Genomic DNA, 44693 nt, shown 5'->3' with positions numbered 1-44693 from the left:
GCGCTCGTCCCGGGCACGTTCATGCTGTACGCGGTCTGGTTCTACATCCTGACGGCGCCGATCGGCTTCAAGATGGACGGACCGATCCCGTACGTCATCGCCACGATCGGGACCATCACGCTGCTCGTCCTGTTCCACGTGCGCGCCCGTTCGATGCGGGCCCAGAACATGGAATGTGACGTTCCAGTGAAAGAAGTCGCGTAACAAATCGACATGGGTCCTCGCGACCCATGTTTTTGTTTGCAACGAAATCGGGAAATGACCATACTAGAGGAATACAGAAAGGTGGGACCCGAATGGAACAAGAGAAGTTAAAAGAGATGCTCCATACCGATACGCTCGGGGAAGAGATCGCGAGCGCCGTCACGCACGGTCTCGGGGTCATCTTCAGTATCGTCGCGCTCGTCTTGCTCGTCATGAGTGCGACCGAGACGGGGAGCACATGGAACGTCATCGCGGTGAGCGTCTTCGGGGTGTCGATGATTTTGCTGTACCTCTTCTCGACCCTCATGCATGCGATTCCGCACCCGCGGGCGAAGCGTGTACTCCAAGTGTTCGACCATGCAGGCATTTACTTACTCATCGCCGGGAGCTACACGCCGTTCGCGCTCGTCTCGCTCCAAGGCAGACTCGGTTGGACGCTCTTCGGCATCGTCTGGGGTGTCGCCATTCTTGGCATCATCTGGAAGCTGTTCTCGACGGGGAAGTACATGTGGGTGTCGAACGTGACGTATCTTGGGCTCGGCTGGATTTGCATCATCGCAATCCGTCCGCTCTATGAGTCGCTCGGGCATACCGGGTTCATGTTGCTCCTCGCCGGCGGGATCGCCTATTCGGTCGGGATCGTGTTCTACGTGTGGCAGAAGTTACCGTTCAACCATGCGATTTGGCATTTGTTCGTCCTTGCCGGAAGTGTGTTCATTTTCCTCAGTATTTTGCTCTATGTCGCACCGACGACACACCTATGAACCGGACGTCCGAGAGGGCGTCCGTTTTTTTGAAAAGTTGGGTAATAAACTGCTGCAAACGGTTACAAAAATACAGACGAATTGATGTTTGTATGTCATAATAATTTCAGACATCGTCATAGAGATAGATGGGTGTAAACGTAAGGGGGAAAAGCAGATGGAAAAAGTGTTGCGCGATGGATTTATTTACATGTCTCAAAACAAAACACTCAACAGTTTGGCTAAAAAATACGGGCTTCGGTTCGGGGCTTCGCGCTTTGTGGCGGGGGAAGATTTCAAGACGTCGGTACCGACGATTCGCGAATTGAACGCGAAAGGGTTATCGGTCACGGTCGACCATTTAGGGGAGTTCATTACGACTGTAGAGGAAGCGACAGAGAATCGTGACGAGATCATTCGGGCGATCGAGATCATGGCAGAAGAGAATCTCGACGCGTACATGTCACTCAAGTTGACGTCACTCGGATTTGATATTTCAGACGAATTGATTGAAGACAACATGCGTCAAATTTTGACGACCGCACAACGTGTCGGTGTCTTCGTCGCCATCGACATGGAAGACGAGTCACGTTGCGAGAAGACGCTCGATTTGTTCAAGAAGTTGAAAACGGACTTCGAGGGCCTCGGGACGGTCATCCAATCGTACTTGTACCGCTCAGAAGACGACATCAATCATCTCGCATCGCTCAAGCCGAACCTTCGCATCGTCAAAGGGGCGTATAAAGAGCCGGCGACGGTCGCCTTCCCAGAGAAAGAAGACGTCGACCACAACTATTTGAAGCTCGTCAAACTCCATCTTGCGAACGGGAACTACGCCTCGATCGCGACTCATGACGACCACATGATCGATGCCATCATCGAGCACGTGAAACTGAACGACATCCCGCTCGACCAGTTCGAGTTCCAAATGCTGTACGGCATCCGTGTCGAGCGTCAACTCGAGCTCGTCCGCCAAGGTTATAAAGTCCGTGTCTACGTGCCATACGGCCGCGACTGGTACGGCTACTTCATGCGCCGCCTCGCGGAACGTCCGGCGAACGTGGCGTTCGTGTTAAAAGGAATGGTCAAGAAATGAAACAAGCACACAAGTTCATCTGGAACTTGTGTGCTTTTCTGTATTTATATGTTTTTCGAGTATCCGATCGATTTCACTTTGTTCGACTTCCGTAATTCCGTCTCTTGCCTTAGGAATGATTAATGCCTCATCTTCTTCGAAATAGAGGAAACGATGTGTCTCATCCTCGTTCACTTTGAAAATAGATGTCCAAGGGATTTGCGTCGTTCGACTGACTTTACCACGAACGACATGCATCTCGACATGGGTATCATCAAGGTGGAGCGTGATGTCTTTTGGCCAAACGTTATGTTTTTTTAGTTGCTGCCGAGCTATCCAAATGGCGAATGGGCCGTGCAAATCCTTTAGGAGTGGCCTGAGTAACAGCGTGAACAAAATCCCGACACCTACTGGGAGTAAATAAAATAAAACAGGAGACTCGGGGCGAGGTAACACAAAGGCCGTAAGCACATAGCCAAGAGCGAACGTAGGGATCATCATAATGAACAGCCATAGTTTGCGATTTCGTTCATATAGGTTTGAATGGTGACTCAAATCATTATGAAATGATAGAAAATCTTCAAGTGTCATTTTATATGTGGTGACCATTTGCTACTCCTTTCTGAGTTAAGTCATAGTCGTGCTCATCCATTGCCTTCCATACAGACGTAGAATCACGTCGAACTCTTGATGCAATAGGTGATTAGAATGAGATGCTCAAATGTTTTTCCAACAAGTCGTTGATTTTAGTTTGTTCAGTCTCACTTAGCGTGTTGTTTTGCTTCGGGACAATAACCGCTTCCCTTACTTCAAAGTATAAATAATAGTTTGTCTCGTCTTCGCTCACACGTTCGATTGCTTCCCATGCGACTTGAATCCGTTTATTTACGTGGTTATGAAGGGAGTTGACCTCGAGTCCGAACTCATTAAAATACAATGTGACGTCACGTGGCCATTTCGTATTTTGTTTCAGCATATAGCGAAATTGCCAAAGCGTCATGTTTTGGTACATTTTTTTAGAGAAGCGAAGTTGGAGAAGCACCGACAATACACTAGCACCGACGGCGAGTGCGAGAATGAGCGGGGCAGAAGAAATCGTTCGAGGCAACAAAATGATGACGAGTGCAAACCCGAGATAAGCTGCAAGGAGCGAAAGTATGGCCGTGTAAAATCTAGAAAATCTTTTATGGTAAGGCGAAGTTCCGATGAAATTCTTTTGAAAAGCGAAAAAATCATCTTGTGTCAATTGGTAATGAATCATCCACCACTGGCTCCTTCCTTCCGTCTGAATGACGGGGTTAATGTCTGCAGACAACGCTAACATAGTATGGGTTAATTTCCCAACAAAAAGGCCCAGTGACTGAACACTGGGCCTTTTGACAAGATTATCCGTTCACGACCGTCCCGCCGTTGACGTGCATGACCTGCCCACTGACGTATGTCGAGTCGTCGCTTGCGAGATAGACATACGCCGGGGCGAGTTCTGCCGGTTGACCTGGACGTTTCATCTCGGCCGAGTCACCGAACGAGGCGACTTTCTCCGCCGGGAACGTCGCCGGGATGAGCGGCGTCCAAATCGGACCTGGTGCGACACCGTTGACGCGAATCTTCTTCTCTGCCAAGTTTTTGGCGAGCGAGCGCGTGAACGATGTGATCGCGCCTTTCGTCGACGAGTAGTCGATCAATTGGTCGTTACCCTCATACGCCGTGATCGACGTCGTGTTGATGATGCTTGCCCCTTCGTTCAAGTACGGGAGGGCGGCCTTCGTCAAATAGAACATGCTGAAGATATTCGTCCGGAACGTCTGCTCGAGTTGCTCGTCCGAGATGTCGAGGAGCGACTCTTGCGGATGTTGCTCGGCAGCGTTATTGACGAGGATGTCCAAATGACCGAACGTCTCGAGCGTTTGTTTGACGACGTCTTGGCAGAAATTTGAATCGCCGATGTCCCCTTGGAGCAAGAGACACGCCTGACCAAGTTCTTCGATGCGTTCTTTCGTCGCCTCGGCGTCCTCGAGCTCGTTTTGATCCTTATAGACGATGACCGACTTCGCGCCTTCATGGGCGAAGAAGATGGCGACTGATTTTCCGATGCCTGAGTCGCCACCCGTGATGATAGCGACTTTGTCTTTCAATTTATCGCTTCCTTTATATCCTTCACGCTCATAGATGGGGAACGGCTCCATCTTCGAGTCGATGCCCGGTTGATGGGCTTGCTCTTGGCCGTCCTTCTTGAACGCTTCAAAGTCTTTTCGACTTCCGACTGTGTTTAAACGATTGTCACTCATGTGTACATTCCCCTTTCTAAAATTGACTCTTTGTGTCTATACCACTCGTCTCAATAATTAATCATTAATTCGTGAAATGGAATGAATTTGAAAAATGCGGGCTTGCGAATGAATGTTCATTCATTTATGATAGAAGAGTAAACACGATGGTGATTGCGATTTTTTTTACGCGTGAAATGAATCACTATTCATTCTCATTGAGGGGGGAACAATATGACGAGTCACATCGAACAATCAGCCGACCTCCGTTTGACGAGCAATATCCGTTTTGCGGTCGTCATCGGTTCAGGAGTAATGGGGGCGGGGATTGCGGCTCACTTGGCGAACGCGGGGATTCGTTCGCTCATGCTCGACATCGTACCGCGGGAATTGACGGCAAAAGAAGAAGCGAAAGGGCTCACACTCGAGTCACCGGAAGTACGCAATCGCATCGCTTCAGAAAACCGTCAAAAGTTGTTAAAGCAAAACCCGGCACCGCTCGCGACACCGGAGCACTTGAACTTTATCGACGTCGGTAATTTAGAAGACGATCTCGAGCGCTTGAAAGAAGCCGACTGGGTCATCGAAGTCGTCGTCGAACGGCTCGACGTGAAACAACAGCTGTTCGAAAAGATCGCACCTTACATCCGTGAAGACGCGATTCTCAGCTCGAACACGTCCGGTATCTCAATCGAGGCGATGGCGAGCGTCCTCCCGGAAGGATTGCAACACCGTTTCCTCGGGACGCACTTCTTCAACCCGCCGCGCTATTTGAAGCTGCTCGAACTGATTCCGACGGAGAAGACGGCCCGTCCGGTCATCGATTTCATGGCTCGTTTCGCGGAGGACCGTCTCGGCAAAGGCGTCGTTGAAGCGAAAGACACGCCGAACTTCATCGGCAACCGCATCGGCACGTATGGCCTTCTCGTCACGTTCGAAGAGATGCTCAAGCAGAACGCCTCAATCGGTGAGATGGACTCGATCACCGGTCCGCTCATCGGACGACCGAAATCAGCGACGTTCCGCACGCTCGACGTCGTCGGGATCGACACGTTCGTCCACGTCGCCGGAAACGTCTTCGAGACGCTCGAGGCGGGCGAGGAGAAAGACACGTTCGACGTACCGGCCGAGATGAAGACGCTCGTCGAAAAAGGCTGGGTCGGACAAAAGGCCGGCCAAGGCTTCTATAAGAAAGACGGGAAAATCATCCAGGAACTCAATCTCCAAACGTTCGAATACGAACAATTGAAAGCGATTACAGGTCCGGAACTCGACCAAATCAAGTCGCTCCCGGGCTCGAAAGCGAAGTTGAAAGGCGCCGTCTTGAACAAGGGACGCATCGGGCAGCTGCTCTGGCCAATCACAGCGAAGACGCTCGCCTACTCGGCACGTCTCACGGGCGAGATCAGTGACTCGATCGTCGCCATCGATGACGCCATGAAATGGGGCTTCGGCTGGAAATTCGGGCCGTTCGAGACGTGGGACGCGCTTGGGCTTGAAAAATCAGCGGCGCGAATGAAGCAAGAAGGGTACGACGTCCCGGCGTGGATCGATGAGATGCTCGCTGCCGGACATACTTCCTTCTATAAAGGTGACCAGTATTACGACAAAGCGTCGCAGACGTACGTCGAGAAGACCGTCAACCCGAAAGAGCTGAAACTCGCACCGCTCGCCAAGTCGAACGGAATCGTGCTTGAGAACGGCGGGGCCCGCCTCATCGATATCGGCGACGATGTCGTCGCCCTCGAGTTCACATCACCGAACAATGCGATCGGCGTCGATATCATGCAGATGATCGAGCAATCGATCGACCGCGTCGAGACAGACTTCAAAGGACTCGTCCTCGCCAACGACGGCAAAAACTTCTGCGTCGGCGCTAACCTCGCGATGATGCTCATGGAAGCGGAAGACGAGAACTGGTACGAACTCGACTGGATCATCAACAAGTTCCAACAAGTCGTGCAGAAGATTCGCTACGCAGGTCGCCCGGTCGTCGTCGCACCGTACGGTATGACGCTCGGCGGCGGCACAGAGATCAGCTTGCCGGCAGCCCGCATGCAGACGGCGCTCGAGACGTACATGGGTCTCGTTGAAGTCGGGGTCGGACTTATCCCGGGCGGAGGCGGAAACGTCAACACGTATCGTCGTTTCTTGGAGCAGACGCCGCAATCGATGCAAAACATCGAGAAGGCAGCGCAACAGACGTTCCAGAACATCGCGATGGCGAAAGTGTCGAAGTCGGCGTACGATGCGAAGACACTCGGTTATCACCGTGCGGTCGACGGCATCTCGATGAACCGCGACCACTTGACGTTCGATGCGAAACAGACGGTGCTCGGACTAGCCGACGGCTACACGGCACCGGTACGTGAGAAGTTACCGGTCGTCGGTCAGACGGGGAAAGCGACGCTCGAACTTGCGGCGTACGAGATGTTCTACGGTGGCTACATTTCAGAGCATGACTTGAAGATCGCGAAGAAACTCGCCCACGTCATCAGCGGCGGCGATTTGGCGTACGGCACGATGGTCGACGAGCAATACTTCCTCGACATCGAGCGCGAGGCGTTCTTAAGCCTCATCGGAGAACCAAAATCGCAGCAACGGATGCAACATATGCTCGTCAAAGGCAAGCCACTTCGGAACTGATAAAAGGGGGATTTCACAGATGAGGGAAGCAGTCATCGTGGCCGGCGCACGGACGCCGGTCGGAAAAGCAAAACGGGGATCGTTCCGAAACGTTCGCTCGGACGAACTTGCCGGACATGCGATTAAAGCGACGCTCGAACGGGCCGGCTACAACGGCCCAATCGATGACGTCATTATGGGATGTGCGATGCCGGAAGCAGAGCAAGGGATGAACATCGCCCGTTATGCGGCCGTTCGCGGCGGATTGTCCCACGAAGTACCAGCCATCACGATCAACCGCTACTGTTCGTCGGGCTTACAAGCAATCGCCGACGCGGCTGCGAAAATCATGATCGGCCAAGCGACGGCGGTCATCGCCGGCGGCATGGAATCGATGAGCCTCGTGCCGATGGGCGGGCACGTCATCCGTCCGAACCCGACAATTATGGAGACGGCACCTGAGTACTACATGAGCATGGGCCATACGGCAGAACGAGTCGCGGCCGAGTACAACATCTCGCGGGAAGACCAAGACCGGTTCGCCATCGACAGCCATCAAAAAGCGGCGGCCGCGATCGCCGGCGGCAAATTCGAAGAAGAGATCGTCCCGGTGACGGTCATCGAGCACGTGCTCGGAGAAGACGGCAAAGTCGCGGAACGTGAAGTCGTCGTCAAACACGACGAAGGCGTCCGCGCCGACTCGACCGTCGAAGCGCTCGGCAAGCTGCGCCCGGCGTTCAAAATCAAAGGCTCGGTGACAGCGGGGAACGCGTCGCAAGTATCAGACGGAGCTGCGGCCGTGCTCGTCATGGAGCGGGAAGAAGCCGAACGCCAAGGCTTGAAGCCGATGGCGAAGTTCCTCTCGTTCGCCGTCGGTGGGGTTCGTCCGGAAGTGATGGGGATCGGTCCCGTCGTCGCCATCCCGAAAGCGCTCGAGATGGCCGGCGTGAAGCTCGAAGAAGTCGGATTGTTCGAATTGAACGAGGCGTTCGCGAGCCAATCGCTCGGTGTCATCCGTGAACTCGGGATCGACCCGTCGAAAGTGAACGTGAACGGCGGCGCCATCGCCCTCGGGCACCCGCTCGGTTGTACGGGCGCGAAACTCGCGGTCTCGATCTTGCATGAGATGAAACGACGCAATGAAAAGTATGGGGTTGTGACGATGTGCATCGGTGGCGGAATGGGCGCTGCTGGCGTCTTCGAATTACTATAAGGGGGAATTGACTATGGAACGGACAGAACACGAATTGATTAAAGGCGGTAGCTTCGTCATCGACGCACTCGACGCGGATCGTCTCTTCACACCGGAAGACTTCTCGGATGAGCATAAGATGATCGGTGACACGACGGCGAGCTTCGTCGACGACCGTGTCATGCCGGTGCTCGGACGCATCGAGAAACACGAGTTCGATCTTTCGGTCGAATTGTTGAAAGAAGCGGGCGAGCTCGGTCTCCTCGGTGCGGACGTGCCGGAAGAGTACGGCGGCTACCAGCTCGACAAGATCTCATCATCGATTATCACCGAACGGTTCGCCAAAGCCCGTTCGTTCGCACTCAGCTATGGCGCGCACGTCGGGATCGGGACGCTTCCAATCGTCTTCTTCGGAACAGAAGAGCAAAAGCATAAGTACTTGCCGAAGCTCGCGACCGGTGAATGGATCGCGGCGTACGCGCTCACAGAGCCAGGCTCAGGGTCGGACGCGCTCGGTGCGAAATCGACGGCCGTCTTGAACGAGGCCGGCACGCATTACGTGTTGAACGGTGAAAAGCAATGGATCACGAACGCTGGTTTCGCGAACGTCTTCGTCGTCTACGCGAAAATCGACGGCGATAAGTTCAGCGCCTTCATCGTCGAGCGTGACTTCAAAGGTGTCTCGACAGGTGCCGAAGAACAGAAGATGGGTATCAAAGGGTCATCGACACGGACGCTCATTTTAGAAGACGTTGAAGTCCCAGTCGACAACCTCCTCGGAGAAATCGGTAAAGGACACGTCATCGCCTTCAACATCTTGAACGTCGGTCGTTACAAACTCGCCGTCGGCGCGGTCGGTTCATCGAAACGCGCGTTCGATCTCTCGGTCCAGTATGCGAACGAACGCAAACAGTTCAAGACGCCGATCAGTCAGTTCCCGCTCATCCAAGAAAAATTAGCGACGATGGCGGCGAACATTTACGCGATGGAGAGCTCGGTGTACCGCACGGGCGGTCTGTTCCAAGACAGCCTCGACGCCCTCGGCGACGACAACATGCGTGACGGCTCGAAAGTCGCCCAAGCGATCGCCGAGTACGCGATCGAGTGCTCGCTCAACAAAGTGTTCGCCTCGGAGACGTTCGACTACGTCGTCGACGAAGCGGTCCAAATCCACGGCGGTTACGGCTTCATGACCGAGTACGAGGTCGAAAACTTGTACCGTGACTCGCGCATCAACCGCATCTTCGAAGGAACGAACGAGATCAACCGGTTGATCGTGCCGGGCACGCTTCTGAAGAAAGCGATGAAAGGCGACTTGCCGCTCCTCGCGGAAGCGCAAAAACTTCAAAAAGAGCTCATGAGCTACATGCCGCAAGAACTTGACGGTTCTCCGCTCGCTCGTGAGAAGATGCTTCTATCGAACATGAAGAAAATCAACTTGATGGTCGCCGGCACGGCGGTCCAGAAATATCAGCAAAACCTGCAGAACGAGCAAGAGATTCTCGCGAAGCTCGCCGACATCATCAGCGCCATCTATGCGCTCGAGGCGGCGATCGCCCGGACGGACAAAGCGATCGGCCGTACCGGTGAAGAGAAGAACGCCCAAAAAGTCCGCTACACGGAAATCTTCGCCGAGCAAGTGTTCAAGCAAGTCGAACTCATGGCGAAAGAAGTGTTGTACGCGGCGGCATCAGGCGACGAGCAACGTATGCTTCTCTCAGCGATGAAGAAGTTCAGCCGCTATCAGCCGATCAATGTCATCGGCACGAAGCGCGAAGTCGCAGCGAGCTTGATCAAAGCGAACAAGTTCATCGTATAAGAAGAGAGAAAGGGTCGGCCGGACGCGGTCGGCTCTTTCTTTTTTGTGACAGGACCTCGTACAATGGATGAAGGAGGGGATATGGATGAAACGAGATGACTTGCTAGAACGGATGGATGCGATTGGCCGTTCCGTGGCAGAGTATGAGGGCACGCTCATGCTCCTTGCACTCGGCTCGGTCGGCCTCGAGACGGACCGGCTCGACGACTATTCGGACCTCGACTTCTTTTTAATTGTTGAGGACGGTCAGAAGGCCCGGTTTATCGACCAGTTAGATTGGCTCGAGGTCGAGCCGCTTGCCTACCAGTTCCAGAACACGAAAGACGGACATAAGGTCATGTATGCGGACGGGATTTATGCCGAGTTCGCTGTGTTCGACTTGCCTGAGATGCCTTCTATCGCTTACACACCGGGGCGAATCGTCTGGAAACGTGACGACGCGCTCGAAGCGTTTGCTACGCCAAAAATCATCGCACAGGCTGCTGGCGCCGCTTATTGCTATGAAGAGGCGCTGACGAACCTATATGTCGGCCTGCTCCGCGAGCGGCGGGGTGAGCGGCTCGCAGGATTCGAGCTCATCCAAGTATCGGCCGTCAACAACGTGTTGAAAGCACACGGGGAGACGAGTGACCCGTTCAATCCGACCCGGCGCGTCGAAGTTCAACATCCGGAGATGATTGCGTTTCTCGAGCAAGGGGTACTTGGATATGGACGTTCCGTCGAGGCGGCTGCCGCCATCCTCGCCTACATCGAAGAACGCCACCCCGTCAACGCGACGCTGAAACGGGAAATCGAACGTTTGCTTCGGACGTGATACCGAGAAACGAGATATGCTACATTAACAGAAGAGGTGATGAACATGGTGACAATATACGGCTATCCGCCGTGCAGCACGTGCAAGAAGGCAGAGAAATGGTTAAAGGAGAACGGCATCGACTATACATACGTCCATATCGTCGAGGCGACGCCGGCGAAAGAAGAGTTGGCCGAACTGTGGAAGCAGTCAGGCCTGCCGCTCAAAAAGTTCTTCAACACGAGCGGGCAAGTGTATCGGAATGAAGGCATAAAAGACAAACTGCCAAACTTGTCAGAAGACGAACAACTCGACCTCCTCGCTAGCAATGGTATGCTTTTAAAGCGTCCGATCGTGACGGACGGGGAAAAATCGACGGTCGGTTTTTCAGAAAAGTCGTTTACAGACGTTTGGGGCTAAGTGCTATAATACACGTGTGAGTCTAATTTATTTGAGGGGGAAGTTAGGATGAGCAAAGTACCTGCCAATTTACGTTATTCAAAAGAACACGAATGGGTTGAAGTGAACGGAAGCGTGGCCCGCATCGGGATCACAGATTTCGCACAAAGCGAACTCGGGGACATCGTGTTCGTCGAACTTCCTGAAATCGGGGGCACGATCCTAATCGATGAGCCGTTCGGATCGGTCGAGTCGGTCAAGACGGTCTCAGAGCTTTACGCACCAATCTCTGGGAAAATCACAGCGGTGAACGAATCACTCGCCGATTCACCAGAACTCGTCAACGAAGCACCGTTCGAAGGCGCTTGGATGATTGAAGTCGAATTGAATGACGCATCAGACGTCGACAAGCTCATGTCGGCCGAAGAATATGAAGCGATGATTCAAGGCTAAACAAAACCCGGTTTCTCTTCACGAGAAGCCGGGTTTTATCGTTCATTCGAAATCGAGGCGGTAATGTTCCGGGCGGATGAGCGGCGTCCGGTTGAACAATTTGAAGAAGAAGACACCGAGCGCGATCGGGATGAGACCGAACAAGACGATGACGAGCAAGACGTTGAAGAGCGCGAAGCCGCCTGGCATCAAATGAAGCGCATTGATCGGTCCGATGAGCCCCGAGACACCGAACCCGGCACTGATCGGGGTGCCTTCAATGCGGAGGATACCGGCGAGCGCTCCGAGGATGGCCGCGTTCGCGAGCACCGGCAGCATCATGATGGGACGACGGATGAAGTTCGCCATCTGGATTTTCGGTGACCCGAGGAAGTGGGCGATCGACGTGCCGGTCGCATTCATCTGCCATCCGGCGATGGCGAGCCCGAAACCGGCTGCGACGACACCGAGGTTGGCTGCGCCGGCCGCGACGCCGGATAGACTGATCGCCGTCGCGATCCCGACCGTCGAGATCGGGGAGACGATGATGAGTGAGAACGCCATCGCGATCAAGATACCCATGACGACCGGCTGGAGTTCGGTCATCGTCATGATAATCGTCCCGACGTACGTCGTGATCTGTGAGATGTACGTGAGCAGGAACGAGCCGATGCCTCCGGCGACGACGATGACCGTCATCGGCAAGACGAGTACCGTGTATGTCTTCAAGCGCGGTGCCAGCTGCATGACGAGATACGTCGCAAGCGCTGCCGTGACACCGGCTGTGATGACGTCACCGATACCAGCCATGAGGAAGGCTCCCTCTTCGATGCGGATGGCGCCGCTGCCGACGTGTGTCGCGATCCCGATCGTTCCGGCCTCGAGCGCCGTGCGTCCGAACTGCATGGCGACGGCGACACCGATGATGACGGGGAGGAGGCGCATCGCGATCGTCGTCGCGTCTAAGATGAACTGGAGCGACGGAAAATACGGCAAGATGGCTTTCGTCAATTCACCGAGCAATGCGCTCGGAATGAGGGCGATCAAAATGGCAAGGCTGAGTCCGTTCAATACGTTCATCAAGAACTGTTTTCCGGTAAGTCGTTCTTCCGTCATGTCTTCTTCACCTATCCTTCTCTTTTACTGTTATGTACAAAAGCATTAAAGTTATTGACCATACTATGCCTCTTTCGGGTGCACGTCAACCAGAAAAATGGAAGTATTCAGAATTTTTTCAAAACGAGCACAACTTTTGAATGTCTGGCCGAAGCTTTTTATAATCAGTAGAGAGGTGAGAAAAATGATTACAGACGGATTGTTATATATATACGCCCCGATGTGTGGAACATGCGCCGTGGCCGAGCGGATGCTCGCGGTCGTCGAGGCGGTCGACCCGACACTCGAGATTGAAAAGCACGATGCCAACTTTATCCCGAACGAGTTAGAAGCGTACCAAGTGAAGAGTATACCGGCGCTGTTGAAGCTTGAAGACGGCCAAGTCCGAGACCGATTGTACGCGTTTCAAAACGTGCAGCACGTCCTATCTTTCGTCAAGTAAGATGGGAACATTAGAATAATCTGAAAATTTTAAATAATCAGTTGACACAGAAAGTTCACGAATGGTATATTCATTACAACATCTTACTTGAACACAAAAATAGGACGCGATTTACTCGCGATCAAGACGTTCTCACATCGCCGAACCACTCGCTTACGCGATTTTAAGTGGACCTTCCCTTCGATTGTCCCCCAAAAAAATCAAGCGAAGGAATACCGACCGCGTAACCGTTCGGTACATGTGAGGATCGGGTGATCGACGAGCGAAATCCCCCATATTAAGGATGAATGCTCTGATCGGGCAAAAGGGGTTCATCTATGGGTTGTCCTTCCTGTGACTCAAGGTGCTACGTTCTGTGTCGTCTTCGGACGGCACCTTTTTTTATTTTTTCGCATAAAATAGTTTGACATGAAAATAATGTGTCGCTATGATAAAGCTAATCGAATAAACAACACTCTTATCAAGAGAGGCTGAGGGACTGGCCCTATGACGCCCAGCAACCGCGGAGCAATCCGAAATGGTGCTAATTCCAGCAAGGTGAGAACCTTGGAAGATGAGAGCAATCGTTGTCCGTACCGATAAAGTACGCACGTTTGCTCAAACGTGCGTACTTTTTTTGTTGTCAGGAGGGAAAGGGATTGATTCAACTACGCAATGTGGCCAAATGGTTCGACACGAAGAACGGTCGAGTCCAGGCGGTCGATGATGTGTCGCTTACAATCGAAAGCGGCGAAATTTTTGGAATAATCGGATATTCAGGGGCAGGGAAGTCGACGCTCATTCGACTCCTCAACCGTCTCGAGTCGCCATCGAGCGGCTCGATCGAGGTGGCAGGGAGCGAACTGACGAAGCTGAGCCCGAAAGAGTTACGCGGGGTACGTAAAAACGTCTCGATGGTGTTTCAGCACTTCAATCTTCTCTGGTCGCGCACGGTCGCTGAGAACATCAGCTTCCCGCTCGAGCTGATTGGTGTACCGGCGAGCGAGCGCAAGCGCCGCGTCGAAGAACTCGTCGATCTCGTCGGATTGACGGGACGAGAAGACAGCTATCCGTCCCAACTGTCGGGCGGTCAAAAGCAGCGAGTCGGGATTGCCCGTGCGCTCGCTACGAATCCAGAAGTGCTCCTCTGCGATGAAGCGACGAGCGCGCTCGACCCGAAGACGACTGACTCGATTCTCGAGTTGCTCGTCAGCATCAACAAGAAACTCGGACTGACGATCGTGCTCATCACGCACGAGATGCACGTCATCCAAAAGATTTGTCACCGTGTCGCCGTCATGGAAGCGGGGAAAGTCGTCGAGATCGGTCAAGTCGCCGACGTGTTCCAACACCCGGAACAACCGATCACGAAAGAGTTCGTCAAACAGATCGGCGCCGTCGACGACATGTCGCTCACGTTCGAACATTTGAAGGCGCGCTATCCGAGCGGTCAAATCGTCAAGCTGAAGTTCTTGAACGAGACGGCCGAACAACCGATTCTCTCAGACGTCTTGAAGACGCACGATATCGGGTTCAACATCATCGGCGGGAACGTGACGCAGTCGCAAGTCGGCGCGCTCGGGACGCTATTTATTCAACTGATCGGAGAGCCGGCTGAAGTCGAGCGGGCCATCGCCTCAATCCGATCGCAGGCAGTGGAAGTGGAGGTGGAGAACGATGTTTCCTAACGTAGACTGGGAGATCATGCTCGAAGAGACGTGGCAGACGATTTATATGACGCTCGTCGCCGGTGGCGCGACGTTCGCCTTCGGTCTCGCACTCGGGATGATCCTTTATGTGACGAACGAGCCGCTCATGATGAAGAATCGGACGATTTACACGGTCGTCAGTGCGTTCGTCAACGTCTTCCGCTCGATCCCGTTCATTATTTTGATCATCTTGCTCATCCCGTTCACGAAGATCGTCGTCGGGACGATCCTCGGTTCGACGGCGGCGCTCCCGGCGCTCATTATCGGGGCAGCCCCGTTCTATGCCCGGATGGTCGAACTCGCACTTCGTGAGATCGACCGCGGTGTCATCGAGGCGGCCGAATCGATGGGTGCGACGAAATGGCAAATCATCTATAAAGTGTTGTTCCCTGAGGCACTCCCGGCCATCGTGTCGGGGATCACGGTCACACTCGTCGCGATCGTCGGTTATACGGCGATGGCAGGTGTCGTCGGCGGGGGAGGCCTCGGTAACTTGGCGTTCCTTGACGGGTTCCAGCGTTCGCGGAACGACGTGACGTTCGTCGCGACCGTCCTCATCTTAGTCATCGTCTTCGTCATCCAGTTCATCGGAGACCGACTCGTCACAAGAATTGATAAGCGTTCAGCTTAATCACATAAAAAAACATTTGGAGGGTTCACACATGAAATCATGGAAAACAGTACTCGGTTTAACGGCAGCATCAGCACTCACCATTCTCGCGGCTTGCGGCGGGGATTCAGAATCAGGCGCAGGCGACGACAAGACGCTCGTCATCGGTGCATCGAACGTCCCGCACGCGGAGATTTTGGAGCACGTCAAAGATGAATACGAAGCAAAAGGCTACAAGCTTGAAATCACGAAGTTCCAAGACTACGTCCTCCCGAACAAGACGCTCGCGGACGGCGAGTTGGACGCGAACTACTTCCAACACGAGCCATACCTCGAGTCACAAATGGCTGAAAACAAAGACTACAAATTCGCTTCAGCCGGAGGCGTCCACATCGAGCCGATCGGTGTCTACTCACAAGACTACGCCTCACTCGATGAGCTTCCGGACGGTGCGGAGATCATCATGAGCTCATCGGTCGCTGACCACGGCCGGATCCTCACGATGCTCCAATCAGAAGGCTTGATCACGCTCGCTGAAGGCAAGACGGTCGAAGCGACGGTTGCCGATATCGTCGACAACCCGAAAAACTTGACGTTCAAGACGAACGTCGAGGCGGCCCTCCTCCCGCAGGCGTACAACAACGGAGAAGGCGACGCCGTTCTCATCAACACGAACTACGCGATTGATGCCGGACTCAACCCGCTTGAAGACGCGATCGCACTCGAAGGCGAAGATTCACCGTACGTCAACTTGATCGTCACACGTGAAGGTGACGAAGATGACGAGCGCGTCAAAGCACTCCTTGAGGTTCTCACGTCAGAAGAGACACAGCAGTGGATCTTAGAGGAATACAAAGGTGCCGTCGTACCGGTCAACCAATAATCACGCTAGGCCCGGGCCATCCCGGGCCTTTTTTGTTTGTCGTAGTGTTCTTTCATAAAGAGAAGTACACTATTTATATGTAAGAAAAGGGGGGATTCGGATGAACATGAGACAGATTCATCCGCTGACGCTAGGCGTCTTGTTCGGTACGTTCTTTGCTCGGCTGTCGACGTTTTTCGTCATGCCGTTTTTTGCGATTTATCTCGCGACGCTCGGTTTCTCGGCGAGCGTCATCGGGACGGTGTTCGCCGTCTCAGCCATGTCCGGTCTATTTATGAGTTTTTTCGGCGGGACGCTGTCGGACCGGCACGGGCGCAAACAGCTCATGCTCATCGGCATCGGGTTGAACGCGCTCACGTTCACGGGCTTCGCGCTCGCGACCGAACTCGTCTGGTTTTACGTGTTCTCCGTCTTGATGGGGGTATCGCGCTCGTTCCTTGAACCGGCATCCCGGGCACTCATCAGCGATACGACGAAACCGGAGCAACGCGTCATCGTCTACAACGTACGCTATTTTCTCATCAATATCGCCGCCGCGATCGGACCGTTGCTCGCGGTCGTCTTATCGCTCACCGGGGCGAAGAGCGCGTTCTTCGTCGTGACCGGTGTGTACGTGTTTTATGGACTCGTCATCTCAGGATTGTTTAAAAAGTATCCGTTTGAAGAAAGCGACGGCATCAAAGTACGGCCGCGCTTGACCGAGACGTTCCGTGTCTTGAAAGAAGACAAGACGTTCCGCTTCGTCATCATCGGCATGATTTTCGCCATCATCGGCTACAGTCAGTTCAATTCGACGTTGCCGCAGTTCATCGCGTTCCATGACGGCTTCAGTGACGGGTCGCGCCTGTTTGCGTATTTGTTGACAGTCAACGCGATCACCGTACTCGTCGTTCAGTATCCGATTATGAAGTTCGGCATTCGCGTCTCGCCGATCAAGTCGCTCTTTTTCGGGGTCGCGACGTTGTCGATCGGGCTGTTGTTGATCGGGTTTGCGACTGAGACGTGGGTGCTCTTCGTCGCGATGGTCATCTTCACGATCGGGGAAGTACTCATGTTCACGATGACGGACGTATTGACCGACGAGCTCGCGCCGGAACATTTGCGGGGGACGTATTTCGGGGCGATGGGATTGACCGCGCTCGGCCAGTCGGTCGGACCGATCATCGGCGGGTTGCTGCTTGATGGGTTTAATAATGCCGGGTTGCCTGTTTTTTCAATTTTATCCATCGTGACGGCGTTCGGAGCCTTCTTCTTTATGGGGGCGTTCACGGAACGAAAGGCGAGTTTGGCGTTGATTGAGGAAAAAGCTGGGTAATATCTTGATTTCTCAATATTCTCATTCTCAACATTTATGTTTTTATTGAGAATGAAGAATAAGGTGAGTCGCTTGAAATAAAAAATTGCCTAGATTAAGATTAGAATATATCTAATCTACGCCAATAAGGCGAGAAAACGGAAGGGGTATCCGAATGTCTAACGTACCACACATGAAAATTGATGACCTCCGCGTCTCAATCGAAGGAAAAGAGATCGTCAAAGGTCTGAATCTTGAAATTAAAGGTGGCGAAATTCACGCCATCATGGGTCCAAACGGAACGGGTAAATCAACACTCGCATCTGCACTTATGGGTCACCCATTGTATGAAGTAACAGGCGGAAGCGTCGATTTGAACGGCGAAGACGTCCTTGAGATGGAAGTCGACGAGCGCGCGCAGGCGGGAATGTTCCTCGCGATGCAATATCCTGCTGAAATCAGCGGTGTCACGAACGCCGACTTCTTGCGTTCAGCGATCAACTCGCGCCGTGAAGAAGGTCAAGAAATCTCGCTCATGAAGTTCATCCGTGAACTCGATGCGAAGATGGACGTTCTCGAAATCCCTTCAGAGATGGCACACCGCTATTTGAACGAAGGTTTCTCAGGTGGAGAAAAGAAACGTAACGAGATTCTTCAAATGATGATGATCAAACCGAACATCGCCATCCTTGATGAGATCGACTCAGGTCTTGACATCGATGCACTCAAAGTCGTCGCAACAGGCGTCAACGAGATGCGCTCAGAAGAGTTCGGCTGCTTGATTATCACGCACTATCAGCGTCTCCTCAACTATATCGAGCCGGACTTCGTCCACATCATGATGGACGGAAAAATCGTCATGTCTGGCGGCAAAGAGCTCGCACAGCGACTCGAGGCAGAAGGTTACGACTGGGTGAAACAAGATCTCGGAATGACAGTAGACACAGAAGCGTAAGGAGGCTGTACGATGACCGTACAATTTGAATTGGATGCACAAGCATTGTCGGCACGTGCAGAGGCGCTCGGAGGACCAGCATGGTTGGTCAACCGTCGTAAAGAAGCAGCAGAACTTGCGCCGACTCTCGCCTTGCCTAAAGTTGAAAAGATCAAGATCGATAAATGGGATTTCACGAGCGGAGACGTTGAACTGTCGAAGCTTGACGGACTCACGCCTGAAATCGAGGCACTCCTTGGAGATCACCGTACGAACGTGCTCGTTGAACGCAACGGTCATGTCGTTTATAACGAACTCCAATTGCCAGAAGGTGTCCTCTTCATGGGCATCCAACAAGCGATGGATCAACATCCGGAACTCGTTGAGAAGTATTTCATGACAGAAGGCGTACGTGTCGATGAAGAACGTCTATCGGCGCTTAACGCGGCCTTGATGAACGGCGGCGCTTTCTTGTACGTCCCAAAAAACGTCCAAGTGAAAGACCCGCTCCAGGCAATCTTCACGATGGAACAAGCGAACAGCACACTTTATCACCACACGATCATCGTCGCAGACGAAGGCAGTGAAGTGACATATATCGAGAGTTTCCTCTCGAACACGAACGAGCCGCACACGGTGAACGCCGTGACAGAAGTGTTCGTTGGTGCGAACGCGAAAGTCGTCTTCGGTGGCGTGGATCAGCTCGCTGAATCTGCCCTCACGTTCATGAACCGTCGCGGTGTCGTGTACGAGAACGCGCGCCTTGACTGGGCGCTCGGTCACATGAACGACGGCAACTCGGTCGTCGAGACGAAGACTCATCTCGTCGGCGACAACACGTTCTCGGACACGAAAGCCGTCACGATCGGTCGTGGCGCACAGAAACAAAACTTCAACATCCGGACGGACCATTTCGGTAAGTCGTCAGAAGGATTCATCTTGATTCACGGTGTCCAAAAAGATTCGGCGACAGCCATCTTCAGCGGGACGTCGATGATTCACCACGGGGCTTCGAAGTCGAACGGTGTTCAGACAGAGCGCGTCTTGATGCTCTCTGAAAAAGCACGCGGTGACGCGAACCCGATCCTCCTCATCGACGAAGACGATGTCATGGCCGGTCACGCCGCTTCAGTCGGTCGTGTCGACGACATTCAGCTCTATTACTTGATGAGCCGTGGTCTTTCGCGCCAAGAAGCGGAACGTTTGATCATTCACGGATTCTTGAACCCGGTCGTCGAGCAACTCGCGATCGAGTCGGTCAAAGACCGTCTCCGTGAAGTCATCGAAGGGAAAGTGCGTTAAGATGATTGATGCCTCGATTCGTAAACAATTTCCGATTTTAGATCAGGAAATCAACGGTCATCCGCTCGTCTATCTCGACAGTGCGGCGAGCTCGCAAAAACCGCTGGCTGTCATCGAGGCGATCGAGGAGTATTATCGCCGCAACCACTCGAACGTGCACCGTGGCGTCCATACGCTCGGAACGCAGGCGACAGATGCGTATGAAGGGGCGCGTGAGCGCGTCCGTTCGTTCATTAATGCCGCTGCCGTCGAAGAGATCATCTTCACGCGCGGGACGACGACGGCGATCAACCTCGTGGCGTCAAGCTACGGGGACGCTAACGTCAGCGCAGGAGACGAAATCGTCCTCACGCCGATGGAACACCACGCGAACCTCATTCCGTGGCAACAGCTCGCCAAACGTAAAGGGGCCACGCTCCGTTACGTTGAGTTGACGCCGGACGGTCGCGTCACGCTCGACGCGGTCCGCGCCGTCTTGTCGGACCGGACAAAAATCGTCGCCATGAGCCACGTCTCGAACGTGCTCGGTACGATCAACCCGATTCAAGAAATCGCGACGCTCGCCCACGAAAAGGGTGCCGTCATGGTCGTCGATGCGGCGCAAAGCGCACCGCACCGTAAACTTGACGTGCAAGCGCTCGATTGTGACTTCCTCGCCTTCTCAGGCCATAAGATGCTCGGTCCGACCGGGATCGGCGTCTTATATGGGAAGAAAGCGCTCTTGAAAAAAATGGAGCCGGTCGAGTTCGGGGGCGAGATGATCGACTATGTCGACTTATATGAGTCGACGTGGAAAGACATCCCGTACCGTTTCGAAGCTGGGACACCGATCATTGCCGGAGCCGTCGGTCTCGCTGCTGCCATCGACTTTTTAGAAGACCTCGGTCTTGAGAACGTCGAGGCGCACGAACGGGCACTCGCGTCGTACGCCATCGAACAGATGAAGACGATTGAAGGCATTGAGATTTTCGGACCGGAAGAGCGCGTCGGGCTCGTCACGTTCAACTTGAACGACGTCCACGCCCACGACCTTGCGACCGTTTTGGACATGCAAGGCATCGCCGTTCGGGCCGGCCATCATTGCGCTCAGCCGCTCATGCGTCTCCTGAAGCAATCATCGACAGCCCGGGCGAGCTTCTACTTGTACAATACGCGAGAAGAAGTCGACCGCTTCATCGAAGGGCTGCGTCAAACGAAGGAGTATTTCAACTATGAGTTTTAACAACCTAGACATGTTGTACCGACAGGTCATCATGGATCACTATAAAAACCCAAGAAACCGTGGCGTCATCGAAGATGGCGTGACGGTGGACTTGAACAACCCGACATGTGGGGATTCGCTCCGGCTCCAACTTCAAGTCGAAGACGGAATCGTGAAAGACGTCAAGTTCGAAGGTGAAGGCTGCTCGATCAGTCTCGCCTCGGCGTCGATGATGACTCAAATCGTGAAGGGGAAATCTGTAGACGAGGCACTTCAATTGGCGACGATCTTCTCGGAGATGGTCCAAGGAAAAGACTACGATACAGACACGTTCGACCTAGGCGACATTGAAGCGTTGTCTGGCGTCTCAAAGTTTCCGGCTCGCATCAAGTGCGCCACGCTCGCGTGGAAAGCGCTTGAAAAGGGAGTCGACGAGGAAGCGTAAGTAGAAGGAGGAGACCGATATGGCGAAAAACATGCCTGACATTGGCGATTATAAATATGGCTTCCATGACCGAGACATCTCGATTTTCCGTTCAGGCCGCGGCTTGACGAATGAAATCGTAGAAACGATCTCGAACATGAAAGAAGAACCGGCTTGGATGCTCGAGTTCCGCTTGAAATCACTCGAACAGTTCCGCAAAATGCCGATGCCGACGTGGGGTGGCGATTTGTCTGCCCTTGATTTCGATGAGATTACGTACTACGTCAAACCGTCTGAAAAGACGGAGCACTCGTGGGACGAAGTACCAGAAGAAATCAAACGTACGTTTGACAAGCTCGGGATTCCAGAAGCAGAACAAAAATACTTGGCAGGTGTCTCGGCTCAGTACGAGTCAGAGGTCGTCTACCACAGCATGCAAGAAGACTTTGAAGCGAAAGGTGTCATCTTCAAAGATACGGACACGGCGCTCAAAGAAGACGAAGCGCTTTTCCGTGAGTACTTCGGCAAGTTGATCCCGCCGACGGACAACAAGTTCGCCGCGCTCAACTCGGCCGTATGGTCAGGTGGCTCGTTCATCTACGTACCAAAAGGCGTCAAACTCGAGCAACCGCTCCAAGCGTATTTCCGCATCAACTCGGAAAACATGGGGCAGTTCGAGCGGACGCTCATCATCGTCGACGAAGGCGCATCGGTTCATTACGTCGAAGGATGTACGGCACCGGTCTACACGACGAACTCGCTCCACTCGGCGGTCGTCGAGATCTTCGTCAACAAAGATGCGTATTGCCGTTACACGACGATCCAAAACTGGGCGAACAACGTCTATAACTTGGTCACAAAACGTGCCATCTGTGAAGCGGGCGCGTCGATGGAATGGATCGATGGCAACATCGGTTCGAAATTGACGATGAAATACCCGGCCGTCATCTTAAAAGGTGAAGGTTCACGCGGAATGACGCTCTCGATAGCCCTCGGCGGTAAAGGGCAGCACCAAGATGCCGGCGCGAAGATGATTCACCTCGCACCGAACACGTCGTCGTCGATCGTCTCGAAGTCGATCTCGAAACAAGGCGGAAAAGTATCGTATCGCGGAATCGTCCACTTCGGACGTAAAGCGAAAGGTGCCCGCTCGAACATCGAGTGTGACACGCTCATCATGGACAACGAGTCGACATCGGACACGATTCCGTACAACGAGATCTTGAACGACCAGGTGTCACTTGAGCACGAAGCGAAAGTCTCAAAAGTGTCAGAAGAGCAACTCTTCTACCTCATGAGCCGTGGAATCTCGGAAGAAGAAGCGACGGAAATGATCGTCATGGGCTTCATCGAGCCGTTCACGAAAGAATTACCGATGGAATATGCCGTCGAAATGAACCGTCTCATCAAGTTCGAGATGGAAGGTTCGATCGGATAATTGATCAACGTAACCAGCGAAGCTTAGCTTCGCTGGTTTTTTTGTATAATCAAATAAGGAGGGGTTTCATATGAAGCGATTTCAGTTAGAGACCAAAACGTTAGCGGCATTCATGCATGACATTCATGTGCGGTGTCCGCAATGTGAGCAACGTGCAGACATTGTAATGAATGAGACGTTACGTCTCAGTTGTCTAGCTTGCGGGCTTGTGCGCACATACACGGGTATAGGATTCAGGATGGGTGGGGGCGCGTTCGATCCTTTCTTTAGGTTACCGCTTTATTTGCAGACAAATTGCTGTGGTCACGTCCTTTGGGCTTACAACCGAGACCATCTTGCTTATATGAGAGCGTACGTGGAAGCGGATATTCGGACGAGTGACGGGGAGAACAGCAGTATCGAGAGTCGTTTGCCCAAGTGGATGAAGCAAAAACACAATCGAGAAGACGTGTTGCGGGCAATCAAGCGCTTAGAGATTATATATGAGAAGGGATGAACCGGGATGGATCGACAAAAGGAATTACAAATAATCGAGGAGCGGCAATTGGCATCGGTGATGAATGAGACGAGATGGAAGCGCCTCGGTCATACAGTGAGCACGACGTTACCGTATTTACCGCCGTATCAAATCAAATACTTAGGTGAAGATACGTTGTTTCCAAGCGACGAATTGTCTCAATTCCAAAATTTAGATTGGGATGACATTTGGATGGAGTCATCTTTACGGTCGATTGAATGGATTCGATTGCGTACAAAGGTGTTGCTCTATAAAGGAGTCATCATTGACCCAGACGTATATGATATGACCGATGAACTTATAGACCTCTTGAAGAAAGAGCGAATCCCATTCATCCAAAACGGAGATATCATTCAAGTGTATGGATATGTTCGGGATACAGGAATTTTTGAGAGATAGTTGAAGAGTTAGCGAAGCGAGGAATCAGCTGACATCGTCATCTTTTGGATTTTTGTCGTGAAACACGGGTGAGTCGGGTATGCTAAAAGAGAGCAAGCAATTAGGGAGGTTATGTATATGGAAACGATTGATCCAAAAGACATCACAAGAATTGCCGTTGTCGGCGCCGGCTGGGTCGGTATCAGTTTTGCCTATCAATTATCGATGGCCGCGCTCTGTGAAGAGCTCGTCTTGATCGACTCGAACCACGCCAAGGCCGAAGGGGAGGCGATGGACCTCAACCACGGCATCTCGTTCGCGCCGAGCCCGGTGCGGATTTGGGCGGGGGATTATGCGGATTGCCGTGACGCCGATATCGTCGTCATCACGGCCGGGGCCGCACAAAAGCTCGGGCAGACGCAGATGGACCTCGCTGAACAAAACGCTGTCGTCGTCCGGGACGTGACGAAGCAAGTGATGGCGAGCGGATTTGACGGCATCATCATCGTCGCCACGAACCCGGTCAACGTCATGGCCCACGTCGCCTGGAAGGCGTCCGGTTTGCCGAAGCACCGCGTCATCGGCTCAGGGACCGTCCTCGACACGGCCCGGCTGCGCTACAAGGTCGGGGAGTACTTCGATTTGTCGTCACGTAACTGCCACGTCTACTATATGGGCGAACATGGGGCGGGGGGCTTCGTCGCCTGGGATAACGCCCGAATCTATGGGAAATCGATCGGACAGTTGCTTGCGGAGAACGATCAGTACAGCCAGGCGGACTTGGACGACATTTACCAACGGGTCCGGGACGCCGCCAATCAAATCATTGAGTATAAGAGCGCGGCCTATTATGCGATCGGTCTCGGGTTGCTCAGGATCGTCCGAGCGATCGTTCGAAACGAGAATTCGGTCGTCACGATCGGGGCGCATCTTGACGGGGAATATGGGGCGTCAGGGCTTCATATCGGGGTGCCGGCATTAATTGATCGGACCGGCATTCGCCAAATCATCGAGATTGATTTGACCGATGAAGAGCAAAAACAGTTCGATGAATCAGCGGAGCGGATTCATCGTGCCATCAAGAACGTCGAATAAGAAAGACCCGGTTGCCGAGGCGACCGGGTCTTCGTATTAGGACGCCTTCTCTTCCGCGACGTCTTTCTTATAATATTTCTCTGACGTGAAGAATTCGGTCGTCAGTCGCTTCACTTCACCGCTCAAGAGCAAGACGGCGATCATGTTCGGGATGAGGATCATCGCAAGCATCAAGTCGAGGAAGTTCCAAATCATTTGCGCACCGCCAATCGATCCGATGACGATCGAAGCGATGTAGACGATTTTCATGAAGAAACCGGCCTTCAAACCGAACAAGTACTCGGCTTGGCGCGAGCCGTAAAAGATGATGACGATAATCGTCGACAAGACGAAGAAGATGAGCGAGATCGTGACGAGCAGACTGCCCGTGTATCCGAAGTATTCACGGAACGCGATCGTCGTGAGCGCGGCCGGGTCACTCATCGCACCTTCCCGTGTCCAGACGCCAGAAGACAAGACGACGAACGCGGTCGTGCTACAGATGATGAGCGTATCGATGACGATGCCGATGACGGCCCAGAAACCTTGACGCACCGGGTGGTCGGTCTGGGCAGCCGCGTGAGCGATCGGCGCCGTCCCGAGTCCGGCCTCGTTCGAGTAGAGACCGCGGGCGAAGCCCCAACGAATCGTCTCGGCGACGGCTGCCCCGGCAAATCCACCGAGTGCGGCCATCGGTTGGAAGGCGTATGAGAAGATGAGTGCGAGCACTTCCGGTATTTGAGACATGTTCATCAACACGATGATGAACCCTGCCCCGACGTAAACGAGTGCCATGACCGGGACGATGACTTCCGTCACTTTCGCGATTCGTTTCACCCCGCCGAAGACGATGAGGCTGACGAGCGCGGCGACGACGATGCCGGTGATGAGTGTGTCACCATTGAACGTCTCGCGGACGGCCGAGCTGACGGCGTTTCCTTGGACCATGATGCTCGGGATGAGTTCGATCATGAGGGCAAAGGCGAACCATGAGGCGAGCCACTTCATCTTCAGCCCTTTCGCCATATAGTAGACGGGCCCTCCGACGAACTCACCGGCCTCGTTTTTCTCACGATAACGGACGGCGAGCACGCTCTCGGAAAACTTGATCGCCATCCCGACGACGGCGATGACCCACATCCAGAAAATCGCACCCGGTCCCCCGAACATGATCGCTGCCGGGACACCGATAATGTTCGCGGCACCGACTGTAGAGGACAAAGCGGATGTGAGCGCTTGTCTCGGGCTGATGTCGCCTTCACCTTTTGGTTTCTTTAAAACACTGCCGAACGTTTGCTTCAGTATGTATAACGGGTATCGAAATTGAAAAAAGCCAAGTTTGATCGTTAAGAAAATACCAGACAAGACGAGCAATGAGATGATCGGGACCCCCCATAGCCAATCCGAAAATGTTGTGACGCTGTTAATGATCGTATTCACCGAACCACTCCTGTTCCATTATTTTACTTATATATTGTTTCCTATCTGGGGACCGATTAAACCTGAATCGTCAAATTGAAGGAGGAGAATATAAGTGGCTATCGCTAAACGATTGATTATATCTGGTCGTGTACAAGGTGTCGGTTTCCGATATTTCGCCCAGTCGACGGCGCTCGCCTATAAGTTGAAAGGGTGGGTCCGAAATTTAAGTGACGGAACGGTCGAACTCCATGTGGAAGGGGAGGAGTCGAACTACGAATCGTTCAAGCAGGCGCTTCGGGATGGGAACCGTTTTGTCGGTGTCGAGCATATCCACGAGACCGAGAGTTCGGAAGAAGGACATCGAAAATTCGATATCCGATATTGACCAGTTTAGAAAGTAATTCCAAGAAATCAGCTTGACAATTAGGCCTCTTCTGTCATTGGAGGGGGCTTTTGATGTGTCAAAAATCCACACTTCCGAAAAATAAACATCTTTTTTGCAGATAGGGTGGTCAAAATGAGTAAAGTGTGTATAATGAAATAGACCAAGCGCTTATTTGTCAGAAAATTTAGTCATTTAATCAAGTTGTCAACACGGAAGGTATTACAATGTATGTGGAGGTAGTTGTATGAAAAAATCGACATTATTCCCGTTAGCGTTTACGATTTTCGCGTTATTCTTCGGGGCAGGGAACTTGCTGTTCCCACCGATGCTAGGTGCGATGGCGGGCGAGAACCTCGTCCCAGCCATGGTTGGCTTCGTCATTACTGGCGTCGGCCTGCCGTTACTCGCCTTGTTCGCGGTCGCGCGAGTCGGCGGAGGTTCTGACCAAATCGCTCGGTACATTCCGAAGCGTCTGGCGCTCCTCTTGACGGGACTAATGTACGTGGCAATCGGACCGTTCTTCGGGATTCCACGGACGGCAGCCGTCACGTATGAGATGGGACTCGTGCCGTTCCTCAGTGCACCATCAACGCTCACGCTCGCCCTCAGCTCAACTGTCTTCTTCGGATTGACATTCTTCTTGACGCTCCGCGCTCAGAAGTTGATTGAAATCATCGGACGCATCATCACGCCGATCCTCTTGCTCTTGCTAGCGGCCATCGGAATCACGAACCTCGTGGCTCCACTCGGGACGCCGTCAGCTCCGGCAGCAGGATATGAGACGTGGATCGGTGCCCTCGGTGAAGGCTTTAAACAAGGTTACTTGACGATGGACGTCTTCGGGGCGCTCGTCTTCGGGGCAATCGTTCTCGTCACGCTTAAAGCGAACGGGATGACGGATCAAAAAGAAGCTTCATCGCTTCTTCGGACGTCAGGTATGCTCGCTGTCACGTGTTTGATGCTCGTCTACATCTCACTCGGCTCAATCGGTGCGAACATGACGGGTGTGACAGGAGCGACCGATGGGGCGACGTTGCTTCAGACGTTCGCAGGTTCGTCGTACGGCCAAATCGGCATGCTCGCCCTCGGCGCAGCTGTCTTCCTCGCATGTTTGACGACAGCGGTCGGACTCATCTCTGAGTTCTCACGTTTCATCAGCAACACGTTCGAGTCACTCAAGTACCACCAAGTCGTCATCGCAACGACACTTTTCGGCTACTTGATCTCACTCGTCGGACTCGGTACGTTGATTCAAATCGCGGTACCGCTTCTCACGCTCTTGTATCCGGTCATGATCGCCCTCGTGCTCGTATCGATCACGGAACGGATTCAACGCAATCCACACGTCGCGATGAAAGCGACCGTTTATACGGCGCTCGTCTTCTCGCTCTTTGAAACGACGCACGGCCTGCAGCCATCTGCTGCGACGGCTTGGATCACGAACTTGCCAATGGCTGAGATCGGGCTCGCCTGGGCAGTACCAACGTTGATCGTCTACGTGATCACGTTGTTTCTTCCGAAACGTCAGTCGCGAGAACAACTCGTACAATCACGCATCTCTTAAATGAGTCAGCACCCATCCTCTGGTCAAGGATGGGTTTTTTGTTGTCTTATCGTTTGCCCATACCCTTCATCTACAAGTAAAATGAATAGATGAAAAGGAAGTGACATACGTTGACCAGAAAACAAAATAAACAATTGGCGATCCTCATGTTGAACATGTTCATCGCTGTGGCCGGATTCGGGATTATCATTCCGATCATTCCCGATTATTTGAAGATGATCGGGGAAGGCGGAACGGCCGCTGGATTGATGATTTCCGTGTTCGCCGGTGCCCAGTTGCTCATGTCACCGGTGGCGGGGAAATGGGCGGATGTGTATGGACGCCGGCCGATGATCATTGCGGGGCTCATCGGTTTTACCGTCTCGATGGGCGTGTTTTACTTATCGGATAACTTGACCGTCTTACTTATTTCTCGTGCAATCGGCGGCGTCGGGGCCGCGTTGCTCATTCCGGCGATTTTTGCCTACGTAGCGGACATCACGACGCTCAAGCAACGGGCGAAAGGGAACAGTTATATTTCCGCGGCAATGTCGCTCGGTATCGTCATCGGGCCGGGGATTGGCGGCTTCTTCGCCGAGTTCGGCTTAAAAGCGCCGCTGTTGTTGTCAGCGATCGTCTCGTTCGTCGCTGTCATCTCGTCGGTCATTCTATTGAAAGAACCGGATCGTGAAGTCATGCCGATCAAATCTGATAACGAATCGCTGCCACGCCAGCTGATCTCTTCGACGAAGAAACCATATTTCTTCGTCCTCGTCATCAACTTGGTCATGGCGTTCGGGCTCATGGCGTACGAGTCGGTGCTCGGTCTGTTCGTCAGTGAGACGTTCAGTGCGACACCGCAACAAATCGCCGTCATGATCACAGGGACCGGCATCGTCAGTGTCATCGTGCAACTGTTCGCGGTTGATCGGCTCGTCACGTTGTTCGGGGAAATCAAAGTCGTGCTCATCTTTATCATGCTCGCGGCGTTCGGTTTCTTTTTCTCGCTTTTCGCGGGATCATACGCCATCTTCTTCGTGGTCACACTCATCATCTTCTTGTCGACGTCCATTCTTCGGCCGGTGCTTAACACGCTCGTCTCAAAAATGGCTGACAAAGAGCAAGGGTTCGCGATGGGGATGAACAACGCCTATATGAGCATCGGGAACATCATCGGGCCGACACTCGCCGGGATCGCGTTCGACATCGATATGCGGTACCCGTTCATCATGGGGCTTGTCTTATTGCTCATCACGTTCGGCGGGACGCTGAACTGGACGAAACGGAAACGCGTGGCCACATACGAACAGTGAATGAAGGAGGGACCGGGATGATTTATGTCGGTGTGACGGGTTGGGGAGACCACGATCTCCTCTATACGACCCCGGAAGAACGAAAACATAAACTGGCGACGTACGCGGGTCATTTCCCGACCGTGGAGATCGATTCCTCGTTTTACGCCATACAGCCTGTGAAAAATTATGAGAAATGGAACGATGAGACGCCGTCCACGTTCCAGTTCGTCGTTAAAGTTTCCAGGGAAATGAGCGGCCACGACCGCGAACCGAAACTGCCGCTCGCAGAACTGTTTGAACGATACAAGACGTCTGTCGAGCCGTTGAAGCAGGCGGGGAAACTACGGGCCGTGCTCGTTCAACTTCCGCCATGGTTTGACGTGTCGAAACCGCATCTTGATTATTTACGGACGATTCGGTCGGAGCTAAAAGATTACGACATCGCCATCGAGTTCCGGAACCCGACGTGGTTCTCGGAAGCGTTTCGCGACCGGACACTCGCTTTTTTGACGGAACAACGATTCATCAATACGATTTGTGACGAACCGCAGACGAAAGAAAGCAGTATCCCGTTCGTTCCGGTCGTGACCCATCCATCTGTCGCGGTCGTCCGCCTTCATGGGCGCAACACGGCCGGTTGGCTCCGGAAGCCGGGGATGACGAGTCAAGAATGGCGACACGTCCGCTGTCTGTATCGCTATAGCGAACAAGAACTACAGGAGCTAGCGACGGCTCTCCGTCAAGTCGACGCAGATGCAGACGACGTGTACGTCTATTTCAACAACAACTCGGCCGCCGACGCTGTGCCGAATGCGAAACGCTTGATTGAGATTCTCGGTGCCGAGTATGAGCTCGCCCCGAGTCAAATCAGCTTATTTTAGGAAGAGGGGATGGCCGTGCGTACGATTTCAATTTTTCATTACAATGACTTGCATTCTAAATTTCATACGTGGCCTCAACTCGTCTCTTTTTTAAATGAACGACGGGATGAAGCGTCGCTCGTGTTCGACCTCGGCGATCACGCCGACCGGACCCATCCGGCGACGGAAGTGACGCGCGGGCAAGTGAACGTCCGTCTGCTCAATCGTTTGCAGCCGACGGCAGTGACGATCGGCAACAACGAAGGGATCACATTCCCGCACGAATGGCTCGATACGCTCTACGAGGACGCGACGTTCCCGGTATTGCTCGCGAACGTTTATGACGAAGATGGGAGTCGCCCGGATTGGGTGACAGAGACGCTCGTCGTCGAACGGGCGGGATTAAAGGTCGGGCTGTTCGGGGTGACGGCGCCTTATGAGGAGCTTTATCCCGAACTCGGTTGGCAAATAGAATCGCCCCTAGAGGCGACGGCTCGTGCCCTCGATCAACTTTCGGACTGTGACGTCCTCATCGCGTTGAGCCACCTCGGGTTCTACGCTGACGAACGGCTGGCCGAGGCGTTCCCACAGCTAGACGTCATTCTCGGGGCGCATACGCATCACGTGCTCGATGACGGCGTCTTAAAAAACGGTGTGTTGATCGCCCAGGCCGGGAAATACGGCCAGTACGTCGGAGAAGTGACACTCACGGTCGAAGAGGGGCGAGTGTTCGACAAGCGGGCGACGCTCCATGAGTTATCGGAGCGTCAGCCAGATGAGACGACGGCAGAAGTGCTGCAAACGGAGTATGAAGCGGCGGAGCGGTTGCTCGACGTGACGATCGCACATACGCCAGGTTATGCATCGGATTGGTTCGGTCCTTCTCCGATCGCGGATTTGTTGGCGGACGGCCTTGCCGACTGGTGTGCGGCCGATGCGAGCATCGTCCCGTCGGGCGTCTTGCTCGATCGGTTGGCACCCGGTGCGGTGACGCTCAATATGTTGCACCGCATTTGCCCCCATCCCATCAACCCTTGCCTGTTGACGCTTGACGGTGACACGCTCATACGCTTTTTAGACGACGTGCACGAAACTTCGTTCACGACGATGCATGTGCGCGGCCTCGGCTTTCGCGGCACCGTCCTCGGTCAGCCGACGCTTCATAACGTCGCGTCTAATCAGGGGGACTGGTTACTCGGCGGAGAATATATCGACCCGCAACAGACGTATCGTATCGCCACGGTCGATATGTTCACGTTTGGGCCGTTGCTCCCTTATTTGGCGGACCAGCCGAAACGCTATTTCATGCCCGAGCTGTTACGTGACGTCCTGCGCGAGACGATCAAGCGCCGTGACACGATTCGAAAAGGGTGAGGCGATGAGTCGGACCTCATGATATGATAGGAGAGTGGAGGTGTGAGACATGATTAGAGTGAATCGCCACGGCTATACCGTCATCGAAGAGAAACGAGACGGATTTGACGAGGAGGCGTTCATCGCGCGCTATAGCGATGTGCTCGATAAGTATGATTATATCGTCGGCGATTGGGGACACGGACAGCTTCGCTTGAAAGGCTTCTATGAGGCGAAATCGAAGTTCGCCACGTACGATAATCGAATCGATCATGTGATGGACTACGTGTACGAATACTGCAATTTTGGTTGCCCGTTCTTCGTCTTGAAGAAAGAGACCGAGATTGATGAATCGGAAGATGGACCGGTGTTCGGTGGGACGAAACAACCGCTCAAACTGAAACGGAAATTTAAGAAGACCGGGGAAGCAGAAACTACCCCTGAAACATGACGCGCTGATGACATCGGCGCTTTTTTTGTTACAATCTTTTCCAAAGTGTTTCGTTTACGTGAAAAGATGGTGTGACAGGTTTAGGCGTCTATAAATTGTGATAGCTTATCTATAAGATGATTTTTGCGTTTGGGTGGTAAGAGAGAGGTGATCGGATGCAACACGCACAAGTGACGACTGTCGGTGATCGTGACGACGTCCATAACCGGATTCACAACTTAGGGTTAGGGCTATTGACGATGCTGTTTTTCGGACTAGGAAGCATCATGACCTTTTACTTTACAGCCGCAGTCCTTTTATTTGAATTAACGCACGTCTTGTTCATCCGTCGCTTCGAATACCGACATGCATTTTTAAGAACTCGTTTATTCAAGGCCACGTCGCTCGCGGCGGTTGCCGTCGGGGTGCTCTTATTGATCTTATCGATGTCGCAATTTTTCTTAGGCAACGTGATGTACTGAAGGGAAAGGGAAAAACCTTTTCCCTTTTTTCGCATTTTCCTGAAACTTTTTCATTGTTTTCACGTACACTAAGAAAAGACTGATAAAAAAGGGTGGAACATATGACAGCACAATGGAAACAACACGCACGACACATGTTAAAAGGGAAATGGTGGCTTCTTGCCGGGATTTTGATCGTCTTCACCGTCTTGAACGCGATCCCGCAGACGTTCGCCCCGACGGTGGACCCAGAAGTGGCACCTACGGCGACGGAAACATCACTGACACTCTTGTCACTTTTGCTCACAATTTTGATCGCACCGCTCACGCTCGGATGGTCTTGGATCGTCCTGTCGGTATCACGCGGCGACAAGCCGGCCATCTCGCAACTGTTTGAACCGTTCCGGAACGGTTACGTGAAGCACGTTCTGGCACCGCTCCTCATGGGGATTTTCATCTTCCTCTGGTCGTTGCTTTTAATAATTCCAGGGATCATTAAAGCGTTCTCGTACTCGCTCACGTATTACATCATGCGTGACGAGCCGGAACTTTCGGCACTCGAAGCGATCACGGAGTCTCGTCGGTTGATGGACGGCCACAAGATGCAAGCGTTCAAGCTCGTCTTGTCGTTCATCGGTTGGTTCTTCGTCGGGATTTTGACGCTCGGGATCGGATTCTTGTTCATCTATCCGTACTTCTCGACGGCGTATGCGACGTTCTACGATTCGATTCAGCAAGATCAGCGACCAGAACCGCAATATATGACCGACCATTCAACGGATGCCCCGACAGGATTCTAAATCTGTAAACGCATAATATGATGAAAGCGACTGTCCCTTATAATTAAGGGGCGGTCGCTTTTTGTAGTGGATGGGTCATTTCCAAGCGCTTGGAAATGAGCGGAGGAACGTATGACGGGAGTGGGTCAGGCGTATACAGATCTCATGTTACAATTTGATTTAAAAATGGAATTGCTAAACGAATATTCGCACTTCATTTGTTATAATAGGTTCTCATTGTCTGTCAGCTTGAACTCGTACAAAGGAGAAATTAACACCATGTTTCGATTAATCACGCTCATTATATTCACGTTTCTAATCGTTCCTTCGACTGCCCTTGCAAGCTATACGCCACCGCCGATGAACCCTGGCGAAGAGGAAATGATGTATGAGATGCCAAATACCGTCAACACAACCGCCCGTGTTCTGGAAGTCATTGAGGAAAGAACAGAAATTGAGGAAATCACACAAGAAGAAAGAGAATTTCAACTATTGAATGTCGAGATTTTATCTGGAGAATATAAAGGCCAGGAAATCGAGGTCGAAGGTTTCAATTACGTCGATACGTATTTTGCGAACAGCAACTTCTGGTTTGAAGAAGGTGACCGCATTACCGTCGGGCTTCAAATTGAAAATGGGGAGATCACCCGGGCTTATCCGATCGGATATACGAGAGACGTTCCAACCTATATTCTAGGTGGGTTGTTCATCGCGCTGTTGCTCTTCTTTGGCAAGGTGAAAGGCCTTAAGTCTGTGATTACGTTAGGGTTGACTGTCTTTATTCTCTTCAAGTTTATGATTCCTTATTTGTTGGAAGGCTATAATCCGGTCTTGCTCGTACTCATTACAGGCGCGATTGTCACGACGCTGACTTTCGTGATTGTGAGCGGAATTTCTCGGAAAACGCTTGCTGCGATTGCCGGAACCGTGGGCGGATTGGGCGCGGCGGCTTTGACTTCCTTTATTTTCATGAGTCTGATGAAAATGTCCGGTTTTCATGGGGAAGAAGAAATCATGCTCGGGATGCTCGATTCGGAAAATTCGATCGACCTTTCTGGCCTGTTGCTTGCTGGGATCATCATTGGAGCGCTTGGCGCTGTCATGGATGTCGCGATTTCGATTGCTTCATCACTTGAGGAAGTAAAACGTAATAACCAGAAGGCGTCTTATAAAGACTTGTTCAAGTCAGGAATGAACGTAGGCGGGGACATCATGGGTACGATGGCGAATACGTTGATCTTAGCTTACGTAGGCGCCTCCCTCCCAATTCTTTTATTGATGAATGCCTACGAGTATCCTTTCGGAGAATTGATTCATATGGAGGTTTATAGTGTAGAAATCCTGCGGACGCTTGCCGGGAGCATTGGTCTCGTGCTTGCCATTCCGATTACCGCTTTCGTATCAGCTTTGCTTTTAAGTAAGCAGGAGATAAAGACAGACCAAGATGCAACGATTGTGATTGGTGACCGAAATACAGGGTCGTAAGTAATATCGAGCGATTCAAAGCTCCTCTTAACCAAATCGATTGTCGTATCGATGATGTAGTCATCAGGTGGCCCCGGCGTTTGCTCCGGGGTCATTTTTTTAGATTCCATCGCTTACATCGATTCGAACACAAAAAAACCTGAATGCGCACCTTTTATCAAGTGTCGAACATTCAGGCTTCAGTTCAGCGAACATCAATTAGACGTTCACCGGCTGTTTCTGTAAATATGGTTTAAGCGAGAGCGTATGCTCGGCGACGACTTTGCGAATCGTCTTCGTCTTCGAGCGCATGACGAGCGATGTCGTCTCGACAATATCGTCCGTCAAGAACTTGACACCATCGAGCAGCTCACCCGTCGTGACACCTGTCGCCGCGAAGATGCAGTCGTCGCTCTTGACGAGGTCGTCGAGTGTGAGCAGTTGAAGCGGGTCTTCGATGCCCATTGAGATGACGCGTGCCGTCTCTTCTTCGTTCATCGGGTGAAGACGAGCTTGCATGTCACCGCCGAGCGCTTTGACGGCGGCTGCCGTGATGACGCCTTCCGGTGCGCCGCCCGTCGAGATGAAGATGTCGATCGGGTTCGATTTGACGGCAGCGGCGATTCCGGCTGATACGTCACCGTCTTCGAACAATTTGACGCGAGCGCCCATTTTAATAGCGGCTTGGCGTAAATGCTCATGACGGTCCCGATCCTGCATGATGACCGTCACTTCCTCGATGCGTTTCCCGTTATAGAGGGCGGCTTTCTCGATGATCGACTCGAGCGGCTCGTCGAGAGAGACTTTCCCTTTCAAGTTCGGTCCGACGACAAGTTTATCCATATACATATCAGGCGCGTGGAGGAGGGCGCCTTTATCAGCGACAGCGATGACGACCATCGCGTCCCCGAGCCCTTTGGCGACAATCGATGTGCCTTCGAGCGGGTCGACGGCGATATCGACTTCAGGACCGAACGTCGTACCGAGACGTTCACCGATATAAAGCATCGGCGCCTCGTCGAGCTCACCTTCACCAATGACGACCGTCGCATCCATGTTGACCGTGCCGAGCACTTCTCGCATCGCGGACGTTGCCGCATCATCGGCCTCGTTCTTTTGACCGCGACCGATCCATTTTGATGAGGCAAGTGCTGCGGCCTCGGTTGCCCGTACGATCTCTAACGCTAATTCTCGTTCCATAGTGTTGTACCCTCCACGTGATCTATTTTTAATGTGTTATACTTTTTGCAACGTTAATCCGTTGATTAGTGTATCACAATGAAATAAATGATGTAAATAGGAGAGTTTCTTTTCTCACGTCAAAAAAAGGCTTATGATAGGGGGCAGGGGGGATCACGATGTATTTTGTTAACAGAGAAAAAATTAATGCGACACTCGTCCATATGGAATCGATGCTCGAGCGAATCGACAAGCTCGAAGGGGACGCGTTCACGGTCGAACTTGCGAAACAGCGTCTCGCCGTCCATCTGATGGAAGGCGTGATTGACGTCGGAAACTCGATGATTGATGGCTTCATTATGCGAGACCCGGGAAGTTACGAAGATATCGTCGACATCTTGCTCGATGAGCGGGTGCTCGACGAGGAGACGGCGCGGGCCGCGAAAGAGCTCGTCTTGCTCCGTGCCTATTACGTCCGGGAGTTTGTGACGTCCGATTCGTCACGCTTTGACGCGTGGGCAACTGATAACAAAGAAACGTTCGCTAAATTTCCGGAACAAGTTCGTCGCTATGTAGAGGTCGAGCTTGGGCCTGTGTCGGCATTTTTACCAGAAAGTGAGTGATTGGATGGAAACGGTTAAAGGATACTTATTTGACTTAGATGGAACGATGTACGCAGGGACCGAACCGATCAAAGCGGCGGTCGACTTCGTGAATCGGCTTGAGGCGACGGGGTTCCCGTACTTGTTTGTGACGAACAACGCTTCGATGACACCTGGACAAGTGGCCGATAAGCTCGTGAAGATGGGCGTGCACGTGACGCCTGAACACGTGTTGACGAGTGCGATGGCGACAGCGCGTTATATTGAGAAGATGACACCGAAAGCGACGATTTATATGATCGGAGAAGACGGGCTTCGTCTCGCGCTTGAAGAGCGTGGCTTTACGGTGACGGATGAGCCGAAAGCGGATTACGTCGTCATCGGGCTCGACCGCCATATCACGTACGAGAAACTGGCAAAAGGGGCGTTGGCCATCCGCAACGGGGCGCGCTTTATTTCGACGAACGGGGACATCGCCATTCCGACAGAACGCGGCTTCTTGCCAGGAAACGGGGCGCTCACTTCGGTGCTAGCCGTCACGACCGAAAAAGATCCGTTCTTTATCGGCAAACCGGAGCCGGTCATGGTCGATATCGCTTTAGAGATGATCGGCCTCACGAAAGACGAGGTCGTCATGGTCGGGGATAACTACCATACCGACATCTTGTTCGGCATCAACGGAGGAATCCGGACGCTCCACGTCAATTCAGGCGTGCACGGGCCGGCGTTCATCCAAGAACAAGAAAAGCTCCCGACCTATATGGTCGAGAGCTTGGATGAATGGATGCACGAAAAAAAGGGATGACACGTGTCTCCCTTTTCTAATTAGAATACTTGTTCAACTTCGACGATGCCAGGTACTTCTTCGATGAGCGCGCGCTCAATCCCGGCTTTCAACGTGATTGTTGAAGACGGACAACTGCCGCAAGCGCCCATCAATCGAAGCTTGACGATGCCTTCTTCTACATCTACGAGTTCAACGTCACCGCCGTCGCGAAGCAAGAACGGGCGTAATTTATCGAGTACTTCTTGGACTTGATCGAACATTTCCATGGTATCTACCCCTTTCTGGTTCTCTTTCATTCTAGCAAGTTTGAGATTGTTTCTCAATCATTAACGCTGAGCGTTTTATGACGATGGCGCTCTTGATTTTGTATAATAGGAAAGAAGAGGGGGGGATGGAGATGAAAATCACCGTGTATGGCGCCGAAGTCCAGTGCGCGAGTTGTGTCGGGGCACCGAGTTCTACGGAGACGTACGAATGGTTGCAGAGCGCGCTCGGGCGTAAATATCCGGAGCACCGTTTCGAGTTCGAATATATCGATTTTGAGACGGTCGATGATGAGATCGCGGAGGCGATCAGACAAGATGAGTGGTTTTATCCGCTCGTTCTGTTGGATGGCGAAGTCGTGGACGAAGGGGTCGTCCAACTTCGAAAAGTGTATGCGGCCATCGAACAAAAATAAGAAGAGTCGGACGAGTCCACTGGACTCATCCGACTCTTTTTAGTTAGCGAAGCTGGAATGACGTCGTTGCCGACCCGGCTGTGTAGCCAGAGAGCGTCGCGTCCGATTTCACTTGATACGTCCCTTTCTGTGAAGAAGACGTCGTCGAGAGCGTGAACGTGATCGAACCGTTCGAAGCCGTCTTACCTGTACCCGTCAATGTCGAGCCGTTCGGTTGTGTGACCGTCACGCGGACGTCCGCGTTGGCGACAGCTTGACCGTTCGCATTACGAACCGTTGATGAGATGGAAACTTGTTCGCCGGCATTGTACGTTGCTTTTGACGTCGTGACCGTCGTCGAGAGCGCCTGGACTGGTTGCGACGTGCCGCCAGAGCCTGGAGCTTGAACGAGCCCGTTACCGAACCATGTGTCGCGCCCGGTTGGACCGAGGTCGATGACGTCTTGCGACAAGCGTGTGCGGAGCTGAGATGCTGAAAGTGATGGATACGCTTGTTTCATGAGCGCCAAGTTACCGGCGACGTAAGGTGTCGCCATCGATGTACCACTCAATGGACCGTAGCCGCCATTGTAGAGCGTCGAGTTGATGTTCACCCCTGGTGCCGCGACTTCGACAGTGCTACCTGTCGCTGAGAACGAGGCACGGTTGTCGTTAATGTCTGTCGCTGCGACCGCGATCGCTGAGCTGTAACGAGCCGGGTAGTTGACGAGGTCGCCTGAACCGTCGGCGCGTCCGTTGTTCCCGGCAGCGGCGACGACGAGAATACCGGCGTTGTTGGCTCGGTCGACGACTTGTTGAAGCGTTGACGAGTGGCTCGTCGTCCCGAGACTCAAGTTGATGATATCCATTTGGTTCGAGATCGACCAGTCGATTCCGGCGATGATGCTCGACAAGCTACCGCTACCGTTCGCTTCGAGCGCTTTGACGGCATAGATGCTCGCTTCGTGGGCGATTCCGACCGTGCCGATACTGTTGTTGCGAGCGGCGATAATCCCGGCAACGTGGGTCCCGTGACCGTTGTCGTCGGCATATGAGCTCGTCACACTACTGAACGAGGCACCCCCGGAAATCGTCAAGTCAGGGTGAGCTGAAATGCCGGTATCGACGACGGAGATTTTGACGCCCTTCCCGGTGAATCCACTTTGCCACGCGGACGGTGCTTTTAACTTTGGAATGCCCCAGTCTTGTGTTTGGTTCTCGATTTGAACCGTTTGGTCGACTTCGACATGAGCGATGTTCGGGTTGTTTTTCAAGCCGTTCAGAGCAGATTTTGGTACTTCAAGCGCAGCGGCCGGGATGTTGGCGTACTGCTGACGGACTTCCATGCCTTGAATCGAGAGCGGGTTTTTCTTGGCGGAATCTTTGAATACGACGATGACACGTTCTTTCCCGTTGTCGCTAGACGCATCCGCGATTTGTGGAGCAGATGACAAGACGAGTAGTGAGGCGAGGACGGTGCTGCAAAGTTTTTTCTTCTTCAATGTGGTTCCCCCTTTAGGTTATGTAGGCGTTAAGAACACGTCCGACCAGTCCGAGGAAGCGAGGAGTGGCGCGTGTTGTTTGCCGTGTCCATAATGTAACAAGTATTTCCATCGGGATGTAGATGTCAATCGTATCAATATTCAGAATATTTAAAATGTGGAATCGGGGATATCGGTCCAGGACTTTTGTCACACGCGTCTTCAAGCGCCAAAGGTTGTGTCCATACAAAAACGTGTCGTGCCGAGATCGGCACAACACGTTGGAACATACGTTTATTTAATGACTTTATGCTTCCATAAGATGCCCGACTTGAGCAGTCGAGCGACTTTCCCCGTGAGCGATTGTTTGCCCATGAAGACGCCGAACCCTGCTTTTTTGCCGAGCGAACCGAGCGTGCCTCGCAATTTGATGGCAGGAAGGTCGGGATAAGCCACACCTTTCCATTTGCAGAGCAACACTTGGACGATCTGCTCGGCTTGGGCCTCGGCGAGTTGGCCGGAAGGTGCGTACGGAAGGCTTGCGTTATCCCCGACGACGAAGACGTCCGGTGCTTCCGGGACATGATGGTGAGGCGTCAATTTGACACGGCCACCGCCGTCAAGCTCCCAACCTTGGTTACGGACGACCGCGACCGGTTGAATGCCCGCCGTCCAGACGATCATGTCCGAGGCGAAGAGTTCTTCGTGGTTCCATAAACCATCCGCATCGACGCGCGTGATGTTGGCGTTGTTGATGACGTCGACACCGTGCTCTTCAAACCAGGACTGGACGTACATCGAGACGCGGTTTGACAAGAACGACAAGACGGATGGTCCACGGTCGAAGAGACGAACGGTCAAGTCAGGACGACTTTCCCGGAGCTCGCTCGCGAGCTCGACGCCGGACAGGCCGGCACCGACGATCGAGACGACAGAGCCGGGTGAGAGGCCGTTGATGGCTTGTTGTGTCTTCCGCGATTCTTCAAGCGTTTGAATGCTATACGTGAATTCGGCGGCTCCGGGTACGTTGTGGTATTTGTCCTCGCAACCTAGTCCGATGACGAGGTCGTCATACGGTACTTTTTCCCCGCTTGCGAGCAAGACCATTTTGTCTGTCGTGTCGATGTCGGTCACTTGGCCGTATATGTAGTCGATTCCTTCCGGGAAGTCGACCCGAATGTCACGGTCTGACACCGTTCCGGCGGCCAATGCATAATACTCTGTTTTTAACCCATGATAAGGCAGACGATCGACGAGTGTGATCGACACGTCGTTCAGCTGATGGCTGAGCACACGTTCGATGACACGCATTCCCCCGTAACCGCCTCCTAAGACGACTAATTTGCGCATAAAAATCCCCCTTTGTTACTCTTTAACTGTATCATGTTATAATCTGCCGTAGAAGAACCATTTTCCTTAGAATAAAGGAAAGAAAGACGGTGAAAGAAATGATGAATCCAATCATCGAGTTCTGTGCCTCGAACTTAGCGATGGGCTCACAAATCGCCCGTGCCAAGCTCGAGTCTGACCCTGACCTTGACGTCGTGGAATATGGCTGCACCGGCTACTGCGGTGTGTGTGCCCTTGACTTGTTTTGCCTCGTTGACGGTGAAGTCGTGATCGGGCAGACGCCGGAGGAACTCGTGGCAAACGTATATGAAAAAATCGAAGAGATGGCATGGTAAAAAGTTTGGAGTTTCTTCAAACTTTTTTTCTTTTTGACCCGTTGCTTTTTTTAAAACGGTCTGGTATATTCAAAGAGGTTCGAATGTAGGTTGTCTGACGTTTAACATCAAAAAAAGAAAGCGTTTCAAACGGTAGGACACATCTCTTTTCGGGTATGTCACAAATAATAGCTTTTCTTAACATGAAAGGAGCACAACACTAATGAAAATCATGAGTGTGGTTGGTATTTTGGCACTAATTGGAATCGCTTACATCTTCTCTACCAACCGTAAAGCCATCAAGTGGCGCACAGTCTTGGCGGCATTCGCCATCCAGTTCTTGTTCGCCTTCCTCGTCCTTTATACTTCAGCAGGGCGGGCCGTCTTACTTTGGATCTCGGAAGGGGTTCAAAACGTCTTGAACACGGCGAACGCAGGGATCAGCTTCGTCTTCGGCACAGCTGTAGGCGGGGACAACTTCGTCTTCGCGTTCCAAGTGTTGACGATCATCGTCTTCATGTCGTCGCTCATCGCTCTTCTCTACTATGTCGGCGTCATGCAGTGGGTCATCCGTATTCTCGGTACGGCGCTCGCGAAAGCGCTCGGCACGTCACGTAAAGAGTCACTCTCGGCGACGGCGAACATCTTCGTTGGTCAAACAGAGGCACCGCTCGTCATCAAACCGTACCTTCCTTCGATGACGCAGTCAGAGCTTTTCGCAGTCATGGTCGGTGGTCTCGCATCGGTTGCCGGTTCGGTACTTGCTGGATATGCCGCACTCGGTGTACCGCTCTCGTACTTGCTCGCAGCGAGCTTCATGGCTGCTCCGGCAGGTCTCATGTTCGCGAAAATCATCGTCCCTGAGACAGATGAGCCAGATGACAACATCGAAATCGCGGAAGATGAAGAGAACAAGGCAGCGAACTTCGTCGATGCGGCCGCTCGCGGTGCGTCAGACGGTCTCTTCCTCGCCTTGAACGTCGGTGCGATGCTTCTCGCCTTCGTTTCATTGATCGCACTCGTCAACTTGATTCTCGGTGGAATCGGTGGCTTGTTCGGCTTCGGTGACCTTACAGTTCAATTGATTCTCGGTTATGTGTTTGCTCCGCTCGCGTTCGTCATCGGTGTACCGTGGGCAGATGCAGTTCAGTTCGGTAGCTTCCTCGGACAAAAACTTGTCTTGAACGAGTTCGTTGCCTTCTCTGAATTCGCACCAATCATTGGCACGGGTGAGCTTTCAGCTCGTACGGAAGCGATGACAGCGTTCGCGCTCTGTGGATTCGCCAACATCTCGTCACTCGCGATCCTTCTCGGTGGTCTCGGTGGTATGGCGCCGAACCGTCGTGGTGACATCGCACGCATGGGTGTCCTCGCGATTCTCGCAGGTACGCTCGCTAACTTGATGTCAGCGACACTCGCTGGACTTCTTCTCTAATCGAATACGAGATAATCAGAGTGATCACTTCGGTGGTCACTCTTTTTGTGTGGGCAGGTTAAGGTCGTGTGTCATGTGCGTCGCTGTGAGCCGTCACGTGAGACACGAGATCCGGAAACTGTCCATCGTCCTAGGATGGTGTCATGTCCCTTCGGTTGATACGTATGGGTAAGCCGGAATGGGATGGCGCTGTTATTGAACAAGACATGAAAAAAGCGCCTAGGAATGTTCCTAGACGCGTACGAGTTACGCTTGAAGTTGCATGCGCTGACGTTCGATCCACGGCTTCAATTTGATGAAGAGCGGGACGAACAAGGCAGTGATCAACAAGGCTTTAATAAAGTTGAATGGTAAGATCCCGTAAAGGACGAGGTTCGTTTTCACGGCCGGGTCCGCCATTTCGGCCATCCCGAAGAAGAACGCGTATGCCGGTAAGATGAGTACATAGTTCAAGATGGCCAAGCTGAGCGCCATCGTGATCGTTCCGGCCACGAGGCCTGAAGCGAGCGCTTTATTCGTTTTACGTTTATGGTAGAACCAAGCGACCGGATACATGAAGGCGACACCCGCGAAGAAGTTCGCAAGTTCACCGACCGGCACGCCGCCACCGTTAAAGACATAATAGAGGACGTTTTTTAGAGCGACGACCACGACGCCTGCGAGTGGCGAGAAGACGATACCGGCGACGAGCGCTGGGATGTCACTGAAGTCCACTTTCAAGAACGGTGGTAGGAAAGGCAGTGGGAAGTTAAAGAGCATGAGCACGAATGAGATCGCCCCGAGCATCGATAGCGTCACCAGTGTAGTCAATCGTTTGTTACGCGTTGTTTTCATCAAAATCTCTCCTTTTGTCGCTCCTTGATGAATGGCACCCGTCGCATAGAAAAACCCGATTGCATGAAAACAATCGGGAGAGTTTACGCGCATACGAAATAGATGTTTTCCATCGCGGAAAAGCCCACGCCAAAGAAAACATCCGAATATCGGTCGGATGCCGCCATCTTCTCCCATCCAGACTATACTGTCGGCTTTCGAATCTCACGAAATCAGCAAGCAACGCCTTGCTCGCTCACGGGCTGAGAAGAACTTGTCTTCAATACCGCCGGTCGGGAATTTCACCCTGCCCCGAAGATGGAACGATTTAATTTTTTTTGTTACAGTTTAGTTATACAAGATATTTCACAAAATCTCAAGTGAGTTGACTTGATATGAAGATAATGAAGGAGGAGTTCAGATGATTCATTTGACAGAGTCAGCGGCGCTTCAGGTCATCGATATGATGAAACAGACCGAACGCCCCGATGGACAATATTTACGGATCAAAGTACAAGGGGGCGGATGTACCGGCTTGTCTTATGGAATGGGGTTCGATGAGGAAAAGACGGACAAGGACGTTCAGTTCGACCATCACGGGGTCCGCGTCATCGTCGCCGAGGCCGACCACGGTGTCGTCGATGGGCTCGAAATCGACTACAAACAGTCGATGCTCGGGGGCGGCTTTACGATTAAAAACCCGAACGCCATCGCGACGTGCGGTTGCGGCTCGAGTTTCCGGACCGCGTCGAACGCCGGGACACCGGGAGATTGCTGAACGGGGAGGTTGCAGACATACGTCTGTGACCTTTTTTTGTTCGTAGGTTATTCCAAGGAAATGAACGGGAATATTGGAGAGAGAAGGATGAAAAGGGGGCAGAGAGGATGAGAAAAGTACTGATTTTCGGTGGGTCGCGCTATTTCGGGAAACGATTGGCACTCCGATTGGCGGAGGCGGGAGACGACGTGACGATTGTGACGAGAGGGCAACTGCAAGTGCCTGAGGCAGAAGGGATTCGTTCAATCAAAGGAGACCGGCAGTCGGTGGCGACGATGAAAGACTTATCACGCGACCGTTACGATGTCATCTATGACAACATTTGTTTTTCGCCGTATCAGGCGAAAATCGCGGCCGATGCGTTTTTGGACCGAGTCGGAAAATATGTGCTGACGTCGACGTTGTCCGTCTACGCCCCGGGTTCCAATTTAAAAGAAAGTGACTTCAATCCGCTC

General features: G+C 52.7%; 46 protein-coding genes, 1 pseudogene and 2 riboswitches (1 of these 49 only partly in view). Of the genes and pseudogenes, 37 read left to right on the top strand and 10 right to left on the bottom strand.

The annotated features are described in order from the left end of the window. The 3 genes and pseudogenes from L971_RS15200 to L971_RS13445 all read left to right on the top strand — a co-directional run. Positions 1 to 204, top strand: a pseudogene (locus tag L971_RS15200) (carbon starvation protein A); the annotation flags it as partial. A 92-nt stretch (positions 205 to 296) separates the two neighbouring features. Next, positions 297 to 968: a hemolysin III family protein gene (locus L971_RS13450; protein WP_047376292.1), complete on the top strand. Its 672-nt coding sequence runs from the start codon at positions 297 to 299 to the stop codon at positions 966 to 968. A 157-nt stretch (positions 969 to 1125) separates the two neighbouring features. Beyond that, the gene (locus L971_RS13445) at positions 1126 to 2043 is read left to right on the top strand and encodes a proline dehydrogenase family protein (RefSeq protein WP_024372298.1); all 918 of its coding nucleotides are present in this window, start codon (positions 1126 to 1128) and stop codon (positions 2041 to 2043) included. A gap of 15 nt (positions 2044 to 2058) precedes the next feature. On the opposite strand, the gene L971_RS13440 is transcribed toward L971_RS13445, so the two are convergent. From L971_RS13440 to L971_RS13430, 3 genes are all read right to left on the bottom strand, one after another. Then, entirely contained in the window at positions 2059 to 2631 is a 573-nt protein-coding gene (locus L971_RS13440; RefSeq protein ID WP_047376290.1) for a YcxB family protein, read from the bottom strand. Between the two features lie 94 nt (positions 2632 to 2725). Continuing rightward, the gene (locus L971_RS13435) at positions 2726 to 3283 is read right to left on the bottom strand and encodes a YcxB family protein (protein ID WP_047376287.1); all 558 of its coding nucleotides are present in this window, start codon (positions 3281 to 3283) and stop codon (positions 2726 to 2728) included. Positions 3284 to 3407: 124 nt separating this feature from the next. Next, on the bottom strand, positions 3408 to 4310 hold the full coding sequence (locus L971_RS13430) for an SDR family oxidoreductase (RefSeq protein ID WP_024372295.1): 903 nt from the start codon (positions 4308 to 4310) through the stop codon (positions 3408 to 3410). A 213-nt stretch (positions 4311 to 4523) separates the two neighbouring features. On the opposite strand from L971_RS13430, the gene L971_RS13425 reads away from it, so the two are divergent. The 6 genes from L971_RS13425 to gcvH all read left to right on the top strand — a co-directional run bounded on the left by L971_RS13425 (position 4524) and on the right by gcvH (position 11570). Then, on the top strand, positions 4524 to 6935 hold the full coding sequence (locus L971_RS13425; protein ID WP_047376284.1) for a 3-hydroxyacyl-CoA dehydrogenase/enoyl-CoA hydratase family protein: 2412 nt from the start codon (positions 4524 to 4526) through the stop codon (positions 6933 to 6935). Positions 6936 to 6954: 19 nt separating this feature from the next. Further along, complete coding sequence (locus L971_RS13420; RefSeq protein WP_024372293.1) at positions 6955 to 8127, top strand: acetyl-CoA C-acetyltransferase; 1173 nt, start codon at positions 6955 to 6957, stop codon at positions 8125 to 8127. Positions 8128 to 8140: 13 nt separating this feature from the next. Next, positions 8141 to 9925: an acyl-CoA dehydrogenase family protein gene (locus tag L971_RS13415; protein ID WP_024372292.1), complete on the top strand. Its 1785-nt coding sequence runs from the start codon at positions 8141 to 8143 to the stop codon at positions 9923 to 9925. A gap of 85 nt (positions 9926 to 10010) precedes the next feature. Further along, positions 10011 to 10739, top strand: coding sequence for a hypothetical protein (locus tag L971_RS13410; RefSeq protein WP_047376281.1), 729 nt, complete (start codon positions 10011 to 10013; stop codon positions 10737 to 10739). Between the two features lie 45 nt (positions 10740 to 10784). Then, entirely contained in the window at positions 10785 to 11138 is a 354-nt protein-coding gene (locus L971_RS13405; protein ID WP_024372290.1) for an arsenate reductase family protein, read from the top strand. A gap of 48 nt (positions 11139 to 11186) precedes the next feature. Next, positions 11187 to 11570: a glycine cleavage system protein GcvH gene (gene gcvH / locus L971_RS13400; protein ID WP_024372289.1), complete on the top strand. Its 384-nt coding sequence runs from the start codon at positions 11187 to 11189 to the stop codon at positions 11568 to 11570. A gap of 42 nt (positions 11571 to 11612) precedes the next feature. Here the strand turns inward: gcvH and L971_RS13395 are convergent, their stop codons facing one another. Further along, complete coding sequence (locus tag L971_RS13395; RefSeq protein ID WP_024372288.1) at positions 11613 to 12665, bottom strand: PTS transporter subunit IIC; 1053 nt, start codon at positions 12663 to 12665, stop codon at positions 11613 to 11615. Positions 12666 to 12849: 184 nt separating this feature from the next. Here L971_RS13395 and L971_RS13390 point away from each other — a divergent pair, with 184 nt between their 5' ends. From L971_RS13390 to L971_RS13330, 12 genes are all read left to right on the top strand, one after another. Next, a complete protein-coding gene (locus tag L971_RS13390) occupies positions 12850 to 13107 on the top strand; it encodes a thioredoxin family protein (RefSeq protein WP_047376278.1) in 258 nt (85 codons plus the stop codon). 454 nt (positions 13108 to 13561) lie between these two features. Beyond that, positions 13562 to 13667, top strand: a riboswitch (SAM riboswitch). Between the two features lie 78 nt (positions 13668 to 13745). Next, a complete protein-coding gene (locus L971_RS13385; RefSeq protein WP_047376276.1) occupies positions 13746 to 14774 on the top strand; it encodes a methionine ABC transporter ATP-binding protein in 1029 nt (342 codons plus the stop codon). Next, entirely contained in the window at positions 14764 to 15426 is a 663-nt protein-coding gene (locus tag L971_RS13380) for a methionine ABC transporter permease (RefSeq protein WP_029334631.1), read from the top strand. The genes L971_RS13385 and L971_RS13380 overlap by 11 nt, the downstream gene beginning before the upstream one ends. Before the next feature lie 31 nt (positions 15427 to 15457). Next, positions 15458 to 16288 (top strand): MetQ/NlpA family ABC transporter substrate-binding protein, encoded by an 831-nt coding sequence (locus L971_RS13375; protein ID WP_029334632.1) that lies wholly within the window; start codon positions 15458 to 15460, stop codon positions 16286 to 16288. Positions 16289 to 16388: 100 nt separating this feature from the next. Next, entirely contained in the window at positions 16389 to 17603 is a 1215-nt protein-coding gene (locus L971_RS13370) for an MFS transporter (protein ID WP_047376274.1), read from the top strand. Between the two features lie 172 nt (positions 17604 to 17775). Beyond that, positions 17776 to 18537 carry a Fe-S cluster assembly ATPase SufC gene (sufC, locus tag L971_RS13365; RefSeq protein WP_152545883.1) on the top strand — a complete coding sequence of 254 codons (762 nt, stop codon included), beginning with the start codon at positions 17776 to 17778 and terminating at the stop codon, positions 18535 to 18537. Between the two features lie 12 nt (positions 18538 to 18549). Next, entirely contained in the window at positions 18550 to 19818 is a 1269-nt protein-coding gene (gene sufD, locus L971_RS13360; RefSeq protein WP_047376262.1) for a Fe-S cluster assembly protein SufD, read from the top strand. 1 nt (position 19819) lies between these two features. Continuing rightward, on the top strand, positions 19820 to 21040 hold the full coding sequence (locus L971_RS13355; protein WP_047376260.1) for a cysteine desulfurase: 1221 nt from the start codon (positions 19820 to 19822) through the stop codon (positions 21038 to 21040). Further along, positions 21030 to 21464: a Fe-S cluster assembly sulfur transfer protein SufU gene (gene sufU / locus L971_RS13350; protein ID WP_047376258.1), complete on the top strand. Its 435-nt coding sequence runs from the start codon at positions 21030 to 21032 to the stop codon at positions 21462 to 21464. The genes L971_RS13355 and sufU overlap by 11 nt, the downstream gene beginning before the upstream one ends. A gap of 19 nt (positions 21465 to 21483) precedes the next feature. Further along, on the top strand, positions 21484 to 22881 hold the full coding sequence (sufB, locus tag L971_RS13345; RefSeq protein ID WP_024372278.1) for a Fe-S cluster assembly protein SufB: 1398 nt from the start codon (positions 21484 to 21486) through the stop codon (positions 22879 to 22881). 502 nt (positions 22882 to 23383) lie between these two features. Next, positions 23384 to 23797: a DUF6678 family protein gene (locus L971_RS13335; protein ID WP_047376256.1), complete on the top strand. Its 414-nt coding sequence runs from the start codon at positions 23384 to 23386 to the stop codon at positions 23795 to 23797. Between the two features lie 111 nt (positions 23798 to 23908). Then, complete coding sequence (locus L971_RS13330; RefSeq protein ID WP_156111537.1) at positions 23909 to 24871, top strand: L-lactate dehydrogenase; 963 nt, start codon at positions 23909 to 23911, stop codon at positions 24869 to 24871. 36 nt (positions 24872 to 24907) lie between these two features. Here L971_RS13330 and L971_RS13325 read toward each other — a convergent pair whose 3' ends face one another. Further along, entirely contained in the window at positions 24908 to 26290 is a 1383-nt protein-coding gene (locus L971_RS13325) for a sodium:alanine symporter family protein (protein ID WP_024372275.1), read from the bottom strand. 94 nt (positions 26291 to 26384) lie between these two features. Here L971_RS13325 and L971_RS13320 point away from each other — a divergent pair, with 94 nt between their 5' ends. The 9 genes from L971_RS13320 to L971_RS13280 all read left to right on the top strand — a co-directional run bounded on the left by L971_RS13320 (position 26385) and on the right by L971_RS13280 (position 34863). Beyond that, positions 26385 to 26657, top strand: coding sequence for an acylphosphatase (locus L971_RS13320; protein WP_024372274.1), 273 nt, complete (start codon positions 26385 to 26387; stop codon positions 26655 to 26657). 244 nt (positions 26658 to 26901) lie between these two features. Continuing rightward, complete coding sequence (gene brnQ / locus L971_RS13315; RefSeq protein WP_024372273.1) at positions 26902 to 28221, top strand: branched-chain amino acid transport system II carrier protein; 1320 nt, start codon at positions 26902 to 26904, stop codon at positions 28219 to 28221. A 110-nt stretch (positions 28222 to 28331) separates the two neighbouring features. After that, positions 28332 to 29513 (top strand): MFS transporter, encoded by a 1182-nt coding sequence (locus L971_RS13310; protein ID WP_047376252.1) that lies wholly within the window; start codon positions 28332 to 28334, stop codon positions 29511 to 29513. A gap of 17 nt (positions 29514 to 29530) precedes the next feature. Then, entirely contained in the window at positions 29531 to 30376 is an 846-nt protein-coding gene (locus tag L971_RS13305) for a DUF72 domain-containing protein (RefSeq protein WP_047376250.1), read from the top strand. A gap of 9 nt (positions 30377 to 30385) precedes the next feature. Beyond that, complete coding sequence (locus tag L971_RS13300; protein WP_047376248.1) at positions 30386 to 31729, top strand: bifunctional UDP-sugar hydrolase/5'-nucleotidase; 1344 nt, start codon at positions 30386 to 30388, stop codon at positions 31727 to 31729. Between the two features lie 49 nt (positions 31730 to 31778). Then, the gene (locus L971_RS13295) at positions 31779 to 32159 is read left to right on the top strand and encodes a YutD family protein (RefSeq protein WP_024372269.1); all 381 of its coding nucleotides are present in this window, start codon (positions 31779 to 31781) and stop codon (positions 32157 to 32159) included. A gap of 155 nt (positions 32160 to 32314) precedes the next feature. Then, positions 32315 to 32620, top strand: a complete 306-nt coding sequence (locus L971_RS13290; RefSeq protein ID WP_024372268.1) for a hypothetical protein — start codon at positions 32315 to 32317, stop codon at positions 32618 to 32620. A 101-nt stretch (positions 32621 to 32721) separates the two neighbouring features. Beyond that, a complete protein-coding gene (locus L971_RS13285) occupies positions 32722 to 33399 on the top strand; it encodes a DUF975 family protein (protein WP_029334641.1) in 678 nt (225 codons plus the stop codon). 258 nt (positions 33400 to 33657) lie between these two features. Next, positions 33658 to 34863, top strand: a complete 1206-nt coding sequence (locus tag L971_RS13280; protein ID WP_197053181.1) for a YibE/F family protein — start codon at positions 33658 to 33660, stop codon at positions 34861 to 34863. 198 nt (positions 34864 to 35061) lie between these two features. Here the strand turns inward: L971_RS13280 and glpX are convergent, their stop codons facing one another. Then, positions 35062 to 36042 carry a class II fructose-bisphosphatase gene (gene glpX / locus L971_RS13275; RefSeq protein ID WP_047376245.1) on the bottom strand — a complete coding sequence of 327 codons (981 nt, stop codon included), beginning with the start codon at positions 36040 to 36042 and terminating at the stop codon, positions 35062 to 35064. A gap of 158 nt (positions 36043 to 36200) precedes the next feature. Here glpX and L971_RS13270 point away from each other — a divergent pair, with 158 nt between their 5' ends. Both L971_RS13270 and L971_RS13265 read left to right on the top strand, forming a co-directional pair. Further along, positions 36201 to 36644: a DUF86 domain-containing protein gene (locus tag L971_RS13270; RefSeq protein WP_024372264.1), complete on the top strand. Its 444-nt coding sequence runs from the start codon at positions 36201 to 36203 to the stop codon at positions 36642 to 36644. 4 nt (positions 36645 to 36648) lie between these two features. After that, a complete protein-coding gene (locus L971_RS13265) occupies positions 36649 to 37428 on the top strand; it encodes a TIGR01457 family HAD-type hydrolase (protein ID WP_024372263.1) in 780 nt (259 codons plus the stop codon). A 20-nt stretch (positions 37429 to 37448) separates the two neighbouring features. On the opposite strand, the gene L971_RS13260 is transcribed toward L971_RS13265, so the two are convergent. Beyond that, on the bottom strand, positions 37449 to 37706 hold the full coding sequence (locus tag L971_RS13260; RefSeq protein ID WP_228617585.1) for a NifU family protein: 258 nt from the start codon (positions 37704 to 37706) through the stop codon (positions 37449 to 37451). Positions 37707 to 37801: 95 nt separating this feature from the next. Between L971_RS13260 and L971_RS13255 the strand changes: the two genes are divergently transcribed. Beyond that, on the top strand, positions 37802 to 38089 hold the full coding sequence (locus L971_RS13255; protein ID WP_024372262.1) for a YuzD family protein: 288 nt from the start codon (positions 37802 to 37804) through the stop codon (positions 38087 to 38089). A 43-nt stretch (positions 38090 to 38132) separates the two neighbouring features. Here the strand turns inward: L971_RS13255 and L971_RS13250 are convergent, their stop codons facing one another. Then, positions 38133 to 39569 carry a S8 family serine peptidase gene (locus L971_RS13250; protein WP_024372560.1) on the bottom strand — a complete coding sequence of 479 codons (1437 nt, stop codon included), beginning with the start codon at positions 39567 to 39569 and terminating at the stop codon, positions 38133 to 38135. A gap of 273 nt (positions 39570 to 39842) precedes the next feature. Next, a complete protein-coding gene (locus L971_RS13245; RefSeq protein WP_024372561.1) occupies positions 39843 to 40898 on the bottom strand; it encodes an NAD(P)/FAD-dependent oxidoreductase in 1056 nt (351 codons plus the stop codon). 98 nt (positions 40899 to 40996) lie between these two features. Here L971_RS13245 and L971_RS13240 point away from each other — a divergent pair, with 98 nt between their 5' ends. Continuing rightward, the gene (locus L971_RS13240) at positions 40997 to 41233 is read left to right on the top strand and encodes a YuzB family protein (RefSeq protein WP_024372562.1); all 237 of its coding nucleotides are present in this window, start codon (positions 40997 to 40999) and stop codon (positions 41231 to 41233) included. Between the two features lie 202 nt (positions 41234 to 41435). Further along, positions 41436 to 42647, top strand: coding sequence for a NupC/NupG family nucleoside CNT transporter (locus tag L971_RS13235; protein WP_024372563.1), 1212 nt, complete (start codon positions 41436 to 41438; stop codon positions 42645 to 42647). A 246-nt stretch (positions 42648 to 42893) separates the two neighbouring features. On the opposite strand, the gene L971_RS13230 is transcribed toward L971_RS13235, so the two are convergent. Further along, complete coding sequence (locus tag L971_RS13230) at positions 42894 to 43481, bottom strand: ECF transporter S component (RefSeq protein WP_024372564.1); 588 nt, start codon at positions 43479 to 43481, stop codon at positions 42894 to 42896. A gap of 161 nt (positions 43482 to 43642) precedes the next feature. Continuing rightward, a riboswitch (FMN riboswitch) is annotated at positions 43643 to 43784 on the bottom strand. 97 nt (positions 43785 to 43881) lie between these two features. Here L971_RS13230 and L971_RS13225 point away from each other — a divergent pair. Further along, positions 43882 to 44238, top strand: coding sequence for an iron-sulfur cluster assembly accessory protein (locus tag L971_RS13225; RefSeq protein ID WP_029334649.1), 357 nt, complete (start codon positions 43882 to 43884; stop codon positions 44236 to 44238). A gap of 107 nt (positions 44239 to 44345) precedes the next feature. Continuing rightward, positions 44346 to 44693 carry the 5' end (the start) of an epimerase gene (locus L971_RS13220; protein WP_047376242.1) on the top strand. It continues 507 nt past the right edge of the window, so the window shows 348 of its 855 coding nt (coding positions 1-348); it begins with the start codon at positions 44346 to 44348; the stop codon falls past the right edge of the window.

The organism is Exiguobacterium sp. ZOR0005 (assembly GCF_000798975.1).
GTDB lineage: Bacteria > Bacillota > Bacilli > Exiguobacteriales > Exiguobacteriaceae > Exiguobacterium > Exiguobacterium aurantiacum.
Note: the sequence above shows the minus strand (reverse complement) of the source record. Positions and strands in the feature narration are given on the sequence as shown.

What these genes read in the sequence shown, in the direction of transcription:
- L971_RS13450 (WP_047376292.1), top strand. Translation starts at nt 297, where the DNA reads ATGGAACAAGAGAAGTTAAAAGAGATGCTCCATACCGATACGCTCGGG.
- L971_RS13445 (WP_024372298.1), top strand. Translation starts at nt 1,126, where the DNA reads ATGGAAAAAGTGTTGCGCGATGGATTTATTTACATGTCTCAAAACAAA.
- L971_RS13440 (WP_047376290.1), bottom strand. Translation starts at nt 2,631, where the DNA reads ATGGTCACCACATATAAAATGACACTTGAAGATTTTCTATCATTTCAT.
- L971_RS13435 (WP_047376287.1), bottom strand. Translation starts at nt 3,283, where the DNA reads ATGATTCATTACCAATTGACACAAGATGATTTTTTCGCTTTTCAAAAG.
- L971_RS13430 (WP_024372295.1), bottom strand. Translation starts at nt 4,310, where the DNA reads ATGAGTGACAATCGTTTAAACACAGTCGGAAGTCGAAAAGACTTTGAA.
- L971_RS13425 (WP_047376284.1), top strand. Translation starts at nt 4,524, where the DNA reads ATGACGAGTCACATCGAACAATCAGCCGACCTCCGTTTGACGAGCAAT.
- L971_RS13420 (WP_024372293.1), top strand. Translation starts at nt 6,955, where the DNA reads ATGAGGGAAGCAGTCATCGTGGCCGGCGCACGGACGCCGGTCGGAAAA.
- L971_RS13415 (WP_024372292.1), top strand. Translation starts at nt 8,141, where the DNA reads ATGGAACGGACAGAACACGAATTGATTAAAGGCGGTAGCTTCGTCATC.
- L971_RS13410 (WP_047376281.1), top strand. Translation starts at nt 10,011, where the DNA reads ATGAAACGAGATGACTTGCTAGAACGGATGGATGCGATTGGCCGTTCC.
- L971_RS13405 (WP_024372290.1), top strand. Translation starts at nt 10,785, where the DNA reads ATGGTGACAATATACGGCTATCCGCCGTGCAGCACGTGCAAGAAGGCA.
- gcvH (WP_024372289.1), top strand. Translation starts at nt 11,187, where the DNA reads ATGAGCAAAGTACCTGCCAATTTACGTTATTCAAAAGAACACGAATGG.
- L971_RS13395 (WP_024372288.1), bottom strand. Translation starts at nt 12,665, where the DNA reads ATGACGGAAGAACGACTTACCGGAAAACAGTTCTTGATGAACGTATTG.
- L971_RS13390 (WP_047376278.1), top strand. Translation starts at nt 12,850, where the DNA reads ATGATTACAGACGGATTGTTATATATATACGCCCCGATGTGTGGAACA.
- L971_RS13380 (WP_029334631.1), top strand. Translation starts at nt 14,764, where the DNA reads ATGTTTCCTAACGTAGACTGGGAGATCATGCTCGAAGAGACGTGGCAG.
- L971_RS13375 (WP_029334632.1), top strand. Translation starts at nt 15,458, where the DNA reads ATGAAATCATGGAAAACAGTACTCGGTTTAACGGCAGCATCAGCACTC.
- L971_RS13370 (WP_047376274.1), top strand. Translation starts at nt 16,389, where the DNA reads ATGAACATGAGACAGATTCATCCGCTGACGCTAGGCGTCTTGTTCGGT.
- sufC (WP_152545883.1), top strand. Translation starts at nt 17,776, where the DNA reads ATGAAAATTGATGACCTCCGCGTCTCAATCGAAGGAAAAGAGATCGTC.
- sufD (WP_047376262.1), top strand. Translation starts at nt 18,550, where the DNA reads ATGACCGTACAATTTGAATTGGATGCACAAGCATTGTCGGCACGTGCA.
- L971_RS13355 (WP_047376260.1), top strand. Translation starts at nt 19,820, where the DNA reads ATGATTGATGCCTCGATTCGTAAACAATTTCCGATTTTAGATCAGGAA.
- sufU (WP_047376258.1), top strand. Translation starts at nt 21,030, where the DNA reads ATGAGTTTTAACAACCTAGACATGTTGTACCGACAGGTCATCATGGAT.
- sufB (WP_024372278.1), top strand. Translation starts at nt 21,484, where the DNA reads ATGGCGAAAAACATGCCTGACATTGGCGATTATAAATATGGCTTCCAT.
- L971_RS13335 (WP_047376256.1), top strand. Translation starts at nt 23,384, where the DNA reads ATGGATCGACAAAAGGAATTACAAATAATCGAGGAGCGGCAATTGGCA.
- L971_RS13330 (WP_156111537.1), top strand. Translation starts at nt 23,909, where the DNA reads ATGTATATGGAAACGATTGATCCAAAAGACATCACAAGAATTGCCGTT.
- brnQ (WP_024372273.1), top strand. Translation starts at nt 26,902, where the DNA reads ATGAAAAAATCGACATTATTCCCGTTAGCGTTTACGATTTTCGCGTTA.
- L971_RS13305 (WP_047376250.1), top strand. Translation starts at nt 29,531, where the DNA reads ATGATTTATGTCGGTGTGACGGGTTGGGGAGACCACGATCTCCTCTAT.
- L971_RS13300 (WP_047376248.1), top strand. Translation starts at nt 30,386, where the DNA reads ATGGCCGTGCGTACGATTTCAATTTTTCATTACAATGACTTGCATTCT.
- L971_RS13295 (WP_024372269.1), top strand. Translation starts at nt 31,779, where the DNA reads ATGATTAGAGTGAATCGCCACGGCTATACCGTCATCGAAGAGAAACGA.
- L971_RS13290 (WP_024372268.1), top strand. Translation starts at nt 32,315, where the DNA reads ATGCAACACGCACAAGTGACGACTGTCGGTGATCGTGACGACGTCCAT.
- L971_RS13285 (WP_029334641.1), top strand. Translation starts at nt 32,722, where the DNA reads ATGACAGCACAATGGAAACAACACGCACGACACATGTTAAAAGGGAAA.
- L971_RS13280 (WP_197053181.1), top strand. Translation starts at nt 33,658, where the DNA reads ATGTTTCGATTAATCACGCTCATTATATTCACGTTTCTAATCGTTCCT.
- glpX (WP_047376245.1), bottom strand. Translation starts at nt 36,042, where the DNA reads ATGGAACGAGAATTAGCGTTAGAGATCGTACGGGCAACCGAGGCCGCA.
- L971_RS13270 (WP_024372264.1), top strand. Translation starts at nt 36,201, where the DNA reads ATGTATTTTGTTAACAGAGAAAAAATTAATGCGACACTCGTCCATATG.
- L971_RS13265 (WP_024372263.1), top strand. Translation starts at nt 36,649, where the DNA reads ATGGAAACGGTTAAAGGATACTTATTTGACTTAGATGGAACGATGTAC.
- L971_RS13260 (WP_228617585.1), bottom strand. Translation starts at nt 37,706, where the DNA reads ATGAAAGAGAACCAGAAAGGGGTAGATACCATGGAAATGTTCGATCAA.
- L971_RS13255 (WP_024372262.1), top strand. Translation starts at nt 37,802, where the DNA reads ATGGAGATGAAAATCACCGTGTATGGCGCCGAAGTCCAGTGCGCGAGT.
- L971_RS13245 (WP_024372561.1), bottom strand. Translation starts at nt 40,898, where the DNA reads ATGCGCAAATTAGTCGTCTTAGGAGGCGGTTACGGGGGAATGCGTGTC.
- L971_RS13240 (WP_024372562.1), top strand. Translation starts at nt 40,997, where the DNA reads ATGATGAATCCAATCATCGAGTTCTGTGCCTCGAACTTAGCGATGGGC.
- L971_RS13235 (WP_024372563.1), top strand. Translation starts at nt 41,436, where the DNA reads ATGAAAATCATGAGTGTGGTTGGTATTTTGGCACTAATTGGAATCGCT.
- L971_RS13230 (WP_024372564.1), bottom strand. Translation starts at nt 43,481, where the DNA reads ATGAAAACAACGCGTAACAAACGATTGACTACACTGGTGACGCTATCG.
- L971_RS13225 (WP_029334649.1), top strand. Translation starts at nt 43,882, where the DNA reads ATGATTCATTTGACAGAGTCAGCGGCGCTTCAGGTCATCGATATGATG.